This is a genomic window from Bacillus tianshenii (assembly GCA_020524525.2).
GTDB lineage: Bacteria > Bacillota > Bacilli > Bacillales > Bacillaceae_N > Bacillus_AV.
Genome location: CP129018.1, coordinates 1,729,443 through 1,787,113 on the forward strand (window position 1 = coordinate 1,729,443; position 57,671 = coordinate 1,787,113).

A 57,671-nucleotide genomic window follows, 5' to 3' on the forward strand; every position below is an offset into this window, starting at 1 on the left:
AATGTTGCTCTTGTTCCCATTATATTAAATGCTATCTTAAATTTACATTAAAAATAAACTAAATGTCCTATTGATTTTTCTGAAAATAGGACTTGTCATAAATTGTTCACAATTCAATGTTGTAGTTGGTTTTTTTCGCTTTTCCCACTGTTTGTATCTTTATAACAATGATAATTGCAAATACACCAATTCCTATAAACCAGCTTCCTCCAATAACACCTAGGTCTATAGACCTTAATACAGAGAGTAGATACCCAGCGATCAGCATAAAAACACCGAACAGCGCATTGGTTATGGTATGTATAATGCCGAACACAGTTGCTTGCTTTCCCTCCGGTATATTTCTCATTAATAAAGTATCCAAACAAGCGTTACCGATCCCCCCTGCAAAGGATACAAGCACAAATAGAAGCACAGCAGTATATAAGTTTGACATTTGACTGATTAAGATTTGAAATATTCCTTCAGCAATAATAGTTAAGGCCCCAAGCAACAACAGATTTCGACGAAGCTTATCTCCTACAAGCATCGTCAAAACTAGGCCAAAACCGAGTGCTGCATAAAATAAACCAATCCCAAAATCACCTGCTTCATATTTTTCAACGGCATAAACACTTTTTTGGCGGCGCTTTTCATTTTTTACGACAGTCTCCTATTTTAAAGGGGATTCTATTAATTGAGATGACTCTGCCGCTCGGTGATGCTATTTTCAATGTTTTAGTAAGTTGATGAAAAATAAAAGCTTGGCGCTGCGTTGGCTTTCGTTCATTTAGGTGGACACGAGATATAAAAAAACCTGCGGTGAAAAAGGAAAATCCGTTCAACAAAAAAGTGATCTGTTCTCCTAAATAATATGAAAGGACACCTCCAAAAAATGACCCGATAACAAGCACAACACCGACCATCACTTGTTCATATACATTTACTTTCATTAAATATTCTCGATGAACAACTGAAGCGATCATCGCCTTACGTACAGGCTGATAAATCGCTTCGCCTATGCTTAAGAAGAATGTCCCAACATAAATAATCCATATTTCTTCTGTCCCTGAAACAAATAAAAAGGACAAAGCAAAGAAAATTCGAGCGAAATCCGTTACCATTAAAATGTTCTTACGAGAGTATCGGTCAGCAAGTACACCTGCCAATGGACTAAAAAACAAGGTTGGGATAAGTTTAATCGCTAATATGATTCCAACTGCCATGCCTGAACCTGTTAATTTAAGCAGCAAAGCAAGAACCGCCACCTGGCTAAACCGATCGCCTACTCCATTTATAATGCCGGCATAAAATAACTTTCGATACACTTGTTCATGCTTTAAGATCCCCATCCTCTACTCCCCCCACCTAATTAGATTAATATCTAATTAGGTGTTTAAAAAAATTTAAACTTCAACAGGCCACATTTCTTTTGGGTTACACTCATATTGATTATTTTCCCGGTGCATGTAGTGATTCATCACAAATTCTCTCCGTACCGTTGCATAGTCTGCAAAGAAACGGCGAATATATACGTTGATTTCATCTTCTGTATAGGTCTTCCCAACTTGTAGCTCTTTTGCAAAATAGGCAAGTACAATCATTCTCTTCTTTCGTTGGGCTGGCAGTGAACGCAGTTTCCCTTCAGTCGTTACAAAATGACTGATGATTTCCATGCTTTCTTTATGATGAAGTGACCATTTTGTTTCTTCTTCATTTCCTATTGTCAGGATTGCACGGGCCATCGCTTCTAGCTTTCGTTCATCTAGATGAAAATAGATTGTATTTTTATCACGGCGTTCTTTAATTAAGCCAACTTCTCGAAGCTTTGTCATATGATGTGTAATTGTTGGAGGTCTTAAGCCTAATTTTCCGGCAATGGCCTGGCCGTGCAGTGGCCCTTGCTTTAATAATGAAAGAATCCTAATCCGTGTCGCATCCCCCAAAGCTTTATGAAATGAAACAAGTCGATTTAACTGCATATCAACACACTCCCACTCTATTAGATTATTATCTAATTCGATAATAATCTAATTATTAAAGAATTGCAAAAAAAAAAGAACCCCGCTATGCGGAGTATCTAGTTTAATAATTTTAATCGGTCTAACATTGAGGCTAGTTCAGCTCGGGTGACCATTTGTTCTGGTCGAAAGCTTGCATCCGGATAACCTGACATAACGCCTTTTATGATTGCCTTTTCAATTGATTTTTCAGCCCAATGGCCGTGATAATCTTTCTCTGAAACTGCTGATAGCGGCTTAAATGTAACCCCGTAGTAGCGGCAAATCGCCCGTGCATCCGCTTCTGCACATTTCTTTCGGAATTCAACAGATTGCAGGCGTTTAAGTCCAGCTGGATTTGTCATAAATTCATGCTCATGCAAGACTGCGACCATTTTCGTTTCTCTAATCACATGAAAATTTGGCCAAGAAACATCTGAGCGACATGCTTTTATTCCAGTTCCGACCGGCGGAGTCCCCACAATCCTATTCATTTCTTCATTTAAAAGTTCTGCAAGCCTCTTTCCATCTGAAGAAGTGCTCCAATAAAAGGCCCAATGACCCTCAATCTGTTTGTTTGCATTTGCGTCAGCATGAATACTAAAGAAAAGATCCGCGCGTTCCCGGTTTGCCAAATCGGTCCTGTATTTAAGACCAACATCGTTGGCAAATGGCAGCTGTGTAAAGAAAACGTCAAATCCATTGTGATTTAAGAGCTTCTTTAATTCAATTCCAACGGCTGCATTGAAATGATGCTCTTCTAACCCGAGTACACCTTTGCTTCCTGTACGATTATACGTATCTTCCCCATGACCTATATCGAGCGCGATTTTTGTCATATTTTGATCCCTCCTAGAGTAAATATACTCATTTCCAGTACTTAAGGCGCATGTTAATTGCCCTCTTATCTGAAAAAATTTAATATATAATGAAATGGGTGCATAGACTGAACTATCAGTTTGGTGCAAGGCGACAATCAGCCGCACACCATTATCGGGGGATGAGAATGTGATGCAGCGAACGGCAGTATTTATTGATGGCGGTTACTTAGATAATGTGTTATTGAACTACGGTAAAGCAAAAATTGATTACGAAAAGCTCGCAAAAAGTATGTGCGGAAAAGATGAACTACTTCGCTGCTATTACTATCATTGTCTTCCATTTCAACCGCCAAACCCTACTGATGAGGAAAGGAAACAATATAACGGGGCTCAAAAGTTTTTCCGGACACTTAATCGTTTAAATAGCTTTAGCGTGCGTGAAGGCAAGCTTGCATTTCGAGGTGAAGATCATCAAGGCAGACCGATTTTTGAACAAAAGCGCGTCGATGTGTTCCTTGCGACTGATCTTGTGTTACATAGTACAAAACATTTGATTACTCATGCGGTTCTCTTAACAGGTGATAGTGATTTTCTTCCCTCACTAGAAATCGCAAAATCAGAAGGCGTTCACCTTTCTCTCTTTTATGGTGAATTCCCTGATACACTTCCACATGATGAATTACTTGATGTCGTTGATGAGAGAAAGATTATTACGCAAACGATGATTGAAACATGGAAGCGATAAGCCTTATTAGAATTGATAAAGACCCTGAGTTACGAAAGCCTGTTCTTATATGCTATAAAGATTAGTTTCGTTTTTGAAATAGCACCGAAAAGAAAGGTCACAGAGATATTCAAGTAGAGATAGAGATAGAAACAGAAGATATAAAGAGTGCAGATTCCCACGTTGACTATTAACCTAGCTACATTGCTTTGCCAGCAATAACCCCCAGTTGGCTTAGCATTCCTTTTCTCCACCAAAGGTGAAGTCCATAACTAAAAAAAGTAGCAGCCCTCATTCATAGGCTGCTACTTTTTTTAGTTATTTATAACCTTGGTCATATTCCATATAAACAGCGTGTGTTTCTAAATACTCGTTTAAACCATGTTTCCCGTCTGCTCCACCAATGCCTGATTGAGCTCTTCCGGCATGAAAACCTTGAACCGCTTCGAAATTTTCGCGATTCACAAATGTTTCTCCATAAGTGAGTTCATTAGCTGCTCGCATAATTTCATGAATATTTTCACTGTAAATCGATGATGATAAGCCGTATTCTGTGTCATTGGCATAAATAATTGCATCATCGAAATCGTCATACGTCACAATCGGAAGAACGGGACCGAAAATTTCTTGTTGAATAATGTCCATCTCTTGCTTCACATCAACAAGCACGGTTGGTTCAAAATAATAGCCTTTTTCCTGTGGTGCACGCTTACCACCTGTTAATACTTTTGCACCGTTATCAACAGCTGTTTTAACCATTTTCTCTACTGATTCTAACTGGTCTTTGTTTGCTAATGGACCGATGTCGCAAGCTTTGTTTTCTAACGGATTTCCAACGGTTGCTTGCTTCATTTTATCTGTTATTTTCTCTATAAATTCATCAGCAACACTAGTATGAACGTAGACACGCTCAGCATTTGTACATGCTTGTCCATTGTTAGTGAGGCGAGATTGAAGAATTTTCTCTACAGCAAGGTCGATATTCGCATGTTTTGTGACAAGCGCTGGTGCCTTACCGCCTAGCTCTAAGTTTACTTTTGTAATAGAACGGGCTGCGGCTTCCATCACTTTTGAACCAGCTGGATAGCTGCCTGTCATCGATACCATTCCAACTTTCTCATTACCTGATAACTCACTGCCAAGTGTTGAGCCCTTTCCTGTTACAAGGTTAAAAACACCTTTTGGCAAATCAATCTCGTGAATGATTTTTGCAAATTCGCATGCTGTATTTGATGTATATTGGCTCGGTTTTATCACAACAGTGCAGCCTGTCACAATCGCTGGCGCAAGCTTTCTAGCAAGAATGAACATTGGAAAGTTCCAAGGCACAATTCCTGAGACAACCCCAATTGGCTGCTTAAAAATTAAAATGTTTTCATTGGCACGATCACTTTGTAGAATTTCTCCTTCATAACGTCTTGCCCAGCCTGCCATATAACGGTAATAATCAATCGCCAGCTCAATTTCTGCCGTGGAAGCGTCCCATGTTTTGCCGTTTTCTTCTGTAAGTAATTCAATAAACATTTGCTTTTTGTTTTCCAGCACATCAGCAATTTTCGTTAAGTATGAGGATCGTTCAATTGCCGGAACCTTTTTCCATTCTTTTTGAGCTTTATATGCAACATCAATTGCATGCTTCGCATCTGCTTGGGTGCCACTGGGAACGCTTGAGATCACCTCTTCTGTTGCTGGATTTAATACGTCGATTGTTTCATTGGATTCTCCATTTATAAATTCACCATTAATATAATGTTGATAGCTTTTCATTATAAGCACCTCCGAAATAGGTTTGCGAAGGTACTCTTCCTTTTATCAACAAATATTAAACGTTAAGACACCTTAAGGAATAAGAAGGCATTATTATGGTGATGTTGATGATGAGGTGAATGATATTGCAGATGATCTACGACTATTTTCTTTCCCCGTTGCTCATTTTCATTGGCGGGTATATCATTTTACGAATTGCAGGCAAGAAAGCTGTCTCAGAAATGAACAGTTTTGATTTAATGTTTTTATTGCTGATCGGAAATAACCTAACCCAAGCACTTTATGTAAATAAAACATGGACTGGCCTTTATTACGGACTCGCATTTTCAATTTTTTATATTTGTTTCGCTCTTTTAACATTAAATAATAAACTCCGCTGGTTGCTTGTACCGAGCCCTATTGTTCTCGTTCGAGATGGGGATATTGATGAGGCAGCATTACGAAAAGTGAGGGTCAATACTGAAGAACTAATCGGTACGTTGCGTGAAAAAGGTTACACAAATATTAGAGATATCGAATTAGCTGTGATGGAAGACATGGGAAAAGTAAGCGTCATTCCAAAAGCCCATGCTAGGTCACTTCAACCAAGCGATCTCAACTTACAGCCAGCTCCAACCTTTATCCCAATACCGCTAATTATGAATGGAGAAATTCTTGAGCATAACATGAAATACTTGAACAAAAATCATGATTGGCTTCAAACACAACTCCAAAACTTTGGGTTAAACATGCAACAAATTTCAGATATCACCCTTGCTTCTTATAACCAACACGGCTTTTTAGATATCGACACCGACCGTCACCATCTACCAAAGAGTCCTTACATGTATAAACCCGGAAACTTAAATTAAAATGACGCTCTTTCATTGAGAAGGAGCGTCATTTATTCTTTTACGTTACTCTCGCAAAAGGTCTTAACGTTCTGCTTAATAATTTTAGCGGGTTAAAATTGCGGCCTGTTAATGCTCTTTCGACAACTTGTAGATGAAGTGATTTTGTGACGAGATCTAATCCTTGGTTATCTAATTTCTCAATAGCACGCCTTAATGTAAGCGAATCATGATAGTTTTGATAAAGTGGCTGTGCTAAACGCTCATAGTTGTCTTTCCCTGCCAGGTCAAGTGCCGCATAGACACCTGTTAGCATGGCTGAAAATTGACCAAAACCAAGAAACGGTGTCACAGCTCCAAAGCAGTCTCCGATAAAAAACGTATTACCAATACGAGGATACCTGGATTTCCCGACAATATAATCGGTTACAACAAACGGGTCAATTATTTCTAAATGTTGACCGAGATCGTGCTCTGCCTTCTTCTTAAATTGGTGCCATAATTCTTGTTTATCGATCCCTTCATTTTCAGGATATAGAGGATAGACAGTTACTAAAGTAGCCTCCAGGTCATTATGTGGAAGTAAATAGCCCATCCCTTTCGGAGCAATCCGATTATCGAACCATGTTGCAACCTCTGTCTTGTCAAATTGCCCTTTTACCGTTGCACCGAGAAATGTGGAAGAAAACGCTGTATCATATTGCTGCAAATGACTTGTATATCGCGCGTCTCCAGCTGCTAATACAATATGCGTATATTCTTTTGAAAGCTCATCATACGTAACATCAGCATGGAATTGCACTTTTCCTTTTAACTGTTGCTCCAGCTGCTTTTCGACAGAATTAACATGCTTCCCTCGCATCGTTAAAAACCCGAGATGACCATCAATACATGCGGATTCATTTTCTGAATAGACATATGTCTTTTGAATATTACTTGAAGGTTTTATATGAATATCATACTGTTCAGAAAACAGGCGAATTGCATCATCAAATGGATAGTGAAGCATCGAATACATCGCCTCAATATAATTAAACCGATCGCCCACTTCGCCTCGCTTTTCAAAAATATCCGCTTCTATTCCGTGCTTTTCTAACATTAACGCACACGTAAGTCCTGAAACCCCTGCACCCATTATTGCAATCTTCATACAAATTCCTCCACGAAATCATTTATAATAAGTTTAGGTTATGTAAAGGTCTCATTGTTATACAATGTTCTAGTTCATTTGCTTAATTTCGTTTTTACCTTCCATTTTATTGAACTTATTATCATTTAATGTATACTATGAATGTTATCGTTGAAAGAAAGGTGTCGTTTAGGATGTTACAAAAATTGAATCTAAGAAAATTAATTATGCTATTGGCTTTTTGCTCGATTTTATTCACGTTAATTAACAGCTTTATCACAGGCTACCGTGTAAATGAGGAAACATTAAAAGCTAATACACTTGAAACAAACCGTGTATACGCACAAAGGGTTGCGGCAATTGTCGAAGACTTCTTACAAACATCGATGCAAACATTGCGATACAGTGCTCAGCAAATCCCATCCTATCAAAATAATAGTGAGCAGTTGTTAAAAGAAGCAGACCGACTTAAACATCAAACGAACACCTTCAATTCTGTCTTCATAACTGATAAATTCGGGTTAATACAAGCGACCTCCCCACATATGGAAGGGTTAATAGGCGATTACATAACATCAATTGGCGGAAATCAAGCTCTTAAATTAAGAGAGCCGTTTATTTCAAAGCCTTATGAAGGAGTAACGGGGCTTAATATTTTTCTTTCCTATCCTATATATGATAAAAGCGGCCAATTTTCTGGCATGGTTGGCGGAACGATTCATTTGAGAGAGACAAATACGTTAGATCGATTGCTAGGTAAGCATTTTTATAAAGATGGTTCTTATATTTATGTCGTCGACCGAAATGGACGAATCATCTATCACCAACAGCCAGAACGCGTGAATGATGTCGTCACAAAGAATGCGGTCGTACAGCAGGTAATGCAAGGAAACAGCGGGGCACAGCGTGTTATTAATACAAAAGGAAAAGATATGCTGGCTGGCTATGCTTATATTCCAACCGCGCAATGGGGGTTTGTAGCACAACGACCAACTGAAATGGCATTAGCTCCTGCTAAGGACCTCATCACCAAAATGATTGTTAAAGCTCTGCCATTTTTCATTATTTCATTAATCATAAGCTGGTGGCTCTCAAAACGAATTTCAAAACCATTATTTGAGCTTTCGATTCAAGCTGATTTAATGCATGAAAGTGATACACCTGAAAATATCCGTAAAATTTCATCATGGTATTATGAAGCGATTCATCTTAAAGATGCTCTTCTTCGAGGTTTAGGACTTATTCATAAGCAAATGACACACATGAAGATCGAATCACAAACAGATCCGCTGACAAAGCTTATGAATCGCCGTACGATGAACACCATGCTGTCAAAATGGGAAGAAGAACAGACACCTTTTTCAGTTATTGCACTGGATATTGATAATTTCAAGCGCATAAATGACACGTATGGACATGCTAAAGGGGATGAAGTGCTCGTTTTTCTAGCTAATCATTTACAAAAATATGCAGGTAAACATGATATTTGCTGCCGAATGGGTGGAGAAGAATTTATGCTTTTCTTGCCAGAAACCTCCTCACATGAAGCGTTTATTATCGCAGAGCGTTTGCGAAAAAATTTAGAAAACACAGTTAGCCCTTGCGGAAAGCCGATTACTGTTTCAGCAGGTATTTCTGAATTTCCAATTGATGCTACCTCTCCAGCTGCGGTACTTGAAAAAGCAGACAGCTCATTATATAGTGCGAAACGTTCCGGTCGAAACCGCTGTATCATCCATGCTGCAGAAAACGCTAAAAAACTGTGCTAATCTCAATTAATTACACGGAAACCTGACGTTTTTAGAGGTTTTCCGAACATTAATATTCAGAAATTTCTTTTCTTTCGTATTTTACCCAATTTCTCTTTTCAATCGACAAATTATACGTTATACTTACAATTAAATTCTAATTTTAATAGTTTCAATAGCTCGTATAATAGTGGGAATATGGCCCACAAGTTTCTACCGAATAACCGTAAATTATTCGACTACGAGCAAGCACTGAACCATGTTTGCTTATTACACGATCTTTCCCCCGTAATAGCAAACGAACCGAACCGTTTTTTTAACCGTTGGGCTCAAAACAGTGTCTTGCTTGTAGTCAAGACATTTGTTTTGGGCTTTTTTTTATTTATGTTCAATAAAGGAGCGTTACGGATGGAATTGTTGAAGCAGAAAATTCAAAACGAAGGAATCGTCTTAAGTGAAGAAGTGCTGAAGGTTGACTCCTTTCTGAATCATCAGATGGACCCAAAGTTAATGCAAGAAATCGGAAATGAATTTGCAAAACGTTTCCAAGAGGAAAAGGTTACAAAAGTTGTAACACTCGAATCAAGTGGAATTGGCCCAGCTCTCATGACCGCTTTAGCGTTGGATGTCCCCCTCATTTTCGCACGCAAGAAGAAATCATTAACTTTAAAGGAAGACATTTTAACAGCAAGTGTTTATTCATTTACGAAACAAGAAACGAATGACATTACCATTTCGAAAAAGTTTATCAATCAGAATGATACTGTTCTTATTATTGATGACTTTCTTGCAAACGGACAAGCTGCTCTTGGCTTAATTGAGCTTGTCGAGCAAGCAGGTGCAGAAGTAGCCGGCATTGGCATTGTGATTGAAAAAGCCTTTCAAAATGGCGCACAAAAAATTGCACAAAAAGGCTATCGTATTGAATCACTTGCACGCATTCATTCATTGGAAAATAGCCGTGTAACATTTTTAAATGAACCTGTTACGCAACCTAACTAAGGAGGATTATGATGAATCCGATGAAAACTTTCTCACTAGGCTTACAGCATGTACTTGCGATGTACGCTGGAGCTGTGATAGTACCGCTAATTGTTGGCGGCGCATTAGGACTGTCATTTGAACAGCTTACATACCTTGTCTCAATTGATTTACTTGCATGCGGGGCAGCAACTTTGCTTCAAGTTGTGCGAAACCGTTTCTTTGGTATCGGTCTTCCAGTTATGCTCGGCTGTACATTTACAGCAGTTGGTCCAATGATTGCAATCGGCGGACAATACGGTATTTCTGCAATCTACGGGGCGATTCTTGCTTCAGGCCTCTTTGTTGTCTTAATTGCCAAATATTTCGGTAAATTATTAAAGTTTTTCCCACCAGTTGTAACTGGTACTGTCGTTACAATTATCGGTATTACATTAATTCCTGCGGCGATGAATAATATGGCTGGTGGTCAAGGAAGCCCGACGTTTGGAGACCCTCAAAACGTTGCACTTGCTTTCGGTGTTCTTGCATTTATCTTAATCTTAAATAAATTCTTCCGTGGTTTTATCCGTGCAATCTCTATCCTTATTGGTATGATAGCCGGGACAGTTGTAGCATCCTTTATGGGAATGGTCGATTTCTCTGAAGTTGGTAACGCCTCATGGTTTCATGTTGTAGAACCGTTTTACTTCGGTATGCCGACATTTGAACCATCAGCCATCTTAACAATGACGCTTGTTGCAATTGTCAGTTTAATTGAATCTACTGGTGTCTATTTGGCACTAGGAAATATTTGTGACCGTGATTTAAAAGAAAAAGATTTAGTAAATGGTTATCGTGCAGAAGGACTAGGCATCGTACTGGGCGGTATCTTTAATGCTTTTCCTTATACGACTTACTCACAAAATGTCGGGCTTGTTCAGCTTTCAGGCGTAAAAAGCCGTAAAGTTATCGTAACAGCTGGAAGCATTTTAATTGTACTTGGCTTTGTACCAAAAATAGCAGCGATAACAACAATCATTCCAGCTCCAGTCCTTGGCGGAGCAATGATTGCGATGTTCGGAATGGTTGTTGCTTATGGAATCAAAATGCTTTCAAATGTTGATTTTAATCAGCAAGGTAACCTGCTTATCATCGCCTGCTCTGTCGGTCTTGGCATGGGTGTGACAGTAGTTCCCGAGCTATTTGAACAATTTCCAGCAAGCATTCGAATCTTAACAGAAAACGGGATTGTAGCAGGCAGTTTAACGGCAATTTCCTTAAATATTCTATTTAATGTCATTCCAGAAGGAAAACGTCGCACTAAAAGCCATACAAGTCTTAAGGAACAAGAAGCATCTTAATGTTGTTTGCTCATCTAATTTCATCATAGAAAAACTCCACACACGAAAGCCCGGCTAAAGATGAGCAAATCTAGTCGGGCTTTCACTTGCTTATAATTTAGGAGAAATTGAAGCAAACCATTTATAAGGCCGCTTCTCCATCTTTTTAAAAAATTGATACGTTTTTGGAGCATTCTTTTTAAGCTCTAGATTAGAAGCTCCAGAATAATAATACATCGCAAAAGTCTCTGCAAAGTACTCTTCCATGTAATTAAGAAAGTAAGCACGTTCTGAGAAAAGCTTTGGTGCTTCCTCTTTCCATATCGAAGAAAAGTCTGCCTTTAACCTTGTGTCACCATATACTTTTTGAGCATAAGAGTGTGCAAGTTCATGTAGTTCAAGGTTAATCGAACCGTGGCCATCACCGTATGCACTATTGCCGATTTTTGCCGCAGCAACATATCCACCTCCAGCACCTGGAGATTGCTCCCATGTTGCATCATTGGACCAGCCCTTAGGTGTTTTGCCCCTTAGATGAGTAAACATCGGTTCATCAGTTAATTTCCCATTAAACAATTTCAGCTTCACACCGCTTGCAGAGATTTCCTTAAGTATATTCGGATGAATGCTACCAATTCGTAAGATCATATCCTCTGCGCTTTCTTTGTCATACTTACGCTTTGGAAGAATAATAATCTCAGACAGCATCTCCTTCTTCTGCTTGCTTTCAATATCTATCGTTAACTCGTTTTGCACCATGGCTTCTTTAAGACTAACGCCAGGCACTTGTACTTGAGCAGTACTATAGAATGGAACAATAATGGAAAGCAGGATCAGCAAGATCAACCAATTTTTCAAATGAAATCACTCCCTTACGCACACTCCCCCCTCTCCCTCAATGACAAAAGACTTATTATTCTTATATAAGTTATTTCCCAAAATACCTTTTTTAAAAACCTACTTAGAAGAAAAACAGCTTCATATTAAGGCGCTTTCTACCTAGATCAGCACATTAAAAGACGAAAAAAAGACGCCTTCTCATAAGACGTCTTCGGCTAATTTATTTCGAGAACTGTTTCACTACTTTCATCAGTTCATCAATTGCTTCTGTCCCTTTTCCTGATGCCACTGCATCTGCTACACAATGATGTGTATGTCTTTCGAGCAAATTAAATCCTACTTTTTTAAGAGCTGCATTGATAGCAGAGATCTGTACTAGTACATCTACACAGTAACGGTCATCTTCGACCATTTTTTGAATCCCCCTTACTTGTCCTTCAATACGCTTCAAACGATTGAGAAGTTGTTTTTTCTCATCCTCTGATGGCGGATTTACTGGACTTTTGCTCGGTTGCAACTCAATATGTAACTCCTTCTCATTCATCACGTACCACCTCTTTACACATACTTTACCCGCGTGTGCTGAAAATGTCAAAAGATCTACTAGTAGAAATAAGAAAAGCATAAGTAAGACCACAAAAGCACCTATCACTACCTGTTCTGTAGTGATAGGTGCTTTTTGAGCCTTCTATAAAGGCATTGCGGCGCCTCGTTCTTCAAGTTCACGAACAAGCTCACGATAATCCGCAATTGAAAGTTCTCCATGAATGTAAGCACGACGAATATAATCCAATAGTTCATTAGCAGTGGCCGGTTTCTCGTCCTTCTCCTTCATATAACTGTGAATCACATGTTCAAGCGTCATGCTATCATCCCCCCTGTTTGGATATATCATGATCATAACATGAAATTGTACTAGTACAATGATTTTAGAATATTTTAACTATCGACAAAGTTCTACATTTCCCTTTATTTCATAGTGCTAATAGTAGAACACTTTTGCTACTTCTAATAGAAAAAGCCACTCCATAAATAGAGCAGCTTTTTCGTTAACTCATCCAATGGGGAGGAGTATTTTTATCCCAATAAATTTTTCCGAGTTCATGGTGTTCAGTGAATTTATCTTTTGCTTCATGGTAATGAAAGTTGAACCAATATCCCTCTTTTGGTGGGTTATCACGACGGACATGAAAGCGAACTAAGTCTTCTCCTGTCTTACGGTCATATAAGTGAAAAATTTTCTCCCCCATACCTCCTGCAGGTCGCTCAGATAGGGCAAGACGACGAAGCTGGTCTTCTCCCCACTCATCAGCATAACGAGCAATTACTTCTTCAATTTTCGGTAAAATTTTCGTTGAAAACTCATCACCGATTTCTCCTTCAATTGAAGGACCGAACTTTTCTTTTGCTTGCTTTCCTGCATGTTCAACAGCATATTCAGTAAAGAAAGGCTTTAAATCATCGGCCGAAACAGTGGCCGCGATTTCATGCCATGACTTTGACTTCGAATATTTGTTGTCGTTCTGATTATCTAATTCTTCTTGTTCTTCTTCATCTTCCTCTTCTTCATCTTCTCTTATTACGATTGATTCAGCTGGTATCCTGGTTTGCTGTGAATGATTACTGCCCACAACATTTGTATTTTTCTTTTGTGTGGTTTCTGCATCCACATATAAATGGGCCGGTGGTGTTACTAAGCCGAATGTCGTAATCGTAATTAATACGACAAGCGTTTTCCTAAGCCAAAGCGGCATCTTGTTAACCTCACTTTCTCTTATGTTCAAATATTATTATTTCAAAATGATGATATTCGATGTCACAGGGCGCTGTCTCCCATCTGAGGGCTTGTTCAGGATTTTTCCGTTATAGTAGAACGCACTGGAACCGCCTCCATCAAGGTTAAAAGCATCTTTAATTTTAAAACTTAACAGCTTGTCCTGTAATTCTTCTAACGTTACCCCACTACTCCAGCCTTTTCGACGGCCATCAATAACGATAAATAGCAATTCGCCATTGGAAAAGTTCCCGACGATTGTACGCGGATGGCGTGTTTGTGCCCATTTTCTTGGAATCGGCATCTTCTTTCCATCCTGAAGAAGTGTCGGCACAAAGCTAGCCCCTTGTAGTATATTACGTTCTTTCACTTGATTTGGTTTCGTAATTTTTCCGCCTACAAGATGACCTTGAGTATTAAACCCAACAAATGAAAGACTTGGGTGGTTATAAAATGTCTTAATCTTCCCATCGACCACAGTGATGCCCAACGGTGCAAGCTGTCCATTTGTTTTCCAGAAGCCTCCTGCATTGACTCCTAATACTGCACTATGTCTTTGAGCAGCATGACTTGTCGTTTCACCATTGCTGACAACCTTATCATCGGCAAGAACAACTTTCAGAGCATCTTGGTCATGTATGCTTACCTTCGCCATATAACCGCGATACCCTGCCTCAATGAGTGAATAAACTTTCGTTGTTGAGTTATTACCTTTTGTGACGCCGATTGGTTCACCAAGTAAGTTAGATAATATTTGTTCTAACACGATATCTGACTTGTTTGTTTGTTCCTTGCTTTGTGCAACAAGCTCATTTAATTTTTTTTGTTGTGCTTCTAGTGCTTCTTTTTCCTTATTCAGTTTTTTTAAAATACTCTTTACTTCATTTTTCGTATCTACTGCAGTTGTTTGGGAGGTTGATAACTCTTTTTCAATATTTTTCGTTGTCGATTCCATCTTTTCCATCGGCAGTACTGCCGCTTCCGTATCAAAGGAATGGACTGGATTTGTTTGAAAAAAAGCAAAATAAAAACCAACAACAGGTGCAAGAAGAAAAAGCAAAAAAATATTTATCCACTTTATCATCTGGATGCATCCTCTAGGCGTGCAATTGACTTGCGAAGCTCTTCAAGCTGCTTATCGAGATCTTGCATACGTTGCTGAAGCGCCGTTTTCGTCTTATCTGTGCCATCTAATGTTTCACCTGTTAATTGTAAATCTTCTTGAATGAACACTAGCTCACTTTTTACATTCAACATCTCTTTGTGTACAGCATTTAATTCATTCTCCATTTGCTTTACTTGCTTCTCATTGTTTGCTTCCACTGCTGTAATTCGTTTATCTAAGTAGTGCTGACTTTGTTGAATATAGTGATCTGCTAGGAAATAACCACCAACAACAAGCCCCACCCATAACAGGACAGAGCCGATTACGAGCGACATCACTTTACGTTTGCTTTTCGCTTCACTTACATGTTCTTTCTCAGCCTGTTGTTCATATCGATTGGATTCAAGTGAATCTGCCATGACTATTCCCCTTTCATAGAATTTTAGGATTGTTGTATTCTTTTTTGCCAAACAGAAAACCCGACTGAAATGCGAAATCAGCCGAGTTTTTTTAGATGATTCGTCTTTCATTGGCACAATCTGGCGGTTTATTTGGAAAGATGCTCAATTTGTTCCATTTGTTTCAGATCGAGCTGATTCAATAACCAAAAGGCCGCCCCTTTTAAACGATAACGCTTGGCAAGTGCAATTTTATCTTTCATACTATCGTCAGATTCATGAACAAGATTGATACCGAGCAACATTTTCTCTTTCGGTACCATTTCAAGTGTTTGTACAACACCTTCTTCAACCTTGTTAAGCGGCTCAGGATGCCGTGTACCTGTCGGAATATAGCCATATGCCATTAAGACAATTGAATCAGCAGCTTTTGCAAGTTCACGATAATCATAGTTGTTATAGTAGTTATTCACTGGAGTCACTGCAATTGCTAGCTTCTGATTATGAAGCTCATCATCCAATTCCTTTACAAATGCTGTATATTTATTACGCCACTCGTCATCCTTTTGTGTAAAACCTTCGAAATCTAGTAACACACCATCAAGTGAATGTTCCTCTGTTAGTGAAACAATATTCTCAATTGCTTGTTCTTGTTTACCTTCATTACCAAGCAACGCTTTTACACGCTCAATTGACAGTGCCGCAACCATCAAGTAACTATCATTGCTTGATTGGATAATCTCATCTGCTGATGCAAGCGGATGGTCTTCTGGCCAGAAAAACTCATTTAACATTTCGCCATCGTTTCGTTCAATATTCAGTTTTCCATCACTTGAAATACTTGACCACATATATGCCATTCCGTCGAACTTAGGCACGAATTGGCGGTGATTAAATGCAGTCAATCCATAATAAGACATAGTGTAAAGTTCTTTGGTGCTATTTGTCTCAATTTCGATCGTATTATTACCTCCGTCCCAGCGAACATTTGCTTGAAAGGCTTCACTGAAAAAGCGCAGTGGAATTAGCGTATGACCTTTTGTAATGTAAGGGGCACGATCGAGACTGAAGGCTTGTCCATTAATGAATCCTTCACTCTTTCCAACATACAACTCAACGACCTTCCCCGTTTCGTCAACCGCAACAATTTTACGTTCGCCGCCAATCCATGTGACACGGGCCCCCATGCTTTCTGCGATTGCCCGAAACGGCACAAACGTCCTGTTTTCCTTCGAAATTTCAGGTGCTGTCGGAAATGCCAAAGATACTCCATCCACATAAATTTTCATGCTTGGGATCACCTTTGCTTCTGTCCGAAATGACGGTATAAAAACAAGCATGAATACTGCCAACATGATGAGCTTTTTCTTCATATGATGTCCTTCCTTTCTTTCAAACTATCATTGTGAAGTCATTAAACCATCTAGACGACGATCAATATAGCTTTGTGCTTCACTTAAACATTGTGTTGCAGCTGTATAATCAGGCAGCTGTTGATAAGCTTCCTCAACAAGCGCTGTCAACTGCTCATCTTGCATCCCTCTTACGATATCAAGCACGAGACGTCCCACTTTCTCGACCTCGAAATCATTTTTAATTTGTGTCTTAAATTCAAGTACAGCCTCAGCAACAAGCTGTAAACGCTGAAGTTCATTCATGCGCATCTTTCCCCTTCCCATTTGAACGATTTATTAAATTGTTAGCTCTGTTCTTAATCAAATAACCTACTATTACCGATACGCTCTACTGCTTCTTGTAAACGTTCTTCCGACTGAACAAGTGCAATGCGAACAAAGCCTTCCCCGTAGCTTCCAAAAGCATTGCCTGGTGTCGTAACTACTCCGCATTTGTCAATTAATGTGTAGGCAAATTCTTTCGATGTATAGCCTGTTGGAACCTCAGCCCATACAAACATCGTTGCATTTGGGCGTTCTACCATCCACCCAATGCTGTGAAGTCCATCAACCAATACATCACGACGTCCTTTATAAAGAAGACGATTTTCTTCTAAAAATTGTGCTCCCTCCTTCAAGGCGAGCGTTGCAGCTTTTTGAATTGGCGCGAATACCCCATAATCCAAATTTGATTTTAATTTTCCAAGCATTGAAATAATATGTTCATTGCCGACAAGGTACCCGATCCGACAGCCTGCCATGTTGAAGCTTTTCGATAATGAATGAAACTCTACTGATACGTCTTTCGCTCCAGAAACTTCTAAAATACTGATTGGCTTAAGTCCGTCAAAGACAAGATCTGCGTACGCTAAGTCATGAACGACAACAATGTTATGTTTTTTTGCAAATGCGACAACTTCTTCAAAGAAGGCTCTATTTGCAAGTGCTGGAACTGGATTTCCTGGGAAATTAAGAATCATCATTTTTGCCCGTTTTGCAATGTCCTCTGGAATGGCATTTAAATCAGGTAAAAATTGATTTTCTTTTTGAAGCGGCATTCCAACCATTTGTGCTCCAGCCATCTTCACTCCAGCCTCATAAGCTGTATAACCAGGATCAGGAACTAAAATGACATCATTTGCTTGAGCAAGAACCATCGGCAAATGGACAAGTCCATCTTGAGAACCCATTAATTGTAAAATCTCACGCTCCGCATCAATTGTGACACCAAACTTCTCCATCACGTAATGAGCAGCAGCTTGATGAAATTCTGCCAATCCTCTTAACGTGTAGCCATATTGCGCTTCATCTTGAACATTCTTTGCCAACTCATCACGGATCCACTTTGGCGGTGGTAAATCAGGACTGCCGATACTAAGGTCAATCATATCCGCTCCCTCTTCCACTTTCTTTGCTTTATACTGTGCTAATTCACTAAAGATACTTGTTGGAAATGCATTTGCTAAATTTGAGTATGTAAGCTGCATGAAATCCCTCCGCCATAATTTGTCATACTTATTTTAACATAAGAAATAGAGGAAATGATTTTCAAAATTTGCTAGAATTATTAAATAACAAGATTTAATCTTTTTAACTTATCCATAGAGGTTGAAAAATGAAGCAATATGTGTGGAGTTCGTTCTGTTTCATAATAATTGGTGCTTTTTTATCTAACTAACAAATATATACCAAATAAACCATAAAAAAAACCGGCTTTTGCCGGCTTCTTAGTTGCTTTTTCCACGCTTACGTTTTCTTGAACTATCTGCTTCATAGGCACCTGTTTCTTGGTTTGTTGTCCCTTGGCCTTCTACATTAGGTGAACTTAAACCTGCTCGTGCCGGGTCTTGTTTACGTTTTGCCATGTTTGAACACCTCCTCTTATTTAAGGTGTCCATGTTCTTGCTTATCCATTACATTTATTACACCGTAATGAAAGGCTGAGGTTTTTCGAATATACTGATGAAATCCAAATTGCTTAAAGCGCTGACTTCGAAAATGATCTTTTAACACTACACGTTTTTTAGCAACACGCATGGCTTCTCCAACGACATCTGCTGTTAAAGACTCATAGCCTGCAACGTGCTTAAGTCCTTTTAATCCGTCTGACTGAAGCTCTCCATCTGTAAACATCGGATCAAAATAAACGATATCAAAGGTATTGTCTGCTTGCTGCTTAAGATATGTGCAATAATCTTCATTTAAAACGTGAATACGTCGCATGGCTGCCATTATTTCTGAATGGTGCGTTTCATACTGTTTATAACCGTTACGCACAAGAAAAGCGATAACTGGATGAATTTCTAATGCAGTGACCGCTCCTTCTTCACCGACCGCCAGACTTGCAATTGTACTGTCTGCCCCAAGACCTAGCGTGCAGTCAAGTACAGTCATCCCTCTTTCAATTCCTGCTGTACTTATGAACGGGTCACCTTCCTCTTTTAGTACCCGCTTCATTCGAAACATCGATGCATTTGGGTGAAAAAAGATTCGTTCATCACTATCGTATGGATAATAAGTAAAGCGGCCTTTTTCTGCGACCAATATATCTGCTTGATATCGCTCTTTTAAAGTACTCACAGATTCATCTATTCGATTATAAAATGTGCCACCTAACTGTGCTGCTGCATCTAATGCAGCAACTTTGTTAGTAGAGTTTCTCCGTCCAGCTGTTGTTACGATTAATTCCATACTTTTCTCCTCGACTTTTTATCTAAATAACATTTGATAGCTTTGTCCGATTTAACTTTTCGTAATGAAAGTATACCATGAATGTAGTAAGTACATATCAACGACTAACTTATATGCGGAGGTACGCAGATGCAGAAATTAATCGTTAGTATTCTTACTTTACTCGTTATTGGAGGAGGAGCATATTGGTACTTTGGCACACCTAGTGCTACGCCTGAAACTGATACGGTAGAAATGGATTCAAATTCTTCAAGTGTTGCAGAGAACAATAAGGAAACAGGTCCGGCAGCAGAAGTGAAAGAAAAGTATGAACCAAAGTTCGAAAAGCTCGAAACAAATGCAAATGAACAAATTAATGAGCTTGCACAGCAAGCGTACAAAGAATATAAACAAAAGAAGGCAAATGGTGAAGATGTCTCACTTCTTTCGCTTTATGCAAAATATAAATCGAAAGGTGATGAGCTCGAACAAGAAATGGACAAGGAATTTCAGAAAGTGTATGACAACCTTGTACAAGACTTAGAAGCAAAAGGATTAGATAAAGATAAAGCCAAAGAGTATAAGCAGCAATATGAACAAGCAAAAGAAGAACGAAAAGATGCGCTCATGAAAAAAGCAATGGATGAGATGTAAGAAAAGGCAAGCAACAGCTTTGATTGATTGTTGCTTGCCTTTTCTACTATTCTTCCATTTTTGTCATGAAAATTTGCGTATAATAGGTACGGTACGCTCTTGTACCTTCATAATAACCGACACCAAGACGCTTGTATTCTGGTTTCAAGATATTCTCACGATGACCAGGGCTTTTCATCCAGCCTTGGACGACTGCCTTTGCTGACTGATATCCTGCCGCAATGTTTTCCCCTGCATACGCATAGTCAATGCCAAACTGCTTCATCATTTCAAACGGTGAACCATATGTAGGTGATTGATGGTCAAAATAATTATTTTCATGGAAGTCCTTTGATTTTAATTGCGCGATCTTCGTCGTTTGAACATCAAGTATGAGCGGCTTTAAGCCGTTTTTTATTCGTTGTTGGTTTGTAAGATGAAAGATTTCTTTTTCAATTTCTTTTACTTTCGAAATGTCCCCATCTACCCGATATTGCGTCTCAGAGCTTTTCGGCTTAATCGATGCTTGCGGTTGCATATAAACGTTTTTTTCAGTCGGGTCCCATGTGACTTTAAATCCAAATGTTTCTATAGCTGAGCGTAAAGGAATATACGTACGTCCACCTTTAATCATTGCTGGGACGTCTATTTTTTCTAAATATTGACTAGCACCTTGATTGGTAGAATGCTTCTTATACACAAAAGTAGAGTCAATGGAATAGAGCACACTTGTCTGCTCACTAGCTTTTTGCTTGACGCTATAGACTTGGTCTGTCACTGGATTCCATTTCATTTCTGCCCCCATACTTTCCTGTACCGAACGGATTGGAAGCAATACTCGTCCATCTTCAATAAATGGCTTTGCATCTTCAAAAGTGAGTTTCTGATTATTTAGAAAAACGTCTGTTGTTTCTGCGGCTGATGCTATATTTGTATTTGGTGCAAAAAACAAAGCAACGACAAGTACAAACATCATTTTCTTCAACGTCATCACGAACGCCTCCTCATCCTGCTGTCACCTAATGATACCATAATTAGCAATTAGAATGCTTTTATATGCTTTACAGTATGGATATTCTATAAATCATCATTTATTTAAATTTTACCGCGTTCTTCCACTGACGCCAACCTTTCTTTTTACGTATTTTACAATCAGATTACAAATATGACAGGTTAGGAAGTCCTAATATCGAAAAAAGACCAAGCTGTCATGCAACAGCTTAGTCTCTTTCCTTTATTCATATCGGAGAGCGCGGCTCGGCTGAAGCTTAGCTGCCTTGAATGCAGGATAAAGCCCGAAGACACCACCGATAATGATTGAACAATATACAGCTAGTTTCACCGCCCAGATTGGCAGGACAAGTGAAAAGATCGCAATGTTTTCATTCCATAATTCGATAAAGCCCATGCCAAGTGCAACCCCGATTAGTCCGCCGATTGTACATAACAACAACGTCTCAAACAAGAATTGCCAAAGCACTTCCATCGTTGTAGCACCAAGTGCTTTTCGAATCCCAATTTCTTTCGTCCGCTCGCGTACAGACATAATCATAACGTTCATAATGCCTGTTCCACTAATGAATAGAGCGGTGACGGTGATCCCGAATAACATCATTTGCAAAATTTTTGTTACTTTATCAATTGCTTTTAGCATTTCTTTTTGTTTTACGATGCTAAAATCAGCTTCTGAATGATTTTTCGCAACAGCACTGTAAATTTGCTTTTCAGTTTGCTCGATATTTTCTAGATTTTTCACTTCAGCATAAATGGTCGTTAAGTTCTTCATATTTGTAATGTTTAAAGCTGATTTGACAGGCATTATAATATTATTGTTCGTTGTCGTTCCAATTGAGGCTTTGGACTCTAACACACCGATCACTTTAAATTCCTCGCCATTAATGGTAACCTGCTGACCAATTAATGTTTTTTCTTGTTTTGCTGCACTGACCTGCTCGCCTGTTACAAATTCAATCACTTTATCCAACCATGTTTTCTTGCTTGAACCACCTTCACTGCTCGAGCCTTGCTGCTTTTGCTTCTTATTTAAGAGGGCGTCATGAACACTGCTTCCGAGAACGACCACATTTTTGCCGCTCTTCACTTCTTCTTCTTTCATAAACCGCCCTTCGTCTAAGGAAGCTCGAATGACATCTTGATAATTTTCAGAGGTTCCGATAAGCTTTCCTTCTACTGTACGCTTTTTACCCTCTGTTTTGTAATAAGCTCGTGTCACTGTTTCAAGATGCGGTGTCACTGAACCAACAGATTTTACTTTAGAGATCTCTTCTGCGTCTTTATTCGTAAGCGTGCTAGAAACATTGGTCATTCCTTGCAGAAAATTTTGTGCTCCCCCGCCGTCAGACAGAACACGACCAGGGACAACCATAACTTGTTCTGCTCCAAGACCGCCCATTTGCTGAGCAATCGTATCTTTTACACCGACAGCAATAGATGTAAGAACGATAACCGCAAATACACCGATAACAATGCCTAACATTGAAAGGAAGACACGAAAACGATTCGCCCATAATCCGTACACGGCTAGCTTAAATGCTTTGAAGATTTTCATGGGCATACTCCTTTAATTGTCCATTTCGTAGGTAAACAATTCGGTCCGCACGCTTTGCAACATCTGGATCATGAGTAATCATTACAATTGTCACACCTTTTTTATGTAGCCGGTCAAAGATTGTTAAAATTTTTTCTGAGGTTTGTTCGTCAAGACTTCCTGTTGGCTCATCTGCTAAAATGATCGACGGTTCATTCACAAGTGCGCGGGCAATGGCTACGCGTTGCTTTTGACCGCCTGAGAGCTGATGAGGCTTTTGTTTTCGCTTTTCTGTCAGCCCTACATCTTCTAATGCCCGCAATACACGTTTTTTCTTGCTTCGCATCATTTTTCGGCTATATGTAAGTGAAAGCAGCACATTTTGATAGACAGATAGATTTGGAATCAGATGAAAGTTTTGAAAGACAAAGCCTATATTTTCATTTCGAAAAATCGCTCGCTTTTTATCCCACATCTTATGAACTTTTGCATCATAGAAAAGGTACTCCCCTTGCTCTGGCTTTTCCAACGTACCAATAATGTTCATCAGCGTACTTTTTCCAGAACCAGATGACCCCATAATCGCAAGATATTCACCTTGTGCAATGGTAAGTGAAACATCATCAAGGACAACATCGCGTGTTGTCCCTGACCGAAAAGATTTTGTTATGTTTTGCAGCTGTATCATGGACAGAATCAGCCTTTCCTAAGAATTAAATCCCAACCTTTGTCTTCACTAAAGAGCGAAATTGTTCAATCACATGCTCTTGATCGGCTGTACTCATATTCGTACCAGATGGAAGACAAATGCCGTTAGTAAATAATTCGTCAGAGACACTTTTTTCTGTATGTTTGTAGTATGCAAATTGTTCGAACAAAGGCTGAAGGTGCAGTGGCTTCCATACAGGACGTGCTTCGATATTTTTTTCTTCTAACACATCAATGACATCATCACGTGTAAAGCCCGCTTCCTCTGGATTAATCGTGAGCACTGTCAACCAACGATTTGAATAATAGCCTTCTGGTTCTGGCATAAAGGTAAGCCCAGCGACATCACTTAATGCCTCGACGTAACGATTAAAGACCGCTCTTCTCCCTTTCACACGTTCATCTAACACCTCAAGCTGCCCTCTTCCGACTCCCGCTAACACATTGCTTAATCGGTAATTATAACCTGTCGTGCTATGTTGATAATGTCTAGCTGGGTCACGAGCTTGTGTGGAAAGAAAGCGTGCTCGCTTTAAGCTTTCTACATCATTGGAGATGAGCGCACCTCCACCTGATGTTGTAATAATCTTATTCCCGTTAAAGGAATAAATCCCATACGTACCAAATGTCCCGCTTCGCTTTCCTTTATAGGAAGCACCTAATGACTCTGCTGCATCCTCAATAATTGGAACCCCATAACGTTCACAAAGCGGTACAATTTCATCCATATCAGCACTTTGGCCATACAGATTAACAACGATAACCGCTTTTGGTAGTCTATCTTGTTTTTCTGCTTCTTCAAACGCACGCTTTAATGCTACAGGAGACATATTCCAAGTGTCTGGCTCTGAATCAATGAAAACAGGCTCTGCATTTTGATAAAGAATAGGGTTCGCACTTGCCGCGAAGGTTAATGACGAACAAAAGACAACATCACCATTTCCAACGTTCAACAGCTGTAAAGCTAAATGAATAGCAGCTGTGCCAGAATTAAATACAGCAGCATCCTTAACACCAGCATATTGTGCTAATTCTTTTTCAAAGCTGTTTACATTCGGTCCAAGCGGGGCAATCCAGTTTGTTTCAAACGCGTCGTCTACGTATTTCTTTTCCTCACCGCTTAAGTGTGGCGCAGATAGAAAGATTCGCTTTTCGCTCATTGTTTAACCACTCCTATGTGTGCAGTTCATTTATTCGTTCGTGAAATTTAATTGGTTTTGCAGGTACACCCGCTGCTGTGCAATAAGCAGGCAGATTATGAACGACAGCGGCACCTGCCCCAATTACCGTCCATTCCTCAATATGAATACCTGGTATAATGGAAGCGCCAATTCCAACATGTGTCCCTTCGGCAATGGTCACACCGCCTGCAGCCGAGGCATTAGGTGAAAGGTGGACATAATCTTCTAATAGATTGTCATGCTCAATAACACTTCGCGTGTTCACGATATTGTGCTTGCCAACCTTCGAATCAGCATTAATCATAGCTCCAGGCATCACAACTGCACCTGCTCCAATTGTGACATTCGAGCCGAGCACAGCACTTGGATGCACAAGTGTTGCATATTTTTCATTCGGTAAATTAAGCTTCTCGGCAATCTTTTTGCGAATACGGTTATTGCCGATCGAAATAACAAGCCGAACATCACAATCACTCTCAAGCAATTCATGTGCAAATGAAATAGGGGCATAATGAATGCCATCTTTCACTACATGCCCCGTTTCTTTATCATCAAGCAAGCCAAACAATTCATATTCTCCGCCTGCCTTTACAATATCTTGAATAACTTTGCAGTGGCCTCCACTTCCGAGCAACACAATCTTTTTCATCGTTTCTCACATTCTTTCATTTTTTGACCCTTTGAATTTTGTCATCGTTGCCTGACCTTGCTGACTAATTCCCTCTGATTTGAATACTTTCAGCACGGTTAAGAAAAGAATCTTCATATCAAGTAAGAAGGTTTGATGGTCCACATACCAAACATCTAATTTGAACTTATCCTCCCAGCTAATCGCATTCCGGCCATTCACTTGAGCCCAGCCTGTAATCCCAGGTTTCACATCATGTCGACGAGCTTGTTCAGGCGAATAAAGTTCTAAATATTCCATTAACAAAGGTCGTGGCCCAACAAAGCTCATCTCCCCTTTCAGCACATTACAAAGCTGCGGAAGCTCATCAAGACTGAGCTTTCGAACAATTTTTCCAAAGGATGTTAACCGGACATCATCAGGTAGCAACTCGCCATTTTCATCACGCTTATCATTCATCGTACGAAACTTATAAATGTAAAAAGGCCTGCCGTGCAATCCTGGACGCTTCTGTGTAAAAAAGACAGGTGAACCGTGAAAAATAACAGTTAGCACAGCGGTTATCGCGATAATCGGTGAAAAGAGAATGAGTAATACAAGTGAACCCGTAAAGTCAAATAATCGTTTTAGCATTGATTTCACCACTCATTCGTTTCTTAAATATCTTGTAGCATTTGTTGTTCAAGCTGTTTGGATAAAACATCCCAAGAGTGATTCGATTCGACATATTGGCGTGCCTTCTGTCCCTTCACATGGGCATCATCGGTTGCATTCATTTCAAGCAGCGAGCTTGCGAGATTCTCAGTAAAGTTCTCTTTAATAACAACACCGCCTCCTGAAAGCTCAACAGGACTTTCTGTAATGTTGCATAGCAGAATAACAGGAAGTGAGGAAGCCATATAATCGAACATTTTGTTCGGACTAATTCCCCATTTAAAGACAGGTGAGTCAGTAAGCGGCAATAACCCCACATTCACTCTTTGTAAAATAAGCGGGATTTGCTCCTTCGGCACAGGCGGGAAGAACGTCACATTGTCAATGCCTTCGTCTACCTTCCTCTTTTCTAAACGCGCCTTTTCAGGACCGTCTCCTACGAGTAAGAAATGAATTTGTTCATCTTTTTTCTTTACCATTTTTGCGGCATCAAGAACTGTATCTAAGTTATTGGCAAGCCCATGAGCTCCAGTGTAGACAGCAACAAATTTATCATCTAAACGACCAAGCACTTGCTGCAGCTCTGGCAGCATCTCATCTGATTGTTTTTCATAGCGGCTTAAGTCAACGCCATTTGGCAGATACATCACCTTTTCACGCTTCACACCACGTGATACGACATAATTAGGTGCTTTATTGAAGAGAACGACGATGCGGTCTGCCTTTTCATATAAAAACAGCTCCATCTTACCAAGCACCCAAATAAGTGGATTACGTTCTGATACTTTTCCTAAGTCAAGCAATGTTTGCGGCCAAAGATCGCGCTCTTCAAAATAAAAGCGGCAGCCTTTCTTTTTCGCAACAAGATAGCCTAGATATGCAGCAAACGGATGAACAAGTGACCCGATCACAACGTCAGGCATTTCATCAAATTGCTTGACGATTTTGTATGCATTTTTCGTATAGCTGACCATGTTATAAGCACGGCGCCAATCGTTCTTCTGATACGGGAAGCTTTTGACCCATACGAAACGAACACCGTCATAGTAAGTTGTTTTGAACTCCTCTGAGTGGTCTTCTAAATAGAGATCTTTACGTGACTGGTGGTTGAATGAGGAAGCAAAAATCGTCACATTGTGCCCTCTTTTCACCAGCTGCTTCGCTAAATCATAGTGTCTTGTCCCACCGTTTGTACCGGGAGCAACAGCATAATGATTAAAAATCCAAATATTCATATTCCCAACCGCCTTTTCATTATTGATTTCGCAGTAACTGATTTTCGGGAACGTCTTTGAATTTTTTTGCAGGAAAACCGGCTACAAGATCTTCTTTGTTGACATCTTTTGTGACAAGACTGCCTGCTGCAACCGTTCCGTCTTCATGAATTGTTTTACCAGGAAGAATGGTAGCATTCGCACCAACTCGCCCACCTGTTTTAATTGTCACACCTTTAAAGTTGTCATAGCGTTCCTTAGAACGTGCCATATAGTTATCATTTGTTGTCACGACACATGGTGCAACGAAGACATAATCTCCAAGCTCAGAATAAGCTGTAATATAGCAGTTTGTTTCAAGCTTGCATCTCTTACCGACCGTACAATCATTTTCAATCGCAACACCACGGCCCACAATTGAACCTTCACCAACAGATACTCGCTCACGAACTGTGGCAAGGTCTGCAACAAAGACATCATTTGCAAGCTCTGCGTTTGCATACACAATTGCAGATGTTCCAATCGTCACGCCTGAGCCGATTACTGCAGGCGGCAGCTGCTTCACTTCTGGTAAAATCGAGCTCTTTGCTCGTGTCGGCTGCTTACCGATTACAGCGTTGTCTTGTATGATGACATTGTCACCAATCGTTGCGCCTTCATAGATAACAACATTGTTACCGATTACGACATTTTCACCGAATGTGACGTTATCTTGAATGGTTACATTCTCTCCACGTGATAGAAGCTGCATAATTCATTCCCCTTTTATTGAAAGATAGGGCTTCACCGCTATGAAAGCGGTGAAACCGTCATAATTTAATGCTTAAGTAGTCTTTCTTCTTCTTTTCTTACAAAGTACGAAGCGATTTCTTCGGCAATTTTGCCTGATGCATTACCATCACCATAAAGTGTTTCAATGTATTCACTTGCAGGCGGAGCTTTCATCACTTCTTCAAGGTTCGTATTAAGTGGGTTTACGAGTGTGTTCCAGCCTGTGTGAACCGTTTCCACCCACTCTGTTTGATCACGAAGTGTAAAGCACGGGACCTTTGCAAAGTATGCTTCCTTTTGCACGCCCCCTGAATCCGTAATAATGGCAGAGGCATGTTTTTCTAAAAGAAGCATTTCAGCATACGAAACAGGATCAATTACCTTAATGTGCTCAGAATGGTCTAAATATTTGTGTAAGCCATATTCATCAAGCTTTTTCTTTGTGCGTGGATGCAGTGGCAAGAGAACTGTTGAATCCAGCTCACTTAATGAGCGAAAAATGGCAGCTAAGCGCTCTGGATCATCCGTATTTTCTGCACGGTGAATTGTGCCAAGAATATATGAGCCTTCTTCTACACCGAAATCTTCAATATTGTATTTCTTCTCAGCGATTTCCATGTTATAAAGCACCGCATCATACATCACATCTCCAGATTGAATGACACCCTCTGTGATTGATTCTTTTTCCAAGTTTTCAACGGCTACGGATGTCGGGGCAAACAGTAAATCTGAAACATGATCAGTCATTACACGGTTAATTTCTTCTGGCATCCGTTTGTTGTAACTACGCAAACCAGCTTCAATATGGAATAGTGGAATATGAAGCTTAGAAGCTGCTAATGCTGCCGCCACAGTCGAATTCGTATCACCATATACAAGCACAGCGTCAGGTTTTTCTTCTAGCAACACTTCCTCAAGCTTAATCAACATTTTCCCTGTTTGCTCTCCGTGACCAGCTGAGCCAACACCGAGGTCATAATCAGGCTTTGGAATATTCAATTCTTCAAAGAAAACACCAGCCATGTTGTAGTCATAGTGTTGCCCAGTATTGACGATGATTTCTTCAAACTGCTTGCGTAGTGCGCGTGACACTGGTGCGGCTTTTACAAATTGAGGACGAGCCCCGATTACCGTGACAATCTTTTGCATGCTTCTCACCCCTTTTCGTAAAATTCCACGATTTTTTCAACGACATATTCTTGCTGTTCACGCTTAATTTCCGGGAACATCGGTAATGACAATGCTTCTTGACACGCTTTTTCTGTAACAGGAAGATCGCCTTCTTTATAACCAAGCTCTTCAAATACAGGCTGTAAGTGAAGCGGCTTTGGATAATAAACCATTGATGCCACACCATTTTCTTTTAAGAATGACTGTAATTCGTCACGCTTTGGTACACGCAATGTATATTGATGGAATACGTGCTTAATTTGTTCGGCAATGTATGGCGTTTTAACCGTATCGCCAAGCTTTTCATTAAGAAGTTCTGTATACACTTGTGCAGCTTGTTGACGTTTTTCAATCCATGTTTCAAGGTGAGGAAACTTCACATTTAATACAGCTGCTTGAAGCTCATCAAGCCGGCTGTTATAGCCAAGAACATGGTGATAATACTTTGGCTTACTTCCATGAACACGAAGCACTCGCGCACGCTCTGCCACTTCATCGTCATTTGCAACAATCATGCCGCCATCACCATAAGCTCCTAAGTTCTTTGTTGGGAAAAAGCTGTAGCAAGCTGTCGTACCGAGCTCACCTGTTTTTTTCCCTTTGTATTCAGCACCGATTGCTTGAGCTGAATCTTCTACAACAGCTAAGCTATGTTTCCTTGCGATTTCATTAATCGGGTCCATATCCGCCATTTGTCCGTAAAGGTGTACAGGAATAATCGCTTTTGTCTTTTCAGTAATGGCCTCTTCAATCTTTGAAGGGTCAATATTGTATGTATCAGGGTCGATATCAACATAAACAGGTACTGCACCAATACGTGCAATCGCGCCACCTGTTGCAAAGAATGTAAATGCTGGTGCAATGACTTCATCCCCAGGAGAGACACCACATGCGAGTAGTGAAATATGCAGGGCATCGCTTCCGCTTGCAACCCCAACGCCATGTGCGACATTGCTATAAGACGCGACATCTGCTTCAAGCTGCTTTACATGATCCCCTAAAATAAAACGAGAGGACGCCATCACTTCATCAAGTGTTTCTTGAATTTGTGGCTTAAGCTCTGCGTATTGTTCTGATAAATCTAACATTGGTACTTTCATTTGCACTTTCATTCGAAACCCTCCAAGGTTAAAGTTTTTCATAGAGTGCTAATAACTTTGAGCTCTCTTGTTTCCAATTGAACGTTTCAAGAACAGCTTTTCTGCCGTTCTCCCCCATTGCCTGTGCTTCATTCGGATGATTAACGATCCATTCAGCAGCATCAGCGATTTCTTTTGTACTAAGCGGATTCACACAAATCCCGCATTGATGGTGCTCAACAATCTCTTCCAAAATCTTAAAATTCGATGCAATGACCGGCAGTCCAGCGGCCATGTATTCAAACATTTTGACTGGAAGTGCATCAACATAGTTTTTGGTCGGATGTAGCGTCACAAGACCTGCCATGGAGCGCTTGAACGTTTCGGCAATTCCTTCGCGGTCAAGGTAGCCTAGAAACTCCGTATTCCCCCAGCCATCCATCTGCTCGGCTTGGATCTGTTCATTTTGGTCAGCAAACCGTCCAGCCAGTAATAGCTTCATATCTTTGCCAGCGACAGCTTGAATGTTTTCAAATGCACCGCGTACCTTCGAGATCCCGCCGACATAACAGACAGCTTGTTCCTTCTTTGCCCAATCCATTTCTGTCGAAAGCCATTCATCAAGAATTGGGTAGTTATTAATATTGACACTGTTACAGCCTAGCTTGCGAAACCGTTCTTCAATAAACGGTGTTGCTGCTGCTACACGATCAAATCGCAGTGCTGCACGGTTCTCATATTGCTCAAATGTTTTAGAAATTGTTGTTCTTAGCGGCTTTGGAATCCAATGCTTTGTAAGAATTTGCCGAGGTACATCTTCGTGTACATCATAAATCACTTTTTTACCATGTTTTTTTAGCTTTAAGCCGACTGGAATCAGCTCAGGGTCGTGAAAGTGATAAATTTCTGCATCTTCTTGTAGTGCTTTTTCATATAACTCTTTTTTTACTTTATTGATACGCTCGATTCGATTTTTCGGTTTGTTTAGTGCATGAATTTGAATCCCATCGATATCTTCAGACCGGTCATGCTGCACAATATAGGAAACAGAGTAGCCTGCATTTGCTAAGCTTTTTGCCTCCTTATGAAAGATTCGCATATCATGAAGGGGGTGAACCGAGCTTAAGATGCACACTTTCTTCATTTATATAGCCCCCTTTCTATCCAAGCTGGCACTTTCTTTATTTAAGAAGAAAAATAACCCTAGAAAAGCCAGCAAATAACGGTTGTCATTTAAATCACCGCTTATCATCGCGTTGATTAACAAGTTTATAAGTAACATAAGCAATAGAAGCGCCCATGCATTGTTTTGTAACGTACGATACGTTTTAATTTGCCTTAAGGCATAACCGACCATCACCACAAACAAAACAACCCCAATAAGACCTAGCTCTACCCCTAATTCCAAGATAATGTTATGCGGATAAGCTCGCTCATCCATTCCTGTCGTTAAGACTGGCCATGAACCAACCCCGTGGCCAAAAACGACATTTTCTCCCCAAAGCTCACCTGCTTTTTCATAGTAATGCATGCGTGCTCCTGCAGAGCTTCCCATATCCTCACTTTGAAAAATAACCTGCAGCCTTGACACGGTTGATGGTAGCTGGTTTGTTGAAAACAAATACGAGCCATACATAACCGCAAACAAGATAATAATGATAATCGGAACAAAATGCTTTTTAATTCGAATATCACCAATTGACGGTTTCCAACTGAGCAATAATGGAAATAGAATGGAACCGACCACAGCAAGCAGCGGTCCACGCGCTCCGATATTAAGCATTAGAAACATAAAGTAAAAAAACAGCAGATATCCGATAACTTTTGCTTTCCATCCTTTTGCAAAAAAGAGAGCATACGCAAACAACACAATGGAAGCTAACCCTAATACACGGCCGATTCCTAAATAATTTCCCCCAAGAACAGTAATAAAGCTTCCAGATGCTTGCATAAACGCAATCGTACTTTCAATCGCCATCCAAAGTGCGAAGGCAAACAGTAGGGAAAAGAACCGAATCATTCGCTTTCGCTCTTGTGAAATGATTAATGTTGGACCAGCTAATGCCCAAAGGGTGAGCGTAAACAAGTAGCCCATCTTTTCCCCTGCATACGCATCACTTGGTGACCAAATATAGCTAAACAAAACATATAGCAACAGTAGGGCATACATAAACACAAGTATTACCGGCTTTTTGTCTAACACCCCGCCACGTTTTGCGACAATCCAAATGCCAATTAAGACACTTAATCCAAAGAATAATGCCGTTAAATCTACAGGTATCCATGAAAAGCGCGGGTCTGCCTTAAAACGTCCAGCAAATAGATACAGGATAAACGTCATTTCAAAGGAGAAAAGACTGCCAATCATGATAGCGAGCTTTGATGTTGTTCGTGTGTTTTGTTGTCTTTGAATCGTAGTCGAATACATGCAAACACCTTCTAAATCTGTTGCTTCATTTGTTTTCGTCAAGGGAATTACTCCCCTTTGCTGTACCTTCTTAACAAAAATAAGAAAAGAACATAATATGTGCTAATGACGCTCGAGTATAAGATAAAAAGCGTTTCTACCGATAAAGATGTAAGCCAAACAAAGCCGAAAACGACTAAGCTTAATGCCAATAAACCAAACTGCCAAATCATTGAGACATTTTCCTTGTAGAATATACTGTTCACAACTGTAAGCGGCACGACGACAAACCGAATCGCAAACAAAGGCATCAGCAGCTTCGCATACTCTCCAACTGTCTTCCAGTTCTCTCCGAAGACAAAGGTAACTACTTCATCGACAACAAAAAACATAAGCGTAAAGCCGGGAATTGCAAGAAGCAGCATCTTTTTCAATGTGGAATCAAAGGCATGTACCGCTTGACCTGTCTCATTCTTTTCAGCGCTTGCTTTTTGGTAAAACACTTGACTCATTGATTTACCAATTAAGCTTGAAGGCATGCCGAGCACGCGCTGTACAAGGCTGTAAAAACCGAGTGTTGCGACGGAATACAAGGCTGAAACAACAATGCTTATCAAATGATTCGATAAGTTATTTGCCAGAATCGACGCCATTGAATATTTCGGAAATTGACTATAATGTTTTGCCAGCCGCTTCATTTCGGAACGGTCTATTCTAAACATCCCTTTGAACTCTGAAAAAACCCTTGTAAGCAGCTTTGTATTCCCAAACAAATGTGATGCAAGCTGCCCTGCAACAAGCCCGCCTGCTCCTACTTTAAAGAAACCAGCTACAAGCTGAACACTCACCAGCGCTACCGACTTCATGACATTTCCTTTGGCAATGTTATCAAACGCCTTAATTCGGGTATTTAAGAAATTAAGCATATTGAACAACCCAATTAAAAAGACGGCAACAGGCACAAAGTAAAGCCAGAACGAAAGTGATTCATTGTTAAACAGCTTCAGAATTGGTCCGTGGAAAGCAAGAATAATACCAAATAGAAAAAGACTAAACACTGCTGAAATAAGGACACCTAAAGCAGTCAGCTGAATCGCATCTTCGTCTTTTTCTGGCAGGACAACACTCAGGTCATATCGCGCATTGGCGATCGACCCGAGAGTTGCTGTTATGGCAATAAACAGTTGAACAACCCCGAATTCCTCCGGCGAGTACATGCGGGTAAGGATAGGTGACACTGCAACTGGCAATCCATAAGCGATAGTTGTACCCGTTAAGAGTTTCATAAGATTTGAATTAAATTCTTTGTTTGTTTGTGCAGCTCTCATACCTATCTCATCCTATAAAAGTAATTCATTTATAGCTTATGAACGTTGTTGTAATCGTCAGCCTTTAATACATTCTTCGTATCAAAAACAACATTTGTGCTTTTCGCAATATAGTCGTAATTAATGCCCGTATGGTCTGTTCCAATTAGCACGATATCAGCATTTTTTAATGTTTTTTCATCTAATTTAGCAGTTGGCTTTACCATTTCACCGTTTAGTTTGAACTCAGTCACTGCTGGGTCTACAACTTCCCAATCTGCTCCATGGCTATCAAGAGATTGTAAGATTGGCAGAACAGGTGATTCGCGCCAGTCATTGATGTCTTTCTTGTATGCGACACCGAGAACAAGTACTTTTGCTCCTTTTAATGCTTTACGGTCTTCATTCAAGATTTCCATCAAACGACTTACAACAAATTCAGGCATGCTGTTATTGATTTCACCAGCTGTTTCAATTAAGCGAGTATGGTAGTTGTATTCTCGAGCCTTCCACGTTAAGTACCAAGGGTCGATTGGAATGCAGTGACCACCTACGCCTGGTCCTGGGTAGAACGGCATAAATCCGTATGGTTTTGTTGCTGCAGCGTCAATTACTTCCCATACATCAAGCCCCATGCGGTTACATAGAATCGCCATTTCATTTGCAAGCGCAATATTAATGTTGCGGAACGTATTTTCAAGAATCTTTTCCATTTCACCGACTGCTGGAGATGATACTTCATGAACTTCTCCTTCAAGTACATTACGGTAGAGAGAAGCTGCGATTTTCGTGCACGCTTCAGAAATACCTCCAACAACTTTTGGTGTGTTTTTCGTGTTGTACACTTTGTTACCTGGGTCAACACGCTCAGGTGAATAAGCTAAGAAGAAGTCTTCACCACAAGTAAGGCCATAACCCTCTAAAATCGGTTTTAATACTTCTTCTGTTGTACCAGGATAAGTAGTGCTTTCTAACACTACAAGTGTGCCTTTTGTTAAATATTTCGCAATTTCTTTGGCAGAAGCCTCTACATACGAAGTATCAGGCTGCTTATAAATATCAAGCGGTGTTGGAACGCAAATGGCTACTGCATCTACTTCTTCAATTTTTGAATAATCGGTTGTTGCTTGAAGTAATTGCTCTTTTGACAGCTCAGCAAGCTCTTCATCTACGACGTCACCGATATAGTTCACACCATCATTCACCATGTCCGCACGCTTTTGCTGAATATCAAATCCAATAACGTTGTAGCCTGCTTTCGCTTTCTCAACTGCAAGCGGAAGGCCGACATAACCAAGACCTACTACCCCGATTACAGCTTCTTTTGTTTTTAATTTTTCTAATAAAGAGTCTGCTAAAGAATTCACGATAACTGCCATTTGATTTCCTCCTAATTGTGAAAAGTTTTTAATTAGTTTAAGACGACATGCTTGTTTTCTTCTGCTGCTTCACATAATGCAAGCACAAACTCTAATGCTTTTCTGCCGTCTTCACCGCTTACAATTGGTTCACGGTTTTCATGGATTGCCTCAACCATATCTTCAATAATCCATTGGTGCCCAGGCTTACCATGTGGATCTCCTTTAATTTCTTGCATCAGGTGATCTGTCTCTTCATCTCCCATTGCTTCAACATTCCAATGTTTAATGAGGTTTGCTGTTTTTCCGCCAATCATTACCGTTCCTGTTTCACCGAAAATGCTGATTGTTTCTTCTAAATTTGTTGGATAAATGGTAGTCGCAGCTTCCACTACGCCAAGTGAACCGTTTTTAAACCGAACCACTCCTGCTGAAACATCTTCTGCTTCAATATTACGGAGACGTGTCGCACTCATACTACGTACTTCTTCGATATCTCCCGCAAGCCATAGCATTAAATCAAGATTATGAATAGCTTGGTTCATCAAAACACCGCCATCCATGCTCTTCGTACCGCGCCATTCTGCTTGGTCATAATACTCTTGGTTTCTGTTCCAGCGAACTGTTGCGTTAATGTGACTTAGCTTACCGAAATAACCTTTATCAAGCGCATTTTTGAGCTTCATCATAACTGGGCGGAAGCGGTTTGGGTGAACAACAGAAAGCTTTACATTGTTTTCACGGCAAGCTTCGATTATTGCATCCGCATCCTCAAGTGTTAGCGTAATTGGTTTTTCAATCACTACATGCTTCTTATTCCGTGCTGCCTCTAGTGCCAGCGGTGCATGAAGACCGCTTGGCGTACAAATATTCACAACATCTACTTCTGGGTCTTGGCACAAATCTGTAAGCTCTGTATACGCCTTAACACCATATTCTTCTTCATAAGGCTTCATTGCTTCTGGCACCATGTCGCAGACGGCATAGAAGTTTGCACCTTCTGCATCTGAAATCGCTTTTGCATGCTTTTTCGCAATATGCCCACAACCTACAATTGCAAAATTAATCATCTGCTATCACCCTTTTTTATTTAATAATGTTGCTTATTGATTCACTGTTTCACGATATTTGTCTTTCTTCTTTGGCTTATATCTGTTATTAGCGATATCTAACACCATTGTTCGAAGAGACTGTTCATCCATTAACTTGAACGAATTCAAAAACTCATTAAGAACAATCGAATGACTTGAGTCAGCCTTACCGATATAAATTTTCGGGAAAACTTGTTCTGGGTGAACTTCATTATCGTTAAGCAATTCTTCATACATCTTTTCACCAGGACGAATGCCTGAATATTGAATTGGGATTTCATCTTCCGAAAGCCCTGACAAACGAATTAAGTTCTTCGCTAAGTCGACAATTCTTACAGGCTCGCCCATATCAAGAACGAAAATTTCACCACCACGGGCTAGTGAGCCAGCCTGGATTACAAGCCTAGCTGCTTCTGGAATTGTCATAAAGTAACGCGTCATATCAGGATGTGTAACTGTTACAGGGCCACCATTTGCAATTTGTCGTTTAAAGAGCGGCACAACACTTCCGCGGCTTCCAAGCACATTTCCAAACCGTACCGCTACAAAACGTGTCTTGCTTTTGCGACTTAACTCTTGAATAACCATCTCTGCTAAGCGCTTTGTTGAACCCATTACGTTTGTCGGGTTTACTGCTTTGTCAGATGACACTAAAACAAATGTATCGACACCCGAAGCATCAGCAGCTTCTGCAACATTTTTTGTACCGAGAACATTGTTCTTAACAGCTTCAGATGAATTTCGTTCCATTAATGGCACATGTTTATGTGCGGCTGCATGAAAAACAAATTGCGGTTCGTGTTCAAGCATGACTTCAAACATTCTGTGACGGTCTTGAATATCTGCAATTTCAGTAGGGAATGTAATAGATGGAAACTTTGTTCGCAGCTCCATCTCAATTGTATAAATGCTGTTTTCTCCGTGACCGACAAGAACAATTTCTTTCGGGTCAAACTTGGCTAACTGACGGCAAAGCTCAGAACCAATCGAACCACCTGCACCTGTTACGACAACTGTTTGTCCTTTTACTTTCTTCGAAATATTTGTGATATCCAACTGTACAGGCTCACGACCTAATAAATCTTCAATTGAAACGTCACGAATGTGATTGACCGATTTATTCCCTAATGCAAGGTCTTCAATCATCGGTAATATTTGTACATTGCTGCAAACCTCTTTTGCTTCTTTTACGATGTCGCCAATCTTTTGACGTGAGACAGATGGCATTGCAATAACAATGTGTTCAATTCGGCGCTCATGAACGACCTTTTGAATTTGTTTTGTACTTCCTTCAACCGAAATGTTTTGAACTTTCAGATGATGCAAGCTCTCATTATCATCAAGAATGGCAATTGGATTCAATCCTGATTCTTCATTGTCTTTCAATTGACGTAGCAGCATTCTACCTGCAGAACCTGCCCCAATAATAAGCGTACGCTTTCCTTCCTTAACGCCTTCCTTCTTTAAAATAGGCTTTAGCGAAAAACGATACGTACTGATATAGCGGCGTGCAAAACGAACACCGCCAATAAGGAGTATTTGCATCATTAACGTTGCAACTAACGCACGCTCATAAACTTGTCCAAAAATAATAAATTCTGCTGCCATCACGACGATAATAGAAGAAACGACAACCATTACAATGCTGAATAACTCTTCAATACTTGCAAAACGCCAAACACGTTTATAGAGCCCCAACAAATAGGAAAACAAATGATGACTGACTAGCAGCAAAATGGAGCTGACAACAATCATGCTGTCAATATTCGTTACGTAAGGGTTTAAGATAAAATGACAAAGATACATCGACACAACGACAATAAGTGAGTCAATTGTGATTAAGCCTAATAATCGGGTTTTATACTTCAATGAGGTCTACCTCCCTAACATGTTAGGTAACCTAGATTCATAAAGGTGAAGACTTTCGTTAGCCATCAGCACAACAAGCTTCGAATACTTACCTTTGGTCTTTTTCCGTACCATATTTTTCATAGAATTTTCAAGGACTTTCGTATTGTAAATTGCCTGCTTTTGATATAGAATAAATTATAAAGTTTTTGTAAAGGTTACGAATTTCGTTTTTCATTATGTTGACGCATTTTTATTGCTTCATCAACAAGTTCTCGAATTGAATGAAGCTTTTGTACAGGTGCGTCTTGTCGGATGTAACGAACAGCTCGTTTAATAGATTTTGGCATTTCATTCATCATTTGGGTCATACAATTACCCCCTCAAAAAAGAGAAGATTTTCTTTTTCTTAATCCTTTGAGGCGACTCTTTATAAAATGTTTTGCCTTCTACGACATATTCTGCATTTGTCTTAAGAATGTTTGCCCATTCTGTGCCGAACTTCTTCTCAATAGTCGTTAAGGCATTTTGTACATTAAATGGTCGTGTTGTCGTGTTGTGTGCATCTGATGCGATAAAATGGGTAAGATTAGCTTCAATTAAGTCATAACTAAATTTTTGGATCTTTTTACCGAAAACTCCCGTTAAACTTGAAGTCGTTATTTGAGTTAAAGCACCTTGCTTAACGATTTCATAAAGGATATTCGGTTTTTCAATGATCTTTTGGTTACGTTCTGGATGAACAATTACAGGAATAACACCTTCTAATTGAAGACTATATAAAAGGTTATCTGTAATCCTCGGAACTTGAGCACTTGGGAACTCAATAAATAAGTATTTTCCTGTGTCATTCATCGTAAGAATGTGACCAAGCTGGTAATCTTTCAATAAATCACCATACACACGCACTTCTTGACCCGGAAGGACTTTTATGTCCACCTGCTCTTTCTTAAATACTGCATTTAGCGCTTCAACATCAGTTAAAATGGAAGCTTTGTCGTTTTCGTATTTGCCATTTTTATGATGAGGAGTTGCCACAATTGTGTGAATCCCCTCTTCTTCAGCTTGCTTCGCCATTGTTAAGCTATCTTGTATACTGCCAGCACCATCATCTACAGTTGGAAGTATGTGACAATGAAGATCGATCAATCACGCTTCACCTCCCTTCGTTTAAATGGATTCCATTTACTATCTATAATAATAGTATTGGTGTTTTTTCTGTTTTTGCCCATTCAAAATAGCACCAATCATATTACCATTGGCATTAATGATAGCTTCTTTCGCCCGTTTTGCTGCTGTTACTTCCGTTTTCCCACTATGGACGACGAGCATAATGCCATCACAATGGTTTGCTAAAATTTTCGCATCTGTAACTGCAAGCACTGGTGGAGTATCTATGATTATGTAGTCGTATTGCTCTTTTAAATGACCAAGTGTTTCTCTCATCCCTTTTGATCCTAATAGTTCAGCAGGGTTAGGTGGAATAGGTCCACTTGTTAAAATGTCTAAATTTTTAATTTGGGTTTGCTTTACTGCATCATGTGCCTGATGCTGCTTTGTCAAAACATTGGTAAGTCCGACTGTATTTTCTATACGAAAGGTATCATGCATCGTCGGCTTACGAAGGTCAGCATCAATGATGAGCACCTTTTTTTCTTGTTGTGCAAACACAACTGCTAGGTTCGATGCTGTTGTCGATTTCCCCTCACCAGGTGTGGAGGATGTAATCATCAACGTTTGCAGCTCGCGGTCAATTGATGAAAATTCAATGTTTGTTCGCAGTGTGCGATATTGCTCTGCTACAAGTGATAATGGGCTTTGATGTGCGATTAAGCTGCGACCGTTTGAAAAAGGTTTCTTCTTAGAACCCAAGAGCCTCACCTCTGCGTATTATGTTGTTTTCTTTTTGTCGAATTTTGAAATAGCTCCTAGTGGCGGTATTTCTAATAATTGTTCAATATCTTCTTCTTTTCGAATTGAGTTATCTAGGAATTCGAGTATAGAAGCAATTGCTACTCCTAATAATGTTCCTGCGACTAATGCGATCACCATGTTTTGCATTGGTTTCGGCGAAACTGGCGACGGATTTTTCGAAGTATCAGCTTTAGACAAGATATTAACGTTATCAATGTTCATAACTGTCTTTATCTTTTTCTGAAACACTTCAGCTGTTGTATTTGCAATTTTTGTTGCTGTTTCTGGGTTTGGGTCTTGCACGATAATGGAAATAACTTGGGATTCATCTTTACTCCGAACATTAATCTGTTTATCAAGTGTATCTGCTGAACGTTCTAAGTTCAACTTCTGGGCAACTTCATTTAACACAACTGGACTTTTAATAATGACGTTATATGTATTCACTAACTCTATATTTGTTCGTACGTCAGTGACATCTTGTGACTGGTTATTTGAATTATTTTGATTAACCAAGATTTGTGTCGAAGATTGATAAGTCGGTGTCATTACATAAAAGCTTATTGCGCCCGCAGCTGTGACTGAGACTAATGCAATAATAAGAATTAAGAGAATCCGTTTTTTTAACATTCCAAAGAACTCGCGCAAGCTGATTGTATCCTCCATAAACCTTAATCCCCCGCTTTGCTTACGTTTGATTTACTTTTTCAATGTATCACAGGGCATTGGGAAGGAATAGTTATAATAGTCATAATTTCAGAATATGAGGTTTAACAGTCTGATAACCCTACTGTTAACACGACTTGTAACGCTTTCAAACGATATGTCGTAATTTTCAGAAATATGAGGAATCTAATAAGCATAAATTCTCACTACCCCACCAAAATGGTTTATAATGGTAAAATAACAATTCCATCTCATGCATTTATCATAGTTATGGATTACTTTCGACAAATTTTAACTGAAAATAAGCCATCATTCCTCAATAAGTTTCAATTAATATGTAAATCAAGCCAAATTTCCATCATTTATTCATAACTAAATTCCATTATTTTTAAATTTATACACCTCTTATTAGTCTTTAAGTATACTCAATTACATAATTATCCCAGTAAATTTACGCTGTTCTTTTTAATATTCTTGCGATAATTTACCAAACTTATTTTTCAAAACAACACAAGAGTGTTAAAAACTTTCCACATACCCTTTGAAAAAGACGCTTTGACCTCTTTTAACACTCTTTCTTCTTCATGAAGCAGTCAAAAGTACTAAGCTCTTGGCAAAAACAAAAGTAAGATGACATTTACACCATTCACCAAAGCGTATTATTTCAGACTAATACTTAAAGACTCTTAAATATCTTTTTGTAACCTTAAGAAAACAACGCCCCCTACTATAAAAACGGCATAAAAAATAGACGCCTTTATCGGCGCCTTAACAATGCTTTGCATATGCAGCTTTTAGGTTATCAAGAATCTCAGAAATCTCGTGGTCTTCAATTTCATGTCGATGTATGAAGTGCACGACATCCTTTCCTTTCAATAAAGCCATTGAAGGCGAAGATGGCTCAATCCCTGTAAAGTATTCGCGCATCTTTGCAGTCGCTTCTTTATCTTGACCTGCGAACACAGTTACAAAATTGTCTGGTTTCTGGTCAAGTGTTTTCGATTGAATGGCCGCAGGGCGGGCAAGACCAGCAGCACAGCCACAGACCGAATTAACAACAACCAGTGTTGTTCCCTCTGTACCTTCAATATATTGCTCAACACCTTCTGCTGTTGTTAACTCTGTAAAGCCTGCAGTTGTAAGTTCTTCTCGCATCGGTTGAATCACTTGCTTCATATATTCCTCATAAGCATTAAACAAGAAAAAAACCTCCGTTTCCATATATCTTACCTAAATATACTATAAGAATATTCCTTATGCAACAAAGTTAATTTACTACAAATGGAAAACCTCTATTAAACAGACGAACCTGTTTAATAGAGGTTTTTTATAATCAAACGTTATTCTTAATCTGTTACAGCACCTTTAGAAGCTGAAGATACAAGACGAGCATATTTCCCTAATACACCGCGTAGATTTTGGTCAGGTGCTTTCCATTCATTACGACGGCGTTCCATTTCTTCATCTGTAATTTCAACACTTAATTCATGCTTTTCACTATCGATGGTGACAACATCACCATTTTGAAGTAACCCAATAGGACCGCCAACTTGTGCTTCTGGTGCCACATGTCCAACGACAAGACCGTGTGTACCGCCTGAGAAGCGTCCGTCGGTAATCAATCCAACTGTATGCCCTAATCCTTTACCAACAAGAATAGCTGTTAGGGATAACATCTCAGGCATACCTGGTCCACCTTTTGGTCCTTCATAACGAATGACAACGATATCGCCAGCTTGAACTTTGTCATCGAGAACCGCTTGTGTTGCTTCTTCTTCTGAATCAAACACTTTTGCTGGTCCTGTAATGCTTGTAGTTTTCAAACCACTTACTTTTGCAACAGCACCTTCTGGAGCAAGGTTTCCACGAAGAATAACAAGTGGACCGTCTTTACGTTTCGGATTATCCATTGGCATAATGACTTGCTGTCCTTCTGTAAACTCAGGAGCATGCTCTAAGTTTTCTGCAATCGTCTTACCTGTCACAGTTAAACAATCGCCATGGATAAGACCAGCGTTATATAGCAATTTCATTACAGCTTGGACACCACCTACACGGTGCAAGTCTTGCATCACATAACGTCCGCTAGGTTTTAAGTCTGCTAGATGTGGTACCTTTTCTTGCAGACGCTCAAAGTCTTCTAATGTTAAGTCAACATCTACAGAATGCGCAATTGCAAGCAAGTGAAGAATTGCATTTGTAGAGCCGCCAAGCGCCATAACGACTGTAATCGCATTTTCAAACGCTTCTTTCGTCATAATATCACGTGGACGGATATCCTGCTCAAGAAGCTTGTACACTGCTTCGCCAGATTTCGCACAATCATCTTGTTTGAAATCAGATTCTGCAGGGTTAGATGCACTTGATGGCAGGCTCATCCCCATTGCCTCAATGGCAGATGCCATCGTATTTGCTGTGTACATTCCACCGCATGAGCCTGCACCAGGGCATGCATGACATTCAACTTCATGCAGTTCTTCGCGATCAATCGTTCCTTTATTGTATTGTCCCACACCTTCAAATGCCGACACAATGTCAATATCTTCACCTTTTAATTGACCAGGTGAAATCGTTCCACCGTATACAAATACTGCTGGTAAATTCATTCGTCCAAGCGCGATCATACAGCCTGGCATGTTTTTATCACAGCCACCGATTGCGACAACCCCATCTAAGTTTTCCGCACCGACAACTGTTTCAATTGAATCAGCGATTACTTCACGACTTGGAAGGGAGAAGCGCATTCCTTCTGTTCCCATCGAAATACCGTCTGAAACTGTAATCGTATTAAAAATCATAGGTGCTCCGCCTGCATCTCTTGCACCTTGCTTCGCTCGGCGGGCAAGCTCATCAATATGTATATTACATGGTGTTACTTCACTCCATGTACTCGCAACCCCAATCATCGGTTTCTTAAAATCTTCATCTGTAAAACCGACCGCACGAAGCATCGCTCTATTCGGCACACGCGCTTCGCCTTCACTAATTACTTTACTACGAATCCGCAAATCTCTTTTCTCTTCTGCCATTGTTCATCCCCCTAAAACTTTTTCATGATTGTTTGAATGCCAATTTGATTTGTAGAACTTCTATTATAGTTGGCAATTCGAAAAAAGTATTTTTAAACACTATAGTCCTTTTTTTAAACAATTTCAATATTTTTAGAAAAATCGTTTTATTCAAAATAAAAGTAAACGCTTACAATCTTTTATAGCTTCTTTTCCATATGCACTTGTTTCAATACAGTTGAAAACCCACTCTTATGTAAAAGGTCAATTAATGTCTTTCGTTGATCGGAAATATTAACAGCAAATAATTTCGTTCCAGCCTTTTTCGTTTGAAAAACACCATGCAGAAGACTTGCCAAAATATTTCTTTCATGATCAATTGCCGGTGCTGCTTCACATTGGTAAAGATAAATCGCTCCAACTTCTCCGTTGTTATCTAACTTTTCCTTATAAAGTGCATAGCCAACCGGCTCTTCTTCATCGTATACAATAAGTGCTTTCCCATCTTGAACGCTTTGCCATTGTGTCTGCCATTGTACATCACTTCTATAGAAGGGAAGAAGTGAGATTTGCTGTGGATTGCTGTCTTCAATTTCAAAGCCCCAATTTTTAAGTTGAGCATGAAGGTCGTGCCCACTCATATAATGCAGCTCCTCAAATATTTCATATCCCCATTTTTCGTATAATTGAATCGCCCGTTTATTCGTATGTATAGCTTCCAGCCTTGCAACATCAACACCTTCGATACGATAACGATCGAGCAAATAGGCAAGTAGTGCGTCCCCTATTCTTTGACCGCGAAGCAATGGTGCAACAGCTGTTCCCCCATTCCATGCAATCCGCTTCTCTTTAATATTACGAATACCGCTTAACACAATGCCCGCAGGTCTATTATCAATATATGCACTTACCGAAAGCTGCGGACATAATTCTTCAGAAACAATTCGCTTTAAAAAGCGCTCCATCGTCATTTGTACATCAACCTGATAATCTTGAAAACCGATATTCCATACCTTCAGTGCTTCTGAAAATGAGCACTCTGCCAATGAACGTACTTCAACCATTTATCTCCCTCCCGCTTCGATTCTTTTTAAAATGGTAAATATTATTTTACTCCTTTCCAACTGTACAAACAAGAATTATTCATTATATTCTGAAAAATATTCAATTCATTAACATGATACGAAACTTCTTTACGCAATAAATCGTTTAGACAAGTAAGGAGGTATTGTGTATGAAGTATTTTTTAATTATCTCTTCGTGGATTTTATTCGAGCGGAGGTGATGGAGGGGGCGGATGCGATTAAAAAATCCCCTCAGCACTATCGCGCTGAAAGGGATTTGTCTAATTATTCTTTGGCCATTTTTTCAGTCATTTGCTTCCATACGGAACCTTTTGCTTCTTCTCCACCTTCAATTCTTTCAAGTGCCATCTGAACCTGCAGAGCAACTTCAAACTCGGGATCATTTTTAGCTTTTTGTAAAGCGGGAATGGCCTGTTCATCGCCAACTTCATACAAAAACATCGCAGCCCGCCAACGAACAAGCTTGTTCTTATCTTCTAATGCCTTCATTGCTGCCGGAATTCCTTTTGGATCTCCAATATCAGAGAAGCAATCACCTGCTGTTCGACGTACCATAACTGATTTATCATGGAGCAATGCTTCCTCTAGAAGCGGTAAGACATCTACATTTTCAAGCATGCCAAGATAAACAACAGCCAGACGACGAATGGATTGCTTTTCATCATGTAAAGCTTTTTTCAAAACCGGTAAATCTGCTTCTGTCGGGTTCATTTGTTCCAGTGCTGCATAACGATGCTTCCAATCTGGGTTGTCGAGCATTTCTACGGTTACTTGATAAGTTTCATTTTGCTGAATGGCTTTTTCTTCAGGATTAATAAACGTTTGAATTAAGCTTTCAAGCCGTTCTTCATCATATGCCGCCGCAATTTCATCAACAATTTGTTCACCAATTTCGTCCATTTCTCCATAACGAACACCATGTTCTTTCCATTCGCGTTCCATCACAACATTGTCACCGATTTCAGTTAGTTTCATTACCGCATTCATAAACCGCTGCGGTAAACCAACTCGCTTTTCTTCCTCCCCATCAGTGAGCTTTAGCTGCATTGGGATTCCGGCAAAGGTTTGAACAAATGCTTTTACTTCTCCAAAGCCATCCTGCGGCCCATTTTCTTCAATTTCCTCACTTTCTTCTCCAAATACACCGCGCACCTTCGGCAGGATTTGTTTCCAATCAATCTTTGGATTTCGATCAAGTGCGATAAAATCAGCAACATGATAGACGCTTTTCACGCCTTCAATTCCAAGCAGCTGTTGTACAAATGCAGGAGCACGGTCTACATGTTCTGCTGTATAATGATTCCGCTCACGCCCTTCTAACGCCTTATCAAGCGTAATCTTCATCGTATTCGGGCTTGGTGTTGGTTCAATTGCAACAATTTTCATTCTATTTCCTCCTTCATTCCAACATCTATATAGTGTTATTATAAAGTCTATCACTAGAAAAGAAAAATCTTCTCTATCATACATTTGATTTAATCATTTTTAATGAAACAACGAAATTATGAAAGAAAATCATTGAACAATTGTCGGAATGTTTCTATAATGATGAATCATACGCAGAACGAAATTTTAAATAGGGAGTGAGACCTTTGCCGATTAATATTCCTTCCCATCTACCAGCAAAAGAAGTATTAGAAAAAGAAAACATTTTCGTCATGGAAGAAGAGCGGGCATACACACAGGACATTCGTCCATTAAATATAGCGATTCTCAATTTAATGCCACAAAAAGAAAAAACAGAAACACAAATCCTCCGCTTGCTGGGGAATTCTCCGCTGCAAGTGAACATTACCTTGCTTCATCCGAAAACACACCGCTCAAAAAATACAAAACAAGAGCATTTAAAGAATTTTTACCGGACAATTGATGAAGTGAAGCAGCGTAAATATGACGGTATGATTATCACTGGTGCTCCAATTGAGCATTTAGAATTTGAAGCAGTTACCTACTGGGAAGAACTAAAAGAGATAATGGAATGGACGAAAACAAATGTTACATCAACACTGCATATTTGTTGGGGCGCACAAGCAGGGCTTTACTATCATTACGACGTACCCAAATACCCCCTGAAAGAAAAATGTTTCGGAATCTTTCCACATCGCACCTTTAAAAAGAAAACCCGTTTATTGAGAGGGTTTGATGATTTGTATTTCGTCCCTCATTCACGTTATACAGAAACAAAGCTTGCAGATGTTGAAGAAATCGACGATTTAGAAATATTAGCAACAAGTGAACAAGCAGGGGTTTGTCTCGTCGCATCGAAAGACCGAAAGCAAATCTTTTTAACAGGTCATCCTGAATATGACGTTGATACATTGAAGGAAGAGTATGACCGAGACATTCAAAAAGGAATTGATATGAAAACACCTATTAACTATTATCCAAACAACGACCCTTCACAACCGCCTATGAACTTGTGGCGCTCACATGCAAACCTGTTATTTGTAAACTGGTTGAACTATTACGTTTATCAAGCAACACCTTATGTATGGGAATAGATTTCAAGCCAAAACGTTAATATCGTTTTGGCTTTTTTATGTAAAAAGCACCCCTGCTTATACGCAGAAGGTGCTGTTAGTCAATCTAATTATGAATATATCGTTCATAGATGTTGCCAAAATCTTTCACATTATATTTTTCTTTATTTTCAACGAACCAAGCAAAGGCAATTTGATTGATTTCTCTGAATTCTTCATACAAATGAGAACCGGTTCCTTCACTGCGAGTTAATGTCGATGAAGCTAGTTCAACACTTTGGGTTGCATAATCAAGATAGGACTGATTGTCACGTTGAATTTCAGAGATTTTCAGTAATGATTTATATAAATCTTTTAATTCGGCAATATGCTTTTTATGTGCATCAATTGAGAAGCTCTCATTGCCCATTTTAAACTTAATTTCAATGTCTAAATCAATGGTACCAGCTGTTTCAAGGGCAACACTAGAAATTTGGTTAACATAATATTCATAACGGCGAAGCGTCCGTTTTTTGCTCGTTGCACTTTCACCATCAAGATGGATTAAAGCTTTGTTTGTAAAGCAATATTCATCTGCCTTAGATTTGATTAAAAAATAAATTTTCTCATCATCTTCATGCATCACATAGTCGTCAGTATCCACTTTATCATAGTCCTCTGGCCCAATGACGCTTCCGATATCGCTTAGTCCCAATGCATCTGAGGCGATTTTTTTAAACAATATACTCAATCCTTTCCATCTTAATATTAATCGTTTCAAATAAATTGTAACACACCTTTTTCACAAGATGCTAAGCTGCCCTTTTCCTTCTATGAAGAGAACGGTGCACAGGAGAGAATGTTCTTCATTTTGAATGTTCGCGTTGCTTTTCTGAGGTAACAATACCCTCTCACATAATCGTCAGTGACTTCATGAACTTTAATACGTCTTTTCGTAAAAAGATCCGCATCAGACTGGTAGATCAACTCACAAACGATGCCTTCTTCTAAGCAATATTGCAGCACTTTCCTCATGTACGCCGCCCCCTTTTATTCCCATTGTATTCACTGTATGAAGGAATATAAGAAAAAGACGCACAATAAGTTATTCATCCCTCCACCCTACTTTTGAAATGAACTTTTAAGAGGAGAAATTCATAACATAATCAGTGCTTTGTGTAGATTACCCATAAGCTACCTGTATGGTAAGCTTAACGTAATAGATGGTAATAATTCCATAATAAGTATAGTAATAAGAGGTGAATATATGTTAACACGTTTTACGGCCGTACTGTTATTTGTCGTCGCTTTCTTTCCCCTTATTGTAACTGCTGCCTCACCATGGGATGAAACGAACGTACCAACGAATAAAATTTGGACAATCGAGTTCAACACAAAAATGAAAGAAAGCACGATTAATAGAAACAATATTTATGTAACAAACGAGCATGGGGACACTCTTTCAACGATTGATGTTTCTTTATCAGATGATCAAAGCTTTGTTCGCGTCAGCAATTCCTCTCCTTACAATAAAGGTGAAACCTATCGCTTAGTTATTACGCAGAATGTGAAATCAGATGCTGGAATAAACCTAAAAGAACCGATTGAAATGGTTTTTACAACGAGAAAAGATACAATCAATAACTCAAGAACCGCCCCTGCAACGATCGGAGAACCTTTTGTAATTGGCAGTGGGGCTGTTTCCTATGAATTAGAGCTAACTGAGCTTCTTTCAGGTGAAGATGCTTGGCAGAAAGCTTATGAAGCAAGTCCTTATAACGAACCGCCCGGCGCTGGGAAAGAATATATATTTGCTAAGTTCAAAGTAAAGCTACTTACAGCAGAACGCTCAAAATATTTTAGCTATCATGATTTCACGATTGTTTCTAAGCAAGGAAATGAACTGAAGCGTCCTGTCTTATACCGAATGGAAGACCGCTTTGCTAAGGATTTAGAAGCTGGAGATGAATTTGAAGGCTGGATTTTTACTGAGGTTGATAAGACAGACAATGCCCCCCTTCTTCAATATGAAGATCACTTGACTGACTTAAAGGCTGATTTATGGTTTAAACTACGAAAGGAATAATTAAGAAGGTGAAGCGTCTCAAAGCTGTGAAACGCTTCACCTTTTTATTACTATTTAATGTTTCGAAAGTAAACAAATTGGTTATATTAATAAAACATCCCTTTCATAGTATGTTATTTACATAATGTTTGTCATATCTTTTGACATAAAACGTCGAGATACGACTTTACTAAACCGATAACCCTCATAATTTGTAGGGTTAATGTCACTTTATTTAACATGTAAACTGTGGTAAAATATTTTTAAGAATTTTCAATCAATTATCACAAAACGAATTTATAAAGGAGGAAAAACTTTTGAGTGCAATTGAAATGTTATTAGCAAATGTTGGATTCGGAGCTAGTTTTATCGGACTAATGGTTCTTATTTCTTCTTCAGATAAGCTGCTAAATAAAGAAAAAAAATAAAACTCAACTTACCTCTATCCTATCCTATTCTCTTCTCTACTTCTAATAAACTCCATGCTGACCTTAAAACAAAAAGATGAAGCGCACAAAATGTATTGGGCGCTTCATCTTTTTACATTTTATTGAAAAATATATTTACAACGATAATACTTTATTGCATAATAATGATAGTCATTCCATATTTAGACAAGCTTCTACAAAATCAAAAAGGAGTTTATTTGTAAACATGCGTATTAAGTGCAAAGAATTGCTCGAACAAATTGAAGATAAACGAAAAGAAATGCTTGAAGCTGCGAAAACAACTGGATTCCTTTCCGACCTCACCCTAAAATGCAGCCAAGAGCTTGATGAATTATTAAATAGATATCAACAAAACATGTGAAAGACAAGTTCAGGCAGGCGATGAACGCTCATGCCTTTTTTTGTGAATTTAATAGATAACTCCCTTTAATTGAACTTGAAACTCTCCTTCTTTCATTGCTGCTATTTTATGAATTTGCTGAAACGCATCAAGCATACCGCCAGCTTCGACGCACTCTTCACGATCTGAAAGTTGGTCCTTAATAACAAACACGTACTTCCTCACGCCGTGTCACCTTCCTATTGTCTAAGAATTTATGTGATTTCTTTCACAAGTCATCTCTAAGAAAAAACCGTATCTACGGTGAGGTAATTCCCATTCTTTTATTGACTTAATCCTATTATAGCGTTTTCATTTCAACATGTGTTTGACAATTATGTGAAAGTGCTTTCAAAGTTGGTTATATCCAAAAATAAAAGCCCGGCAATCGCCAGGCTTACGCTTAAGCTTCCATTGTTTGTTCTGATTCTTCTTCCTTCATCAATGGTACCTCAGAAATAACAATGCCATCTTCATCGGCATATACATATTCTCCAGGATTCCATGTCACGCCGCCAAACTTCACTGGTACGTCAATATTGCCTTCGCCTCGTTTTTCACTCTTTAGTGGCATTGTTCCAAGTGCAAAAATCCCAACCTCTAATTCCTTTAATTCACTTGAGTCACGTACACATCCGTTAATAATGATTCCTGCCAGCCCTCTTTCAACTGCAATATCACCAAGACGATCCCCTAATAATGCGCAGCGGCGAGAACCTCCGCCGTTTACAACAACGACCGAACCCCGCGGGGCTGTTTTTAAGCGTTCTTTAACAAGCACATTATCTTCAAATACTTCTACCGTTGTAATTTTCCCAGAAAAAGCTTGTCTTTTCCCATAAGACTGAAACGTAAGTTGACACACCGATAAATCCTTTGCATAGTCATCACATAAATCAGCAGTTTTAACCGTCATACTATTTCCCCCTTTGTGTTCTCATTACATTTACTACGCTGTCAATTCGTCAAAATCCTCCTTTTTCTGAAAATTCACGAATTAGACGTATCTTCTTTATTCACGAACATTTGATTTGATAAAATAAAAAAAGGGGGAGATAACGATGAAAAAAACGACACGTGAACAATTAAAACAACACTATTACGAAAAAATCGCTGAGCTTGAAAAGCTAATGAAGGAAATCAATACAATGGGGGATGATCTTGCAAATGAAACAAGACTCATTACACTCCGCCTATATAAAGAGCAAAATGATCAGCTAGAAGAAATTCGAAAATATTTTCAAAGTGTAAATATGCCGGAAGAAAATAATACGAATGAAGCAATTCTTTCAGTTGCATTAGATCGCTTCTATAAATTCACGAAAGAACTTCATGATGAACATTAAGAAAGTTGTATTGCTACCCTTTTATTGCAGTTGATAAGCTTAAAAAAGGACAGCTTCACCAATGTGAGCTGTCCTTTCCTCTTTTATTGTAAGGTGGTGATGACATTTTGCGCAATCCATACACCGCATGCACTTGCTTGCGCAAGCCCGCGCGTTATTCCTGCGCCATCCCCACCGACATATAATCCACTGATTTCTGATTCGAACTTTTCGTCTAGCTTAGGTCGTGCTGAGTAAAACTTAGCTTCAACACCGTAAAATAATGTATGCTCACTCGCAAGTCCTGGCGAAACATGATTTAATGCTTCTGTCATTTCAATAAGCGATTTCATCGTATTGTATGGCAGAACAAGTCCCAAGTCGCCTGGAACTGCTTCTTTCATTGTCGGTTCTAAGAATCCCTCACGAATCCGCTTATCTGTGGAGCGCCGCCCCTTTAAGATATCTCCATACTTTTGAACAATAATCCCACCGCTTGATAGTCGGTTTGCAAGTGAAGACACTTCATGGGCATATTCATTAGGCTGGTCAAAAGGATCAGCAAATTTATGAGAAACTAACAAAGCAAAGTTCGTATTTTGGCTACCAAGCTCTGGGTCTTTGTAAGCGTGACCATTAGCAAGCATTGTACCTGAGTGATTTTCAACGACAACATGACCTGACGGGTTACTGCAGAATGTTCGGACTCGCGTTCCGACACTTGTATTGAAAATAAATTTACCCTCATATAAATGCTCGTTTATTTCCTCCATTACGATATCAGATGTCTCTACACGAACGCCAATATCAACTTGGTTATTCAGCATTTTCAAGCGGCGTTTTTTTAAGATTTGTGTTAACCACTTCGAGCCATCGCGTCCAGGTACAACAATTACTTTTTGCGCATGCATTGCTTCTCCGTTTTTCAACTGCACGCCTTTCGCTACATGTTTTCCATCTTCTTTTTCTGTAATTAGGTCTTCGACTTCTGTTTTGTAGCGCATTTCTACTTTGTCTTTTAAATATTCATAAATAGATTTTAAAATTTCAAGGTTTTGCTCTGTCCCTAAATGTCGTACTTGTGCTCGTAATAATTTTAACCCAGCCGCATAACCACGCTTTTCAATTTCTTTTACCTTCGGTGTAAGCGGGTCTGTAATTGATTCTGTCGCACCGTGCTCGAGGTTAATTTGGTCAACATATTTAATTAAGTCAACAACTTGGGAGTTTGATAAAAAGTCTGTCATCCAACCGCCAAATTCACTTGTGATATTGAATTTACCATCGGAATACGCGCCAGCTCCGCCAAATCCGTTTGTAATCGAACAGGCAGGCAAACAGCCTGCAAATTCTTTCTTTCCTGCTGCAGGCGGACACTTTGAAACTTTCTTTTCAAGAATCGGACAACGTCTCGTATAAATATCATGACCTTTATCAATTAGAAGCACTTTTGCTTCCGGTTTTTTTAATGTTAATTCATAGCATGCAAAAATTCCCGCCGGACCTGCGCCGACCACAATTACATCATAGTTGCTCATTTCGATTCCCCCATCAAAAAATACGAATATTTAGATGATTGCTAATTTTTTTATTTGTAATGAACACCATGGAATAATATATCAAAATTGCATCGTAACGTCAATGGAAAACACGAACATTTTCGTCTAGTTATTTTATAACATTCGTAATTAACTTCTCTAAATAAAAACACACCCCCTAAAAATAGAAGGTGTGTCAGAAAATCATTAACTTATTGAATTTAAATTGAAACTTTTTGAATCAACCTACTTAGCTCTTCAGTGCTTTCCGATGTTTGCTCAGAAATCTGTTTGACAGTTTCATTATCTTTGGTAAGTTCTTTATTTCGTTCAACTATTGTTTCAATGCTTTCGTTACTTTCGTCTACAAGTGAGCGAAGCTGCTTAAGGAAATGATTCGATTCAGCAACAGAGTGATTAACATTTTCAGCAGCCCCTTCTACATGCTTAAGCAGTTTCAATATTGATGTCGCATCACCTTTATATTGCTCAGATACGCTTCCAAACTTATCGAAATCTGAAAGAACCTCAGTTTCTTGGAAATTAAGCAATGTCTCTGTATGCGTAATTAATTTCTCTACTGCTACAACCACTTCTTCTGTCACACTCTTAATGTCATATACAGATTGAGTCGATTGTTCTGCGAGCTTCCGTACTTCTTCAGCAACGACAGCAAAGCCCCTGCCTTGTTCACCAGCTCTAGCTGCTTCAATTGAAGCATTTAACGCCAGCAGGTTCGTTTGGTCAGCAATATCTGAAATAGCATTAGAGAGCTGGCTAATCTTATTAACTGACTTAGCCGTTTCAATTGTACCCGCCATTTCATCGATTACTTTCTTATAAATGGTTGAAGCTTTCACTCGTGATTCATGAATATCCTTTTCAAGCACTGTAGCCCGGTCATAGATATCTTTGACCATCGTTGTCCCTTCATCTACTTCTTGAACAAGCTCTTCAAACTTATGAATAACTTGATTCAGATTATTCGAAACATTTTCCGTAGAACTTGATACTTCGCCCAATGCATGACTTAGACTTTCCGTAGATGTAAACGTATCTTTGGAGTGATGAGAAACGAGTTCAGCCGTTTGAACATTAATTTCCATGTTATGCTTCGCATCTGAGATCTGCGTCTGAACGGAAGTAATTAATTCACGAAATGAACGCCGCAAATGAATGAGTGATTTTGCCATATCCCCAATTTCATCTTTCCGCTTTGTCACATGAGAAAAGTCATTCGTTTCCTTAAGCTGATAATCTGCTGTTAATTGAATAAGGTTCAAAATGTCTTTTACAGGTTTCGTAATGACACGGGCCATGAGAATTGAAATAATGATAGCCCCTAATATACTTAACGAACCAATCAGTAATAAAATGCCTGTTGTCTGCTTAGCAGGCGCACTAATATATTCCTCAGGCACTTTACTTACAAACTTCCATCCATCAGTTCCATCAATTTCTCTGAAAAAGTTTTGTGTTTTCACGCCTTGAAATTCATAAGGAGAAACACCGCTTTTTTCTTTTAAAATCGTGTCTGTCACGTTCACAACTTCCTGCGGGATCCGTTCACTTACTTTGCGAATGTTTTCTTTTAAAATAAAATCCCTATCCGGGTGGGCGATAACAAGGCCGTTTTTATCTACAATATACGCATATGCACTCGCATGATCGAATCCATACGGTTTAATTTGTTCACTTACTGTTAAGAAATTAATCGAACCTCCAATAAAACCAATCACCTTATCACCCTTCTTAACAGGTGCAGTAAAAACAGAAATCGGATTGTCCGTATTTCGGCTAATTACTGGATTAGAAATAACTTGCTTACCTGCCATTGCATCAGCAAAATAATCTCTATCCTTTAAATTCACATTCTTTCCATTTGGCAGATATGCAGTTCCATCTGCTTTTACAAAAAACAGGTCTTCAAAAACCGGAAAAAGATCGATACGCTTTGCAAGAACTTCCCGCTGCAACGCAACATCATCTTCTAAAAACGCTTCATTCGTTGAAATTGTCTTAATAATATCAAGATAATTCTGGAACGTTAGTGTTAAAAGTCCTGTATTATGTTCAACTTTACTCATGGCATTTTCTGAGATCGTTTGGTAAAACGTTTTATAGACGATGTGATTCGTCGTCACGATCACTAATACCATCAGCACTGTTACAAACAGCACATTCGTTCCTACAAACTTAAATGCAATTCCTGTTTTTCTTGTAGCTTTCATCCCAATAACCCCCATAACCCATTCTCAATCTATATCTACTTATTTAATTAGAAAAGTATCGTTCATTTCTTTCATAAATTTTTGAAATTTTATTACAATTTTGTGACTTTAACCCATTTGTATAGTAGATTTGTTACTTTATTTAGTAAAAATGTCGTTATTTCTACAAAAAAATAAACCAACACAATGACGTGTTGGTTTATTGCAACGGGTAGTCACCCTCATTATTTATTTTTGTTTGCTTCTGGTTTTGTAAATCACGCTGTGCTTGATCAATGATTTCTTGAATACGTTCAAATGAATAATCATCATCTGGTAATTCTTGATCATACGCCTGGTAAAACAAAATCGAAGCGTAACGCAGCTGTCGATCAGTTGGCGCTGGATTTGTTATCTTTTTTTTTTCGACTTCATTTGAAAGCTCTTGAATGACATACTTCGCTTCTGCTTTACAGCAATAATCGATGTCATCAATGTCCAGTTCGTTTATCAGTTCATCGATTTCTTCCATTTGCTCTTTTGTAGGCGGTGTTGATAGAACTTTTTCAATCGTTTCATTAATTTTATTTGAAAGCTCTTCATGAAATGCAGGATTTGAGCGCATTTCTTGGTCAATTTTTTCGAACCATGCAGCATGCTTCTCAGAATACGTTCGCCAATGCTGAATGAAGGAATCTGTTGAATATTTATTTTCATCCCAATCAATCTGGTTCATATATTGTTCAAAGCTTGTCGTAATCGATCTTGTAATACTAATTTTAACTCCTTGCGGAAGACTTTCAAACATTGAATTTAAACCCCCAATACCGTTCAATCTTACATCTTCATGGTTTATTTTATTCTATCATAACAAATTTTTTGTCGAACTGGGTAAAATATAAATTATTAAAAATAAGAGGATAACAAAATCATCATACACTATGTGTGAAAGCTTTGCAAAAATTCCTTAAAACTTCTTTCATTCTCCTACAAAATCTTTATTTTCCACCTTATTTAAAAAGCTCAAAACATTTAGAAAACAGCTACTTCGATTCCCTTGACTCTCATTTTTTCATCATGTATATTAGAAGCAACAGATAACAGCCGACGTGATGTGTTGGATGTAGATTAACCCGCATGTTCATATGCTGAGTTAACAATTCAAGTCCGCACTTCTTTCGGAGATGCGGCTTTTTCACGTTCAGGCTTGTCATTTGTTAATATTTTGTAAGACGCACAACATATGTGCTGTTTTTTAGGAGGAAAAAGAAACATGCAAAACGGTAAAGTAAAATGGTTCAACGCTGAAAAAGGCTATGGCTTCATCGAAGTTGAAGGCGGAGACGATGTATTCGTACACTACTCTGCAATCGAACAAGAAGGCTTCAAAACTCTTGAAGAAGGTCAAGAAGTTTCTTTCGAAATCGTAGAAGGTAACCGTGGACCACAAGCGGCTAACGTAACAAAACTATAAATTGAAATTTAACCTACACAAGGGGCTGTCAATTGGCAGTCCCTTTTTCAATGTTAAGGATGTATAGGAATGATTTTCTCTAGGCAAATTAAGCCTGGAGGTGCAAAACAGATGACAAAACGAGATGATGGTATTCAAAGTGGCTTCAACCAACAAGAACAAGCAGAGATGGCTGTGAAAGCGGCACAGAAAATGGTCGGTTCTGCCACAATGAGCATGGAACCCCGCGCCCTTCAAGCCGCCACTGAAGCAATTATGCAGGCTCAACAACAGCTTCACTCATTAACTGCAGAACAATATAAAGGGTTTGTTTCTCAACAACAAGTTTTCCTTAACCGCTGTCAAGAACAATTAAATGAAGCTCAGCATTAAGTAAAAAGCATGTGACGGGTAATTGTCACATGCTTTTTACGTTAACTTCTTTCCATATTGTTGTATTTTTTCACCAACTGTGCATTGTTTAATACAAAACCTTAAAGCCTGTTTTCGGCCATATTCTTTACTGTGATGAGCCCTTAGCAGACAATCTGTACAGTATGTGTCAATTAATTCTGTTACTTCTTCGATGATTTCCTTACGCTTCATTCTTTCTTACTCGCTCCTTCCAATTTCATCTACCATTTATTCGATCTCTTGTTCGCTTTCAATATCAATATTTCGAAGTGCTTGACTTGCCAGTTGGTCCGCTTCTTTGTTATCTTTTCGCTCTAGCAGTTCATACACAGCAGAGAGCTTCATCGACGCAAGCTTTTCCTCAATTCGGTCAATCCACCGATTATGTTCTTCATCATAAACTGGCCATTCTCCTGCAAGCTGCTGTAAAACAACTTGAGAATCTCCTCGAATTACAACAGACAAATGATGCACGTTTAGTGCTTCAAGTTCCAAAACCGCCAGCCAAAGTGCTGCATATTCTGCTTCATTATTTGATGATAATTCGTCAAAACGGCTGTTTTTTCGAATACGGTGTCGTTTACTGCCTTGCGTGTAGTAAACAACAATTCCGACACCCGCTTCAGT

Annotated in this window: 62 protein-coding genes and 1 riboswitch (1 of these 63 only partly in view); of the genes, 12 read left to right on the top strand and 50 right to left on the bottom strand. The window is 39.3% G+C overall.

Annotated elements, in window-relative coordinates; all coding sequences use genetic code 11:
• Positions 1 to 106: 106 nt before the first annotated feature.
• From LC040_08735 to LC040_08750, 4 genes are all read right to left on the bottom strand, one after another.
• Positions 107 to 535 carry a hypothetical protein gene (locus LC040_08735; protein ID WLR52954.1) on the bottom strand — a complete coding sequence of 143 codons (429 nt, stop codon included), beginning with the start codon at positions 533 to 535 and terminating at the stop codon, positions 107 to 109.
• 97 nt (positions 536 to 632) lie between these two features.
• Positions 633 to 1,331, bottom strand: coding sequence for an MFS transporter (locus tag LC040_08740; GenBank protein WLR52955.1), 699 nt, complete (start codon positions 1,329 to 1,331; stop codon positions 633 to 635).
• Between the two features lie 54 nt (positions 1,332 to 1,385).
• On the bottom strand, positions 1,386 to 1,961 hold the full coding sequence (locus tag LC040_08745) for a metalloregulator ArsR/SmtB family transcription factor (protein WLR52956.1): 576 nt from the start codon (positions 1,959 to 1,961) through the stop codon (positions 1,386 to 1,388).
• Between the two features lie 98 nt (positions 1,962 to 2,059).
• A complete protein-coding gene (locus tag LC040_08750) occupies positions 2,060 to 2,818 on the bottom strand; it encodes an N-acetylmuramoyl-L-alanine amidase (protein ID WLR52957.1) in 759 nt (252 codons plus the stop codon).
• 172 nt (positions 2,819 to 2,990) lie between these two features.
• Between LC040_08750 and LC040_08755 the strand changes: the two genes are divergently transcribed.
• Complete coding sequence (locus tag LC040_08755; GenBank protein WLR52958.1) at positions 2,991 to 3,545, top strand: NYN domain-containing protein; 555 nt, start codon at positions 2,991 to 2,993, stop codon at positions 3,543 to 3,545.
• 297 nt (positions 3,546 to 3,842) lie between these two features.
• Here LC040_08755 and aldA read toward each other — a convergent pair whose 3' ends face one another.
• Complete coding sequence (gene aldA, locus LC040_08760; protein WLR52959.1) at positions 3,843 to 5,291, bottom strand: aldehyde dehydrogenase; 1,449 nt, start codon at positions 5,289 to 5,291, stop codon at positions 3,843 to 3,845.
• Between the two features lie 131 nt (positions 5,292 to 5,422).
• On the opposite strand from aldA, the gene LC040_08765 reads away from it, so the two are divergent.
• Positions 5,423 to 6,142 carry a DUF421 domain-containing protein gene (locus tag LC040_08765; GenBank protein ID WLR53237.1) on the top strand — a complete coding sequence of 240 codons (720 nt, stop codon included), beginning with the start codon at positions 5,423 to 5,425 and terminating at the stop codon, positions 6,140 to 6,142.
• 40 nt (positions 6,143 to 6,182) lie between these two features.
• On the opposite strand, the gene LC040_08770 is transcribed toward LC040_08765, so the two are convergent.
• Positions 6,183 to 7,271, bottom strand: coding sequence for an NAD(P)-binding protein (locus LC040_08770; GenBank protein WLR52960.1), 1,089 nt, complete (start codon positions 7,269 to 7,271; stop codon positions 6,183 to 6,185).
• Between the two features lie 173 nt (positions 7,272 to 7,444).
• Here LC040_08770 and LC040_08775 point away from each other — a divergent pair, with 173 nt between their 5' ends.
• The 3 genes from LC040_08775 (at position 7,445) to LC040_08785 (ending at position 11,322) form a co-directional block, all read left to right on the top strand.
• Positions 7,445 to 9,019 carry a diguanylate cyclase gene (locus LC040_08775; protein ID WLR52961.1) on the top strand — a complete coding sequence of 525 codons (1,575 nt, stop codon included), beginning with the start codon at positions 7,445 to 7,447 and terminating at the stop codon, positions 9,017 to 9,019.
• A gap of 139 nt (positions 9,020 to 9,158) precedes the next feature.
• Positions 9,159 to 9,260, top strand: a riboswitch (purine riboswitch).
• 146 nt (positions 9,261 to 9,406) lie between these two features.
• Positions 9,407 to 10,000, top strand: coding sequence for a xanthine phosphoribosyltransferase (locus tag LC040_08780; GenBank protein WLR52962.1), 594 nt, complete (start codon positions 9,407 to 9,409; stop codon positions 9,998 to 10,000).
• 11 nt (positions 10,001 to 10,011) lie between these two features.
• A complete protein-coding gene (locus LC040_08785; protein ID WLR53238.1) occupies positions 10,012 to 11,322 on the top strand; it encodes a nucleobase:cation symporter-2 family protein in 1,311 nt (436 codons plus the stop codon).
• 90 nt (positions 11,323 to 11,412) lie between these two features.
• On the opposite strand, the gene LC040_08790 is transcribed toward LC040_08785, so the two are convergent.
• From LC040_08790 to LC040_08840, 11 genes are all read right to left on the bottom strand, one after another.
• Positions 11,413 to 12,159, bottom strand: coding sequence for a hypothetical protein (locus LC040_08790; GenBank protein ID WLR52963.1), 747 nt, complete (start codon positions 12,157 to 12,159; stop codon positions 11,413 to 11,415).
• Positions 12,160 to 12,361: 202 nt separating this feature from the next.
• On the bottom strand, positions 12,362 to 12,685 hold the full coding sequence (locus LC040_08795; GenBank protein WLR52964.1) for a metal-sensing transcriptional repressor: 324 nt from the start codon (positions 12,683 to 12,685) through the stop codon (positions 12,362 to 12,364).
• Between the two features lie 144 nt (positions 12,686 to 12,829).
• On the bottom strand, positions 12,830 to 13,006 hold the full coding sequence (gene yppF / locus LC040_08800; GenBank protein WLR52965.1) for a YppF family protein: 177 nt from the start codon (positions 13,004 to 13,006) through the stop codon (positions 12,830 to 12,832).
• 184 nt (positions 13,007 to 13,190) lie between these two features.
• The gene (locus LC040_08805; GenBank protein ID WLR53239.1) at positions 13,191 to 13,811 is read right to left on the bottom strand and encodes a YpjP family protein; all 621 of its coding nucleotides are present in this window, start codon (positions 13,809 to 13,811) and stop codon (positions 13,191 to 13,193) included.
• A gap of 120 nt (positions 13,812 to 13,931) precedes the next feature.
• Positions 13,932 to 14,999 carry a phosphodiester glycosidase family protein gene (locus tag LC040_08810; protein WLR52966.1) on the bottom strand — a complete coding sequence of 356 codons (1,068 nt, stop codon included), beginning with the start codon at positions 14,997 to 14,999 and terminating at the stop codon, positions 13,932 to 13,934.
• A complete protein-coding gene (locus LC040_08815; protein WLR52967.1) occupies positions 14,996 to 15,439 on the bottom strand; it encodes a hypothetical protein in 444 nt (147 codons plus the stop codon). Before LC040_08815 ends, LC040_08810 begins: the two co-directional genes overlap by 4 nt.
• A gap of 128 nt (positions 15,440 to 15,567) precedes the next feature.
• Entirely contained in the window at positions 15,568 to 16,791 is a 1,224-nt protein-coding gene (locus tag LC040_08820) for a stalk domain-containing protein (protein WLR52968.1), read from the bottom strand.
• Between the two features lie 27 nt (positions 16,792 to 16,818).
• A complete protein-coding gene (locus LC040_08825; GenBank protein ID WLR52969.1) occupies positions 16,819 to 17,076 on the bottom strand; it encodes a hypothetical protein in 258 nt (85 codons plus the stop codon).
• A 53-nt stretch (positions 17,077 to 17,129) separates the two neighbouring features.
• Entirely contained in the window at positions 17,130 to 18,299 is a 1,170-nt protein-coding gene (locus tag LC040_08830; protein WLR52970.1) for an LL-diaminopimelate aminotransferase, read from the bottom strand.
• Between the two features lie 240 nt (positions 18,300 to 18,539).
• Positions 18,540 to 18,677, bottom strand: a complete 138-nt coding sequence (locus LC040_08835; GenBank protein WLR52971.1) for a YuzL family protein — start codon at positions 18,675 to 18,677, stop codon at positions 18,540 to 18,542.
• Between the two features lie 16 nt (positions 18,678 to 18,693).
• Positions 18,694 to 19,503 carry a class I SAM-dependent methyltransferase gene (locus LC040_08840; GenBank protein ID WLR52972.1) on the bottom strand — a complete coding sequence of 270 codons (810 nt, stop codon included), beginning with the start codon at positions 19,501 to 19,503 and terminating at the stop codon, positions 18,694 to 18,696.
• A gap of 129 nt (positions 19,504 to 19,632) precedes the next feature.
• On the opposite strand from LC040_08840, the gene LC040_08845 reads away from it, so the two are divergent.
• Entirely contained in the window at positions 19,633 to 20,136 is a 504-nt protein-coding gene (locus tag LC040_08845) for a hypothetical protein (GenBank protein ID WLR52973.1), read from the top strand.
• A gap of 46 nt (positions 20,137 to 20,182) precedes the next feature.
• On the opposite strand, the gene LC040_08850 is transcribed toward LC040_08845, so the two are convergent.
• From LC040_08850 to LC040_08965, 24 genes are all read right to left on the bottom strand, one after another.
• Positions 20,183 to 21,106 carry a stalk domain-containing protein gene (locus LC040_08850; protein ID WLR52974.1) on the bottom strand — a complete coding sequence of 308 codons (924 nt, stop codon included), beginning with the start codon at positions 21,104 to 21,106 and terminating at the stop codon, positions 20,183 to 20,185.
• A 243-nt stretch (positions 21,107 to 21,349) separates the two neighbouring features.
• On the bottom strand, positions 21,350 to 22,684 hold the full coding sequence (locus LC040_08855; GenBank protein ID WLR52975.1) for an ABC transporter permease: 1,335 nt from the start codon (positions 22,682 to 22,684) through the stop codon (positions 21,350 to 21,352).
• Positions 22,662 to 23,351, bottom strand: coding sequence for an ABC transporter ATP-binding protein (locus LC040_08860; GenBank protein WLR52976.1), 690 nt, complete (start codon positions 23,349 to 23,351; stop codon positions 22,662 to 22,664). Before LC040_08860 ends, LC040_08855 begins: the two co-directional genes overlap by 23 nt.
• Before the next feature lie 25 nt (positions 23,352 to 23,376).
• Positions 23,377 to 24,531, bottom strand: coding sequence for an aminotransferase class I/II-fold pyridoxal phosphate-dependent enzyme (locus LC040_08865; protein ID WLR52977.1), 1,155 nt, complete (start codon positions 24,529 to 24,531; stop codon positions 23,377 to 23,379).
• 13 nt (positions 24,532 to 24,544) lie between these two features.
• Entirely contained in the window at positions 24,545 to 25,201 is a 657-nt protein-coding gene (locus LC040_08870; GenBank protein ID WLR52978.1) for an acetyltransferase, read from the bottom strand.
• 6 nt (positions 25,202 to 25,207) lie between these two features.
• Complete coding sequence (locus tag LC040_08875; GenBank protein ID WLR52979.1) at positions 25,208 to 25,813, bottom strand: sugar transferase; 606 nt, start codon at positions 25,811 to 25,813, stop codon at positions 25,208 to 25,210.
• Between the two features lie 23 nt (positions 25,814 to 25,836).
• Positions 25,837 to 27,069, bottom strand: a complete 1,233-nt coding sequence (locus tag LC040_08880; GenBank protein ID WLR52980.1) for a glycosyltransferase family 4 protein — start codon at positions 27,067 to 27,069, stop codon at positions 25,837 to 25,839.
• A gap of 19 nt (positions 27,070 to 27,088) precedes the next feature.
• Complete coding sequence (locus LC040_08885) at positions 27,089 to 27,799, bottom strand: acyltransferase (GenBank protein WLR52981.1); 711 nt, start codon at positions 27,797 to 27,799, stop codon at positions 27,089 to 27,091.
• 65 nt (positions 27,800 to 27,864) lie between these two features.
• Positions 27,865 to 28,968 (bottom strand): UDP-N-acetylglucosamine 2-epimerase (non-hydrolyzing), encoded by a 1,104-nt coding sequence (gene wecB, locus LC040_08890; protein WLR52982.1) that lies wholly within the window; start codon positions 28,966 to 28,968, stop codon positions 27,865 to 27,867.
• Between the two features lie 5 nt (positions 28,969 to 28,973).
• A complete protein-coding gene (locus tag LC040_08895; GenBank protein ID WLR53240.1) occupies positions 28,974 to 30,089 on the bottom strand; it encodes a DegT/DnrJ/EryC1/StrS family aminotransferase in 1,116 nt (371 codons plus the stop codon).
• Positions 30,090 to 30,117: 28 nt separating this feature from the next.
• Positions 30,118 to 31,212 (bottom strand): glycosyltransferase family 4 protein, encoded by a 1,095-nt coding sequence (locus LC040_08900; GenBank protein ID WLR52983.1) that lies wholly within the window; start codon positions 31,210 to 31,212, stop codon positions 30,118 to 30,120.
• Complete coding sequence (locus tag LC040_08905) at positions 31,213 to 32,538, bottom strand: O-antigen ligase family protein (GenBank protein WLR52984.1); 1,326 nt, start codon at positions 32,536 to 32,538, stop codon at positions 31,213 to 31,215.
• Between the two features lie 5 nt (positions 32,539 to 32,543).
• Positions 32,544 to 33,803 carry an oligosaccharide flippase family protein gene (locus tag LC040_08910; protein WLR52985.1) on the bottom strand — a complete coding sequence of 420 codons (1,260 nt, stop codon included), beginning with the start codon at positions 33,801 to 33,803 and terminating at the stop codon, positions 32,544 to 32,546.
• A gap of 29 nt (positions 33,804 to 33,832) precedes the next feature.
• Positions 33,833 to 35,161, bottom strand: coding sequence for a nucleotide sugar dehydrogenase (locus LC040_08915; GenBank protein ID WLR52986.1), 1,329 nt, complete (start codon positions 35,159 to 35,161; stop codon positions 33,833 to 33,835).
• Between the two features lie 32 nt (positions 35,162 to 35,193).
• Complete coding sequence (locus LC040_08920) at positions 35,194 to 36,210, bottom strand: Gfo/Idh/MocA family oxidoreductase (GenBank protein WLR52987.1); 1,017 nt, start codon at positions 36,208 to 36,210, stop codon at positions 35,194 to 35,196.
• A gap of 33 nt (positions 36,211 to 36,243) precedes the next feature.
• On the bottom strand, positions 36,244 to 38,100 hold the full coding sequence (locus LC040_08925; protein WLR52988.1) for a nucleoside-diphosphate sugar epimerase/dehydratase: 1,857 nt from the start codon (positions 38,098 to 38,100) through the stop codon (positions 36,244 to 36,246).
• 197 nt (positions 38,101 to 38,297) lie between these two features.
• The gene (locus LC040_08930; protein WLR52989.1) at positions 38,298 to 38,450 is read right to left on the bottom strand and encodes a hypothetical protein; all 153 of its coding nucleotides are present in this window, start codon (positions 38,448 to 38,450) and stop codon (positions 38,298 to 38,300) included.
• 4 nt (positions 38,451 to 38,454) lie between these two features.
• Entirely contained in the window at positions 38,455 to 39,228 is a 774-nt protein-coding gene (locus tag LC040_08935; GenBank protein WLR52990.1) for a tyrosine protein phosphatase, read from the bottom strand.
• A gap of 39 nt (positions 39,229 to 39,267) precedes the next feature.
• Positions 39,268 to 39,951 (bottom strand): CpsD/CapB family tyrosine-protein kinase, encoded by a 684-nt coding sequence (locus tag LC040_08940; GenBank protein ID WLR52991.1) that lies wholly within the window; start codon positions 39,949 to 39,951, stop codon positions 39,268 to 39,270.
• Between the two features lie 18 nt (positions 39,952 to 39,969).
• Entirely contained in the window at positions 39,970 to 40,659 is a 690-nt protein-coding gene (locus LC040_08945; protein ID WLR52992.1) for a Wzz/FepE/Etk N-terminal domain-containing protein, read from the bottom strand.
• Positions 40,660 to 41,427: 768 nt separating this feature from the next.
• The gene (locus LC040_08950; GenBank protein WLR52993.1) at positions 41,428 to 41,859 is read right to left on the bottom strand and encodes a BrxA/BrxB family bacilliredoxin; all 432 of its coding nucleotides are present in this window, start codon (positions 41,857 to 41,859) and stop codon (positions 41,428 to 41,430) included.
• Between the two features lie 146 nt (positions 41,860 to 42,005).
• Positions 42,006 to 43,688: a dihydroxy-acid dehydratase gene (gene ilvD, locus LC040_08955; protein WLR52994.1), complete on the bottom strand. Its 1,683-nt coding sequence runs from the start codon at positions 43,686 to 43,688 to the stop codon at positions 42,006 to 42,008.
• Between the two features lie 179 nt (positions 43,689 to 43,867).
• Positions 43,868 to 44,731, bottom strand: a complete 864-nt coding sequence (locus LC040_08960) for a GNAT family N-acetyltransferase (GenBank protein ID WLR52995.1) — start codon at positions 44,729 to 44,731, stop codon at positions 43,868 to 43,870.
• Positions 44,732 to 45,016: 285 nt separating this feature from the next.
• Positions 45,017 to 46,138: a virulence factor gene (locus tag LC040_08965; protein WLR52996.1), complete on the bottom strand. Its 1,122-nt coding sequence runs from the start codon at positions 46,136 to 46,138 to the stop codon at positions 45,017 to 45,019.
• A gap of 206 nt (positions 46,139 to 46,344) precedes the next feature.
• Here LC040_08965 and metA point away from each other — a divergent pair, with 206 nt between their 5' ends.
• Complete coding sequence (metA, locus tag LC040_08970; protein ID WLR52997.1) at positions 46,345 to 47,253, top strand: homoserine O-succinyltransferase; 909 nt, start codon at positions 46,345 to 46,347, stop codon at positions 47,251 to 47,253.
• Positions 47,254 to 47,338: 85 nt separating this feature from the next.
• Here the strand turns inward: metA and LC040_08975 are convergent, their stop codons facing one another.
• Both LC040_08975 and LC040_08980 read right to left on the bottom strand, forming a co-directional pair.
• Positions 47,339 to 47,953, bottom strand: a complete 615-nt coding sequence (locus tag LC040_08975) for a PH domain-containing protein (protein WLR52998.1) — start codon at positions 47,951 to 47,953, stop codon at positions 47,339 to 47,341.
• A gap of 89 nt (positions 47,954 to 48,042) precedes the next feature.
• Positions 48,043 to 48,246, bottom strand: a complete 204-nt coding sequence (locus LC040_08980) for a transcriptional regulator (GenBank protein ID WLR52999.1) — start codon at positions 48,244 to 48,246, stop codon at positions 48,043 to 48,045.
• 232 nt (positions 48,247 to 48,478) lie between these two features.
• On the opposite strand from LC040_08980, the gene LC040_08985 reads away from it, so the two are divergent.
• The gene (locus LC040_08985) at positions 48,479 to 49,297 is read left to right on the top strand and encodes an Ig-like domain-containing protein (protein WLR53000.1); all 819 of its coding nucleotides are present in this window, start codon (positions 48,479 to 48,481) and stop codon (positions 49,295 to 49,297) included.
• Positions 49,298 to 49,930: 633 nt separating this feature from the next.
• Positions 49,931 to 50,086, top strand: coding sequence for an aspartyl-phosphate phosphatase Spo0E family protein (locus tag LC040_08990; GenBank protein ID WLR53001.1), 156 nt, complete (start codon positions 49,931 to 49,933; stop codon positions 50,084 to 50,086).
• 48 nt (positions 50,087 to 50,134) lie between these two features.
• On the opposite strand, the gene LC040_08995 is transcribed toward LC040_08990, so the two are convergent.
• Entirely contained in the window at positions 50,135 to 50,290 is a 156-nt protein-coding gene (locus LC040_08995; GenBank protein WLR53002.1) for a hypothetical protein, read from the bottom strand.
• Positions 50,291 to 50,507: 217 nt separating this feature from the next.
• Positions 50,508 to 51,020 carry a ribonuclease E activity regulator RraA gene (gene rraA, locus LC040_09000; protein ID WLR53003.1) on the bottom strand — a complete coding sequence of 171 codons (513 nt, stop codon included), beginning with the start codon at positions 51,018 to 51,020 and terminating at the stop codon, positions 50,508 to 50,510.
• Positions 51,021 to 51,165: 145 nt separating this feature from the next.
• Here rraA and LC040_09005 point away from each other — a divergent pair, with 145 nt between their 5' ends.
• Entirely contained in the window at positions 51,166 to 51,450 is a 285-nt protein-coding gene (locus LC040_09005) for a hypothetical protein (protein WLR53004.1), read from the top strand.
• A gap of 83 nt (positions 51,451 to 51,533) precedes the next feature.
• Here the strand turns inward: LC040_09005 and LC040_09010 are convergent, their stop codons facing one another.
• From LC040_09010 to LC040_09020, 3 genes are all read right to left on the bottom strand, one after another.
• A complete protein-coding gene (locus LC040_09010; GenBank protein WLR53005.1) occupies positions 51,534 to 52,967 on the bottom strand; it encodes an NAD(P)/FAD-dependent oxidoreductase in 1,434 nt (477 codons plus the stop codon).
• Positions 52,968 to 53,188: 221 nt separating this feature from the next.
• Entirely contained in the window at positions 53,189 to 55,198 is a 2,010-nt protein-coding gene (locus LC040_09015) for a methyl-accepting chemotaxis protein (protein ID WLR53006.1), read from the bottom strand.
• A gap of 199 nt (positions 55,199 to 55,397) precedes the next feature.
• Positions 55,398 to 55,985, bottom strand: a complete 588-nt coding sequence (locus tag LC040_09020; protein WLR53007.1) for a hypothetical protein — start codon at positions 55,983 to 55,985, stop codon at positions 55,398 to 55,400.
• Positions 55,986 to 56,450: 465 nt separating this feature from the next.
• Here LC040_09020 and cspD point away from each other — a divergent pair, with 465 nt between their 5' ends.
• Together cspD and LC040_09030 are read left to right on the top strand one after the other, a co-directional pair.
• The gene (gene cspD / locus LC040_09025) at positions 56,451 to 56,651 is read left to right on the top strand and encodes a cold-shock protein CspD (protein WLR53008.1); all 201 of its coding nucleotides are present in this window, start codon (positions 56,451 to 56,453) and stop codon (positions 56,649 to 56,651) included.
• Positions 56,652 to 56,762: 111 nt separating this feature from the next.
• Positions 56,763 to 57,023 (top strand): DUF2564 family protein, encoded by a 261-nt coding sequence (locus LC040_09030; protein WLR53009.1) that lies wholly within the window; start codon positions 56,763 to 56,765, stop codon positions 57,021 to 57,023.
• A gap of 36 nt (positions 57,024 to 57,059) precedes the next feature.
• Here the strand turns inward: LC040_09030 and LC040_09035 are convergent, their stop codons facing one another.
• Together LC040_09035 and LC040_09040 are read right to left on the bottom strand one after the other, a co-directional pair.
• A complete protein-coding gene (locus LC040_09035; GenBank protein WLR53010.1) occupies positions 57,060 to 57,236 on the bottom strand; it encodes a zinc-finger domain-containing protein in 177 nt (58 codons plus the stop codon).
• Between the two features lie 36 nt (positions 57,237 to 57,272).
• On the bottom strand, positions 57,273 to 57,671 hold the 3' portion of the coding sequence (locus LC040_09040) for a ribonuclease H family protein (protein ID WLR53011.1). The gene runs 258 nt beyond the window's last position; only the last 399 of its 657 coding nucleotides appear in the window; its start codon lies off the right edge, out of view — the gene reads right to left on this strand; the stop codon is at positions 57,273 to 57,275.

What these genes read in the sequence shown, in the direction of transcription:
- LC040_08740 (WLR52955.1), bottom strand. Translation starts at nt 1,331, where the DNA reads ATGGGGATCTTAAAGCATGAACAAGTGTATCGAAAGTTATTTTATGCC.
- LC040_08745 (WLR52956.1), bottom strand. Translation starts at nt 1,961, where the DNA reads ATGCAGTTAAATCGACTTGTTTCATTTCATAAAGCTTTGGGGGATGCG.
- LC040_08750 (WLR52957.1), bottom strand. Translation starts at nt 2,818, where the DNA reads ATGACAAAAATCGCGCTCGATATAGGTCATGGGGAAGATACGTATAAT.
- LC040_08755 (WLR52958.1), top strand. Translation starts at nt 2,991, where the DNA reads ATGCAGCGAACGGCAGTATTTATTGATGGCGGTTACTTAGATAATGTG.
- aldA (WLR52959.1), bottom strand. Translation starts at nt 5,291, where the DNA reads ATGAAAAGCTATCAACATTATATTAATGGTGAATTTATAAATGGAGAA.
- LC040_08765 (WLR53237.1), top strand. Translation starts at nt 5,423, where the DNA reads ATGATCTACGACTATTTTCTTTCCCCGTTGCTCATTTTCATTGGCGGG.
- LC040_08770 (WLR52960.1), bottom strand. Translation starts at nt 7,271, where the DNA reads ATGAAGATTGCAATAATGGGTGCAGGGGTTTCAGGACTTACGTGTGCG.
- LC040_08775 (WLR52961.1), top strand. Translation starts at nt 7,445, where the DNA reads ATGTTACAAAAATTGAATCTAAGAAAATTAATTATGCTATTGGCTTTT.
- LC040_08780 (WLR52962.1), top strand. Translation starts at nt 9,407, where the DNA reads ATGGAATTGTTGAAGCAGAAAATTCAAAACGAAGGAATCGTCTTAAGT.
- LC040_08785 (WLR53238.1), top strand. Translation starts at nt 10,012, where the DNA reads ATGAATCCGATGAAAACTTTCTCACTAGGCTTACAGCATGTACTTGCG.
- LC040_08795 (WLR52964.1), bottom strand. Translation starts at nt 12,685, where the DNA reads ATGAATGAGAAGGAGTTACATATTGAGTTGCAACCGAGCAAAAGTCCA.
- yppF (WLR52965.1), bottom strand. Translation starts at nt 13,006, where the DNA reads ATGACGCTTGAACATGTGATTCACAGTTATATGAAGGAGAAGGACGAG.
- LC040_08810 (WLR52966.1), bottom strand. Translation starts at nt 14,999, where the DNA reads ATGATAAAGTGGATAAATATTTTTTTGCTTTTTCTTCTTGCACCTGTT.
- LC040_08815 (WLR52967.1), bottom strand. Translation starts at nt 15,439, where the DNA reads ATGGCAGATTCACTTGAATCCAATCGATATGAACAACAGGCTGAGAAA.
- LC040_08820 (WLR52968.1), bottom strand. Translation starts at nt 16,791, where the DNA reads ATGAAGAAAAAGCTCATCATGTTGGCAGTATTCATGCTTGTTTTTATA.
- LC040_08825 (WLR52969.1), bottom strand. Translation starts at nt 17,076, where the DNA reads ATGAATGAACTTCAGCGTTTACAGCTTGTTGCTGAGGCTGTACTTGAA.
- LC040_08830 (WLR52970.1), bottom strand. Translation starts at nt 18,299, where the DNA reads ATGCAGCTTACATACTCAAATTTAGCAAATGCATTTCCAACAAGTATC.
- LC040_08835 (WLR52971.1), bottom strand. Translation starts at nt 18,677, where the DNA reads ATGGCAAAACGTAAACAAGACCCGGCACGAGCAGGTTTAAGTTCACCT.
- LC040_08840 (WLR52972.1), bottom strand. Translation starts at nt 19,503, where the DNA reads ATGGAATTAATCGTAACAACAGCTGGACGGAGAAACTCTACTAACAAA.
- LC040_08845 (WLR52973.1), top strand. Translation starts at nt 19,633, where the DNA reads ATGCAGAAATTAATCGTTAGTATTCTTACTTTACTCGTTATTGGAGGA.
- LC040_08850 (WLR52974.1), bottom strand. Translation starts at nt 21,106, where the DNA reads ATGACGTTGAAGAAAATGATGTTTGTACTTGTCGTTGCTTTGTTTTTT.
- LC040_08855 (WLR52975.1), bottom strand. Translation starts at nt 22,684, where the DNA reads ATGAAAATCTTCAAAGCATTTAAGCTAGCCGTGTACGGATTATGGGCG.
- LC040_08860 (WLR52976.1), bottom strand. Translation starts at nt 23,351, where the DNA reads ATGATACAGCTGCAAAACATAACAAAATCTTTTCGGTCAGGGACAACA.
- LC040_08865 (WLR52977.1), bottom strand. Translation starts at nt 24,531, where the DNA reads ATGAGCGAAAAGCGAATCTTTCTATCTGCGCCACACTTAAGCGGTGAG.
- LC040_08870 (WLR52978.1), bottom strand. Translation starts at nt 25,201, where the DNA reads ATGAAAAAGATTGTGTTGCTCGGAAGTGGAGGCCACTGCAAAGTTATT.
- LC040_08875 (WLR52979.1), bottom strand. Translation starts at nt 25,813, where the DNA reads ATGCTAAAACGATTATTTGACTTTACGGGTTCACTTGTATTACTCATT.
- LC040_08880 (WLR52980.1), bottom strand. Translation starts at nt 27,069, where the DNA reads ATGAATATTTGGATTTTTAATCATTATGCTGTTGCTCCCGGTACAAAC.
- LC040_08885 (WLR52981.1), bottom strand. Translation starts at nt 27,799, where the DNA reads ATGCAGCTTCTATCACGTGGAGAGAATGTAACCATTCAAGATAACGTC.
- wecB (WLR52982.1), bottom strand. Translation starts at nt 28,968, where the DNA reads ATGCAAAAGATTGTCACGGTAATCGGGGCTCGTCCTCAATTTGTAAAA.
- LC040_08895 (WLR53240.1), bottom strand. Translation starts at nt 30,089, where the DNA reads ATGAAAGTACCAATGTTAGATTTATCAGAACAATACGCAGAGCTTAAG.
- LC040_08900 (WLR52983.1), bottom strand. Translation starts at nt 31,212, where the DNA reads ATGAAGAAAGTGTGCATCTTAAGCTCGGTTCACCCCCTTCATGATATG.
- LC040_08910 (WLR52985.1), bottom strand. Translation starts at nt 33,803, where the DNA reads ATGAGAGCTGCACAAACAAACAAAGAATTTAATTCAAATCTTATGAAA.
- LC040_08915 (WLR52986.1), bottom strand. Translation starts at nt 35,161, where the DNA reads ATGGCAGTTATCGTGAATTCTTTAGCAGACTCTTTATTAGAAAAATTA.
- LC040_08920 (WLR52987.1), bottom strand. Translation starts at nt 36,210, where the DNA reads ATGATTAATTTTGCAATTGTAGGTTGTGGGCATATTGCGAAAAAGCAT.
- LC040_08930 (WLR52989.1), bottom strand. Translation starts at nt 38,450, where the DNA reads ATGACCCAAATGATGAATGAAATGCCAAAATCTATTAAACGAGCTGTT.
- LC040_08945 (WLR52992.1), bottom strand. Translation starts at nt 40,659, where the DNA reads ATGGAGGATACAATCAGCTTGCGCGAGTTCTTTGGAATGTTAAAAAAA.
- ilvD (WLR52994.1), bottom strand. Translation starts at nt 43,688, where the DNA reads ATGGCAGAAGAGAAAAGAGATTTGCGGATTCGTAGTAAAGTAATTAGT.
- LC040_08960 (WLR52995.1), bottom strand. Translation starts at nt 44,731, where the DNA reads ATGGTTGAAGTACGTTCATTGGCAGAGTGCTCATTTTCAGAAGCACTG.
- LC040_08965 (WLR52996.1), bottom strand. Translation starts at nt 46,138, where the DNA reads ATGAAAATTGTTGCAATTGAACCAACACCAAGCCCGAATACGATGAAG.
- LC040_08980 (WLR52999.1), bottom strand. Translation starts at nt 48,246, where the DNA reads ATGAGGAAAGTGCTGCAATATTGCTTAGAAGAAGGCATCGTTTGTGAG.
- LC040_08985 (WLR53000.1), top strand. Translation starts at nt 48,479, where the DNA reads ATGTTAACACGTTTTACGGCCGTACTGTTATTTGTCGTCGCTTTCTTT.
- LC040_08990 (WLR53001.1), top strand. Translation starts at nt 49,931, where the DNA reads ATGCGTATTAAGTGCAAAGAATTGCTCGAACAAATTGAAGATAAACGA.
- rraA (WLR53003.1), bottom strand. Translation starts at nt 51,020, where the DNA reads ATGACGGTTAAAACTGCTGATTTATGTGATGACTATGCAAAGGATTTA.
- LC040_09005 (WLR53004.1), top strand. Translation starts at nt 51,166, where the DNA reads ATGAAAAAAACGACACGTGAACAATTAAAACAACACTATTACGAAAAA.
- LC040_09010 (WLR53005.1), bottom strand. Translation starts at nt 52,967, where the DNA reads ATGAGCAACTATGATGTAATTGTGGTCGGCGCAGGTCCGGCGGGAATT.
- LC040_09015 (WLR53006.1), bottom strand. Translation starts at nt 55,198, where the DNA reads ATGAAAGCTACAAGAAAAACAGGAATTGCATTTAAGTTTGTAGGAACG.
- LC040_09020 (WLR53007.1), bottom strand. Translation starts at nt 55,985, where the DNA reads ATGTTTGAAAGTCTTCCGCAAGGAGTTAAAATTAGTATTACAAGATCG.
- cspD (WLR53008.1), top strand. Translation starts at nt 56,451, where the DNA reads ATGCAAAACGGTAAAGTAAAATGGTTCAACGCTGAAAAAGGCTATGGC.
- LC040_09030 (WLR53009.1), top strand. Translation starts at nt 56,763, where the DNA reads ATGACAAAACGAGATGATGGTATTCAAAGTGGCTTCAACCAACAAGAA.
- LC040_09035 (WLR53010.1), bottom strand. Translation starts at nt 57,236, where the DNA reads ATGAAGCGTAAGGAAATCATCGAAGAAGTAACAGAATTAATTGACACA.